The organism is Jatrophihabitans sp. (assembly GCF_035474675.1).
In the GTDB taxonomy this organism is placed as follows: Bacteria; Actinomycetota; Actinomycetes; order Mycobacteriales; family Jatrophihabitantaceae; genus Jatrophihabitans_A.
The window spans coordinates 1-51,187 of record NZ_DATINC010000053.1; the positions used below are offsets into that span (position 1 = coordinate 1).

Sequence of the window (51,187 nt, forward strand, 5' to 3'; positions counted from 1 at the left end):
TACTGCTCGGGCGCGATCGCGAAGCACGACACGTTGTGATCGGACATCTCGGCGTTGAGGGTCCAGCCGAGGGCGGTGTAGAAGGCGGTCGCGCGCTCGACGCTCTCGACCGGGCAGGTGATGAAGAGGCTCATGCGGTCAACACTTGCAAAATACAAGTGCGACGTCAAGTCCGGGCCGCGCACTCACGTTGGGCCGGGTTCATCGAGAGCTTTCGTTTCCGGCTAGGTGAGTGGGCGCGGGGATAACGCAGCGGGGGCCAGGCACCGAAGTGCCTGGCCCCCACCGAACTACTGGTGCATCACAGCCCAGCTTCGACGGCGATCAGCTCGCGTTGAACGCGGTGTCGTCGATCACGAACGAGGTCTGCAGCGAGACATCCTCGGTGGCGGTGAAGCTGACACTGGTGGTGCCGGCCGGAACGGTGAAGCTCTTCAGCACGTACCCGGTGTTCTTGTTCAGGTTGGAGTACGTCGCCAGCACGGTGCTGCCCGCCTTGACGGTCAGCGTGTCGTAGGCCACGGTGGTGGTGGTCTCAGACGTGTCGATGTGCAGGTAGAAGCTGAAGGTCGCCACGCACCCGGACGGGATGGACACCGACTGGGACAGCGTGTCGGTGTGGGTGGTGCCGTAGCCGTCCATCCAGGCGTTCCAGGTACCGCCGTGCGTCGGCTCACCGGAGCCGCCGTACTGGCCGATCACCCCAGCGGAGGCCGACCAGTTCACGTTGCCGGACTCGAAGCCGGGGTTGAGCAGCTTCTGGCCCGGTGAGGTGCAACCACCACCGGTACCGCTGATCGTCCAGGTGAAGCTGACGCTGCCACTGGCACTGGCCGTGTCCGTCGCGGTCACGGTCGAGGTGAACGTGCCCGCCGCCGACGGGGTGCCGGAGATGACACCGGTCGAGGAGTTGATCGCCAGGCCGGTCGGCAGACCGCTCGCGCTCCAGCTGTAGGTACCGGTGCCGCCGGAGGCCGTCATGGTCAGGCTCTTCGGAGTGCCCACCGTGCCGGTCTGGCTACCCGGGTTGTTCACCGTCACGCCACCGGTGGTGGAGCAGGTGGGGTCACCGGTCTGGGCGGGAACGCTGACCGCGTCCCAGGCTGCCTTCACCTTGTTGAAGTTGGTGCAGTTGCCGGGGGTGAGGTTCTTGGCGGCGGTCAGGGTGGCGGTGCGGTACTTGAAGTAGCTCATGCTGGTGGTCTTGAGGAGCATGGCGTTGTAGAAGATCTTGCCCGCGGTCTGGATGCCGATGCCGACCAGGCCGGTGGAGCCGTTGCAGGTGGTGCTGGTGGGCTGGCCGTTGGTCGGGTTGGTGCCCTCGGCGAGCAGGTAGAACCAGTGGTTGCCCGGTCCTGCGGCGGAGTGGGTCTCGGTGGTCGGGATGCTGCTGGAGTAGCAGTTCGGGTCGCCGGCCAGCGACGGGTTGTACATGTAGCGGATCGGGCCGGAGCCGACCAGGTTGACCTCTTCGCCGACGGTGTAGTCCGGCGGGTCGTAGGCCGAGGGCTCGTTGGTGTAGGCCTCGGTCAGGGCGCCGAAGACGTCACCGGTGAACTCGGCGACCGCCGAGGAGCCGATGCCGCCGGGGGTGAAGTTGTCCACCGCGTGGCCGAACTCGTGGCCGAGCACGTCGAGCTCGGAGATCCAGTCGCCGGCGTTGTTGTGCCCGACCGCGACCCGGGTGCCATCCCAGTAGGCGTTGACGTCGTTGAGGCCGACGTAGATCGGGTAGCCGCCGCCGGAGCCGTTGATGCCGTTACGGCCCAGCCACGCCGAGAGCATGTCCCACTCGTGCTGGACGTCGAACAGGGCGTCCACGCAGCCGGTCTCCCGGTCGCTGCCGACGCCGTTGCCCCAGACGTCGTCACTGCCGGAGTAGATCGCGCCGCCGGTGTAGTTGCGGCAGTTGATGCCCGACCGGATCGGGTCGGTCATCGTCCAGGTGGTGCTGGTCGGGTGGCTGGTGCTGATGGTCAGCGGGTTCGGGCCGTTCCACTTGCCGGTGCCGGTGCCCTCGCGGACCTCGTCGTAGGAGTAGGCCACCGCGCCGGTGCTGGCGTCGGTGAACACGTGCAGCTTGCTCGGGATCGCTCCGGCGTGGCTGGCCACCACGGTCTCGTACGCCAGCCGCGGAGTGCCCAGAGCGTAGACGACCTTGCGCGGGGCCGACACCGAGTCCACGGTGCCCTTGGCCTGGGCCCGCGCGGCCGCGGCCGCCTGTGCGGGCGTCTTGGCCGCGGCGGTGCCCACGTTGACCACCTTGTCCTGCGCGACAGTGGTCCCCAGCACCTTGCCGGTGGCGTCGGTGGTGACCACGAAGTCACCGCCGAACACCGGCAGGCCCTTGTAGGTCCGGTCGTAGGGCACGTACTGCAGACCCTCACGGGTCGAGATCACCGAGTGGGCGATGTAGGCATCGTCCTTGCTGGCATGGATCGAAGCCGGCCGGGCAGCGACCAGACTGGCCGCCGACTGGGCAGCCAGTGCGTTCGGGGACGCCTTCGGGCTGGGCGCGGCCGTGGCCGGGCCGGTGGTGAGCGCGAGACCGGTGACGGCCAGTGCCGTCAGGCCGGTGATCGCACCGAGCGTGGTGCAGCGACGAAGTCGCGGTGGCAGAACCATGGATGGGTTCCTTAGGGGTCGGTGAAGCAGGGGATGGGGGATGGGACGGGTACAACGGGAGATCACGGCAGTGCGGGCAGAAGCCCACTCCGGCTGGTGGACGGATGATGGGCGCCCCGTGGAATTACTGCCCGTAGCGGACCGTAGCGATATTTGTTTCCGATTTCAATGGAAGTTCATAAGTTTCAAGGATTGGGGAAGGATGTGCGCTCTGGGGCTGATGGGTGCATACGCTTACGGCCGGTCGTCCGGCTGGCAAGAGGTACCTGACGAGGAGGTATCTGGCGAGGAGGTACTAGTCCCATCGTCCGATGGCGGGGGTACCACGCGGGGGAGGAGAAATGATCCTGACAGCCACACCTGCACGATGATCTGTCTGGAGACCCAGCCATGAACCGCTTGTTCCTGCTCACCGCCGCCGCCCTGACCGCCACCGGGCTGGCAGCCGCTCCGGCCGTCGCCGGCCTGGTGCACAACCCCTCCTTCAGCCACCAGCTCCCGGTCCGGGCGCCCAGCGGAGCCCAGACCGCGGAACTGGGCGACGACTCCGCGCTGACCGTGCGCTCCTCCGGCGCCGACGACTCCGCGACGCCCACCGCGAGCCCGAGCGCCACCCCGAGCCGGTCCAGGACCGCCGAGCCCGGTGACGACCGTGGTGGGGACCGGACCGGTAGCCGGACTCCGGAGCCCGGTGACGACCGTGGCGGTGACCGGACCGGCAGCCGGACTCCGGAGCCGGGCGACGACCGCGGTGGGGACCGGACCGGCAGCCGGACCCCGGAGCCCGGCGACGACCACGGCGGTGACCGCACCGCCAGCCGGACTCCCGAGCCCGGTGACGACCACGGCGGCTCCTCCGGCAGCGGCTCGGACGACTCCGGCAGCTCCAGCAGCTCCGGCAGTGGCTCGGACGACTCCGGCAGCTCGGGCAGTGGCTCGGACGACTCGGGCAGCGGCTCCAGCGGTAAGAATGGCAGCCATGACGACTGAGGCTGGCCGGTGACGGCTCCCTCCGACGGCGGCGCCGTGACGGTCCCTGCGACCGGCGCGGCGCTGCCGGCTGTCCCGGCGGCTGCTCAGCCGGCGGGCCGTCCGGCCGCCTCCGCGGAACCGCACTGGCAGACCCTGGTCGCGCCGCGGTCCGGCGCACCCCGGCCGGCGTCGGTGCGGCGGCTGCTGGTCCAGGTGGCGGTCTCGGTGGCGGTGCTGTTCACGGTGGTGGCGGCCAGCGGCATCCTGGTGTTCCAGCGGATCGCCAAGCAGGAGGCCGTCCACCAGGTGGCCGAGGTGACCGACATCCTGGCCGAGAGCGTGGTCCAGCCGGCCCTCACCGACGCCATGGCCACCGACCCCGCCGTTGCCACCGCCGGACTGGATGCCTTGATCCGCAAGGGGATTCTCAACACCCAGGTGGTCCGGGTGAAGCTGTGGAGCCCGCAGGGCCTGGTGCTCTACTCCGACGAGCGGCGGCTGGTCGGCCAGCGCTTCGAACTCGACGACGAGGCCGAGGATGCCCTGACCGCGCCCCGCACCGAGGCCGGCATCACCGACCTGGACCGGCCCGAGAACGGCCTGGAGTCCGCGCCCGGCAAGCTGCTGGAGGTGTACCGCCCGGTGTGGACGCCGAGCGGCAAGCCGCTGCTGTTCGAAACCTACTTCCGCTACGACCTGGTGTCCCAGCGCAGCGACGAGCTGTGGCGCGGCTTTTCCGGGGTGATGCTGAGCAGCCTGGTCGCGGTGCTGGTGCTGCTGGCCCCGGTGCTCTGGCTGTTCTACCGGCGGGCCCGGGTGGCCCAGCAGCAGCGGGAGGTGCTGATGCGCCGGGCGCTGGACGCCTCGACCGAGGAGCGCCGCCGGATCGCGGCCACCCTGCACGACGGCGTGGTGCAGCAACTGGCGGGCGCGGCCTTCCTGGTCGGCGGCGAGGTCGAGCGGGCCGCCGCCCAGGGCGAGCAGGCCCGCGCCGAGCGGCTGGGCGAGGCAGCCGCCACCGTCCGGGACGGGGTGGCCGGCATGCGGTCGCTGCTGGTCGACATCTACCCGCCGAGCCTGACCGCCGGCGGGTTGGCGGCGGCGCTGGCGGACCTGGTGCGCACCCAGTCCGGCTCGTCCGCCGAGATCGCCCTGCAGGTCGACCCGGCCGCCGCCGCGGCGCTGGATGCCGAGCAGCAGCAGGCGGTGTTCCGGGTCGCGCAGGAGTGCCTGCGCAACGCGGTGCGGCACTCCGGCGCCGCCGGCATCCGGATCGAGCTCAGCCGGCAGGCCGACGGCGTCCGGCTCGAGGTGGCCGACGACGGCTGCGGGCTGGCTCCCGAGCGTGCCGAACAGGCAGCGTCCGAAGGGCATTTCGGCCTGCGGCTGATCGCCGACGTGGCGGTGGAGGTAGGGGCCCGGCTGTCGATGGCCAGCGGCCCGGACGGCACCCGGTTCCGGATGGAGGTGCCGGCATGATCCGGGTGCTGCTGGCCGACGACCACCGCCTGGTGCGGGCCGGGCTCGCCGGCCTGCTCGGCACCGCCGCCGACATCGAGGTGGTCGGCGAGGCGGCCGACGGCCGGCAGGCGGTGGAGCTGAGCCTGGCCACCGAACCGGACGTGATCCTGATGGACCTGTCGATGCCGGTGCTGGACGGCATCGAGGCCACCCGGCTGATCCTCGACCGGGCGCCGGCGACCCGGGTGATCGCGCTGACCTCCTTCGCCGAGCAGGGCAAGGTCAGCGAGATGCTGGCCAGCGGGGCGGTCGGCTACCTGCTCAAGGACAGCGAGCCGGCCGACTTGCTGGCGGCGGTGCGCTCGGCCAGCGCCGGCGGCGCGCCGCTCGACCCGCGGGTGGCGGTGGCCCTGCTGCCGAACCGGCAACCGACCTCGGTGGCCGACCAGTTGAGCAGCCGGGAACGGGAGGTGCTGGTGCTGGCCAGCCAGGGGCTGGCCAACAAGCAGATCGGCCGGTCGCTGGGCATCGCCGAGCGGACCGTCAAGGTCCACCTGGGCAACGTCTTCCGCCGGATCGGGGTGTCGGACCGCACCTCGGCGGCGCTGTGGGCCCGCGACAACCTCCCCGAAGCCCGCCAGCCGGACGGCGGCGCCCCCGCCTGACGGGTCCGGGTCAGCCGGTCAGGACCGGGCCTTGGCGGTGGCCTTCCGGTTGGCCTTCTTCAGCGCCTCGACCAGCTCGGCCTTGGTCATCTTCGACCGGCCGGGCACGTCGAGCTGCCTGGCCAGCTCCATCAGGTGGGTCTTGGTGGCATTGGCGTCGATGCCCTCGGCGGTCTTGCCGCCCCGCCGGGCGGCCGCCCCGCGCTTGGCCGACTGGGAGTCCGACGGGCCCTTCTTGCCGCCCTGCTTGGGCTCCCAGTGGTCGCCGACCTTCTCGAAGGAGTGCTTGAGCGAGGAGAAGGCGGTGCGGTGCGCACGCTCGCCCTCGCCGTAGCTCTCCACCGCCGAGTCGTGGGTCTTGGACCAGGTTTCCTGCGCCTTCTTCGGCGAGCGCTTCAGCGTCGAGGGCAGTTCATCCTTGGCAGGCATGGCATTCCTCCACTGATAGGGAAAAGCTGCTCTGCCAGGGTCCTGGCAGAGCGGGGGCTCAGGTCGGCGTCGAGGCGTCGGTGTAGCGCAGCAGCGCGGCGATGCCCTGCTCGACGTACTGGTGGCCGCCTGGGGTGATGACCAGCCCGGCACCGCTGCCGGCCAGTGCCCGGACCAGCGCCGCGTCCAGCCGTTCGTGCCGGATCTCGGTCACCCCCAGGTCGCTCAGCTCCATGTCGGAGCCGAGCAGCAGCGGCTCCGGGCCGATCGCGCAGCTGGCGGTGGAGGACGGATCGTCCGACAGCACGAGGGTGTCGACCTGGGCCTTGCGCAGCGCGTCCAGCACCGCCGGGATGCCGGTGACCGCGTAGTCGTGCCGGCCGACCGCCTGCTGCAACCGGGCCAGCACGTCGTGCCGCTCGGCCCACAGGTGGTGCAGCAGCGCCGAGCGCACCTCGGCGTCCAGTGCCTCGCGGGAGGCACCCTCGGCCCGCGCGCCGTGCTCGAGCTGACGGACGCCGACCCGCTGCGGCAGCACCTTGGCCAGCTCCTCGCTGACCAGGGTGCGGGCCCGGACGTCACCGGCCAGCAGCACCACCTGCACCTGGGACGGCAGGTTGTGCACGATCGCCTGGGCGACCTCCTTGCTGTTGGTCTCCCAGGCGTTGTCCACCCGGTTCTGGAAGACCCGCTCGTTCCAGACGTCCCGGCCGGTCTTGCGCAGCGGGTACTCGGTGCCGCCCGCCACCGAGGTCTGCTCGCTGTGCAGATCGTCCAGCACGGTGTGCACGTCGGCCCCGGTGCGGTCGATCAGCACGGTCAGGTGCGGGATCTGGGTGGACCGGTCGACCAGGTAGGGCAGCACGTGCGGCAGCGGTGCCCAGCGGGCGAGCTCGCGCAGCGGCGGCCGGCGGGTCGGCTCGTCCAGCAGCACCTCGCCGTCGGCGGCCACCACGAACTGACCGTGCCGGCCGGCGATCTCGGCATGCGCGCCGGCCACCTCATCGATCGCCTGCAGGGTCTTGTCGTCCGCGCCGGCCTCGGCCAGCTGGCCGCGCAGGGCGCGCCAGCGCAGCTCGACCTCGGTGCTGCCGGACTCGCTGGCCCGGGTGGCGTCGAGGTAGACCGAGGCGAACGGGCCCGGATGGCTGTACAGGGCAGAGACGGTGGTCGGAATCTGCATGGGTGCGCCCACTCTCGTTGTCGTCGAACGACTCGGGCGCACTGCTGGGCCTCGGCCGAGAGACTCCCACTGTTCGGCCGTCGCTGTTTTCCGATACTACGACGGTCCGCCGGCTGCGGCGGGTCAGGGCTGGGTGTAGCTGACGATGCCCAGGCACATCTCGTCGGAGGATCCCTCGCCCCAGACCACGTAGCGCGGCGGCAGCTTGGCCAGCGCCGGCAGCTTGCGGCGCAGGCCGGCGTCGTGGGTGCAGGTCACCTGCAGCCGGTCGCCGGCGTGCACGGTGACCGTCTCGGGGAGCACCGTGGCCCGCTGGTCGTCGAAGTCCCAGGCTTTGATGTCGAGCAGCCGCTGGCTGGTTCCGTCCTGCCGGGTCAGGTCGATCCGGATCGACCGGCCGAGCAGGTGCATGTGGCCGGCCACCGCGCGCAGCTGCATCGTCTCGCTCACCGGCCGGCCGCAGGTCTGGGTCGGGCCGCTGCGGGGATTGCTGAACGAGCCGTCGCACAGCAGCTGCAGGCCGGCCACCACCCGCCCGGAGTTGGTGCCGAAGCGCCGCATCACGTCGACCACCGAGGCCTCGCGGACGCACAGCGGGCCGGTGTCGCCGGCCGGGCAGGGCAGTTCGACGGGTGCCGGCAGCAGCATGGTCTGCAGCGGCTGCAACCGGGCACCCGGGGCGGCGACCCGCAGCTTCACCGTGGTGTCGTCGGCGCCGGCGCCGTTGAGCAGGTTGTAGTGCATCTGCAGGATCAGCCGGGTGCCGGCCCGGACCCGCTGGCCGGTGCCGGCCGCGAACCGCTGCTCGCCGCCGGATGTCGCCCAGGCGGCCACCCAGGGCGCGGAGTTGAGCCCGCCGAGGTCGGTGTCGTTGCCGGGCAGACCGGGCCCGCCGAAGCAGGACCAACCCAGTCGCGGGTCGGCGGCGTCCTTGGCCTTGGCGGCGCCCACCTGTTCCGGGTCGGCCCGGTAGAGGATCGCGTGGTGCACCAGGTTGGGATTGCCCGGCTCCAGCACCACCCCGGACAGGAACGAGTCCCGGGTGAGCTTGGGGTCCAGCAAGATGCAGCGGTAGTCGTCGGTGCCGCCGGCCTCGGCCTGCGGACGGTAGGCGCCGCCCGGCATCGACAGGGTGATCCAGCGCTCGCCCGGCTGCAGGGCTGCGACCGCCACCGAGCCCGCTGCGGCATGGTCGCCGTGTGACGAGGCGGTCGCGCTGGCGCCTGCTGCCGCGCTGGAACCGGCCTGTGATCCTTGCTCCGCCGGCGGGCCGGGAGTCGCGGAGGTGCAGCCGGCCAGCAGCGCCCCGGCGGCAAGAGCGACGGCGGCGGCGCGGACGAGGCGGGATCTCCGGTGGAGTGCGGGCACCGCACCATTGTGCCTGGTCAGCCCCCGGACCGGCTCACATCTCGGCGGCGGCCGGCACGACCTCCTTGCCCAGCAGTTCCAACCGCTCGGTCTGCCAGACCCCCGGCACCCAGCCGTGCACGTGTGCCACGCCGAGCCCGGCCAGTCCGCGCAGCTGGTCCAGCAGGGCCGGGATCTGCTCGCCGCGCTCGCCGGGGTCGAGCGGGGCCATCACGGTCTTCTCGATGTCGTCGTAGTCGCGGCCCTCGGTGCGGCAGTGCTCGCGCAGGATGTCGAGCTTGCGCTCCAGGTCGGGCCCGGCGAACAGGTTGCAGGCCTGGGCGTAGCGGGCCACCAGCCGCAGCGTCTTCTTCTCACCGCCACCGCCGATCAGGATCGGCGGCCGGCGGATCGGCTGTGGCACGTTGAGGGTTCGGCCCAGCCGGTAGTGCCGGCCCTGGTACGGCCCGTCGTCGTCGCTCCACATCTGCAGGCAGATCTGCAGCGTCTCCTCGAGCCGCTCGAACCGTTCGGCGGTGCCCGGGAACGGCAGGCCCAACCCGGTCGCCTCGTCGCCGTTCCAGGCCGCCCCGATACCGAGCATCGCGCGGCCTTGCGACAGCACGTCCAGGGTGCTCACCAGCTTGGCCAGCAGCCCCGGCTCCCGGTAGCTGACCGCCGTCACCCAGGCCAGCAGCTCGACCCGCGAGGTGCGGGCGGCCAGGTAGCCCAGCGTGGTGTAGGCCTCCAGCATCTCGTGCTCCGGCGGGCCGAGCACCGAGATCTGCCAGACGTGGTCCATGACGCTGACCCGGGCGAAGCCGGCCTGCTCGGCCGCCACCGCCACTCGGGTCAGGTCGTCGGCCAGGCCCGCCGGGCCGCTCGGGAAGGTGAAATCCGCGATGTGCAAGCCGAGCTTCACGTCTGGCTCCTCTCCCGCGCGAGCAGGGCGCGGGTGTGTGCGTCGGAGGACCTGTCGCATTCGACCCTAGAACGGCCCGGCGCCGGTGGGCAAAGGAGCCCGCAACGGCACGGACGAGCAGCCGGCCGCCTCGTCGGGGACGAGACGGCCGGCTGCCGGGTCGGGCGGTGCTGGTCAGGTGAGGCAGGTCAGGAGCAGACCGCCGCGCTCGGGGTGTTGCCGTAGGAGTTGACCATCAGGATCCGGTAGCAGGTGCCGGCCGGCGGGCTGGAGTAGTCGGTGGCGCTGCCCCGGCTGCCGGAGCCGCTGACCGCCGGGTACTGCGAGCCCACCGACAGCCAGCTGGCCTGGGCGTCGGTGCTGCGCTGCAGCACGTAGCCGGTCTCGTCGTTGGCGTTGTCGGTGAACCCGACCACCATCGAGGTTCCGGTGTTGGTCAGCGTCAGGGCGGTGGCCGCCGACGGCGGGCCGAACACCGTGTAGCTGGAGCACACCAGGTTGGCATCGGCACCGCCGCCGACGTTGCTCGCCCGCACGCACAGGGTGTGGGTGCCCTTCACGGTGGACTTGCCGGTGTAGAAGCTGTAGCCGTGGTTGTCGCCGTAGCCGGGGTAGCTGGCGTTCAGCCCGGCGTAGGCGCCGTTGGCGGTCTTGGTCTCCAGCACCGTGTTGTCGAGCACCAGCGAGACCTGCAGCGGGGCGGTGGTGTCCCAGTCGATCGTCCAGCCGGAGATCGAGTAGTAGCCCCAGGTTCCCAGGCTGGAACCGGAGGCCAGGCCGCCGGTCGGGTTGGCCGGCTGCTGGTGGGTCTGCACCGCGATGTGCACCGAGCCGCTGGCCGAGCAGTTGCTGCCGCCGTCGACGCAGTTCCGGGCCGAGACGTAGTAGTCGATGTAGCGCGCGGCCGGTGCCGCTGTGTCGGTGAAGGAGGTGGCGTTGGCCGGTGCGCTCAGGTACGTGCTGGCCCCGCTGACCACCCGGCGGATGACAAAGCTGGTCTCGTCGCTGGACCGGTCGGACCACTGCAGCGTGACCGAGGTCTGCAGGACCGACGGCGCGGTCAGGTTGGCCGGGGCGAGCGGTGCCGGCGGCGGGGGGTCATAGACCCAGCAGCTGTCCGGCGGGTTGTCGCTGTCACACGGATTCATGGCCAGGGCCGGGGTTGCGGTCGCCAGGACGGCGGCCGCCGCTGCGGCAGCCACCGCTGCGCTGACCGCCACGACACGCTTGATTGCCCGCACTGTTCTTTCCCTTCGGTGGATGGACGATGCCGGGAAAGAGCGGGCGGCTGGCGGGGCTGATACGGCTGCTGGCTGGCAAGACCTGCCATGCATCCGGCGGTTTGTTTGGGTATCACGTGCATCCGGACAATGCTCGTAAGCGCCGTCCGGCACGGCCGAAAGTCGATCGAGGGCCCGGCGGGGGAGAGCCCCGCCGGGCCGTCGTCCGGGCTAGCGCCAGGTGTCGTTGAGGGTCAGCGTGCTGCCCGAGCCGGTGTTGGCGGTCCGGTTGGAGGACCCCTCCCAGGTGACGGTGCCGTCCGGGTTCTTCTTGATGTACTTGTACTGGATGGCGGTGTTCTTGGGCAGCCACACTGTGGTGGACCAGACCGGGTAGCCACCCGACGACAGCGCCGTGGCCAGGTTCGGGTTCCAGACCCCGAGCAGCGAGTGGTCGCCGACCACGAACACGTTCTGCCCGAACGTGGTGCTGGCGTTCTCGTTGAAGGTCACCGCGACCGCGGTGCTGGTGCTGGCGGTGGAGTAGCTGGAGAAAGCCACCGCGCTCTGCGCGGGCACCGTGATGGTGGCGTTGTGCGCGGCGTCCACGCTCACCAGCGGCCCGCTGCAGGTGGTGCCGGACGCGGTTCCGTGGATCACGTCGCAGTAGCTGCCGGCCGCCATGCCGGTGGCGAAGGTACGGGTCACCGCGGCGTAGGTGTTGTTGATCGCGATGAAACCGGCCGAGCCGCGGCTGAAGGAGATGACGTTGTTGCCGTCGCTCCACCAGTTGGTCACCGCGTTGCCGGCGACCGCGTTGTGCCAGCCGACCATGCCGAGGATGGCCTGCTGCCGGTCCTCGCACAGCCAGGTGCCGATGCTGCCGCAGTCGGTGGCGGTGACGAAGCCGCTGGCGTCCGCCGGCGGCGACTGGTCGTTGTTGGCGAAGGTGAAGCTGGCATAGACCTGCGGCGTGCCGTAGCCCCAGGCGAGGGAGAAGATGTTGGCCAGCTGGTAGGTCGAGCCGTTCTTGTAGTTCAGGGTGGAGCCATCCCGGTCGGTGTCGTGGTTGTCGACGAAGGTCACCGACTTGTTGCTCGGCTCCAGGCCCCAGCTCTGGCCGAACGTCTGCAGGTTGGCGATGCTGCCCTGGAACTGTTCCTTGAGCTTCTTGCCGTAGGTGAACTCCAGCACGCTGCCGTTGGTCTCGTAGGCGGGCGGGTTGACCGCGCCGCCTGGCATCACCTCCTGGTACAGGAAGGCCGACCGGGTCAGCTGAGCCTTGATCGCCGCGATGTCGGCGGCGTCGATGTGCTTGGCGGCGTCGAGCCGGAAGCCGTCCACGCCCAGGCTGAGCAGGTCGTTGAGGTAGCCGGCCAGCTTGCCGCGGACGTAGGAGCTCTCGGTGCGCAGGTCCGACAGCTGGACCAGCTCGCACTTCTGCACGTCGGTGGCGTTGTTGTAGTCGTGGATCTGGCCGTCGGAGTTCGGGCAGTCGCTGGGGTAGTGGTGGAAGTCCTGGCTGCCGTAGGTGCCCGGGTAGGTGTACTTGCCGGTGAAGGTGGTGCCGGCATAGCCGGAGCCGGAGCTGTTCTGGCCGGTCATGTGGTTGAGCACCGCGTCGGCGTAGACCTTCACGCCGGCGTTGTGGCAGGCGGTAACCATGGCCGCGAACGCGGTGCGGTTACCCATCCGGCTGCTGACCTGGTAGCTGACCGGCTGGTAGACCTCCCACCAGGGATGCCCGGCGCCGGCCAGGGTGGCCGATTCCTCCGGCGGCGCGACCTGGACCGCGCCGTAGCCGTTCGGGCCGAGCACGTTGGTGCACTCGCTGGCGACCGAGCTCCAGTTCCACTCGAAGAGGTTGGCGATCACGTCGCCGCGCGGCGGGGTGCTGGCGGCGGCGGCCGGTGCGGCGCTGGTGAACAGCGCGGCGACCAGGGCGGCCGCGACCAGCAGGGCGCTGGCGATGCTCGCGCCCAGGGTGGTCCGGACACGGCGACGGGGAGGGACGGACATGGGTGGCTCCTGGGGAATGCGGCGGCCGGCCACGGAAGGGCGGGAAGGGGAGGAGGTGCAATCCGAGCAAATCGTGCACGACCAGTCTAGCGCTGTTGGCGGCTACGTCCAGACCCTGGACGAAGCGCTTTCATCCCTGGCGGCCGGGCGGCTACCCGCTACCCCGCCGAGCCGGTCGGGGTCGGGAACTGCGAGCGCATCACCCGGTCCCAGGCCCGGGCCGGCAGCAGTCGGTGCTGCAGGACGAGGACGTGCGCCGACGGGGTGACCCGCACCCGGATCGGTGCCCGCCGGGCGGTGAGGGCCCGGGCGATCGCCTTGGCGACGGCCTGTGGCTCGCCGCCCAGCCTGGCCAGCGGGCCGCGCTCGTACACCGTCCGGGTGGCCTCGGCCACCTCGCGGTTGAACTCGTCGTACGGACCGGTCTGCTCGCCCGGTGACGGGACCTCGGCGACGGCCCGCTCGCTGAACGAGGTCCTGATCAGCCCGGGCTGGATCACCGTGACGCCGACGCCGAAGCCGGCGACCTCGAACCGCAGCGCGTCGGACAGCGCCTCGACGGCGTACTTGGTGGCGTGGTAGGAGCCGCCGCCGGGAAAGGTGAAGTTGGCGCCCATCGAGGAGACGTTGACGATCCGTCCGGCGCCGCGCCGGCGCATCGCGGGCAGCACCAGCTGGCACATCCGCAGCAGGCCGAAGACGTTGGTCTCGAACTGCCGGCGGACCTCGTCGAGGTCCAGGGTCTCCAGCGCGCCGGACTGGGAGTAGCCGGCGTTGTTGACCAGCGCGCCGACCACGCCGTGCTCGGCCACCACCGCGTCGACGGCGGCCTGCCGGGACTGCTCGTCGGTGACGTCCAGCGACAGCGTGCGGCAGCCGGCCGCCCGCAGGTCGGCGAGGGCCTCCTCGCGGCGCGCCGTCGCGTACACCAGGTGTCCCCGGCGGGCCAGCAGCTCGGCGGTGGCGTGGCCGATCCCCGAGGAGCATCCGGTCACCAGTACCGCACCGACCGACGATGGCATCGCGTTCCCCCAAGCCTCGCTGAGCTGTCGGTGCCACCGTAGGCCTGGGGCCGGACAGCTGCCAGCCGCCCCGCCCCGCGATGCGCCGCGGGGACGGGACGGCCGGATCAGCGCACTACAGGTTGTTGGACGTGCCGGTGGTGTCCCAGTAGTGCCAGCCGACGCTGGTCAGGCTGTAGGCGGTCAGCGACCCACTCTTGAACGAGGCGAAATCGTGGTTGTCGCAGCCGTACTTCTCCTCGTTGTACGTCCCGGAGGTCTGCAGCTTGTAGGTGCCGTAGTCGGCGTAGGCGGTGGTCAGCGGCGGGACCGGCGCACTGAAGGATGAGGTCGTGCTCACGGTGATGCTGGTCTGGGTGGTCCTGGTCTGCGCCGAGTTCACCCCGAGCTTGATGATCCCGAGGTCGATGCCGCCCGAGAACGTGGTGGTGGTCGAGTAGGTGGAGGTGTAGGTCGTGGAGTTGGTGTAGCTCTCGCTCCAGGTGACCGTGGTGCTGCTACTGCTGTTCTGGAAGCTCCTGGTCGGGATCAGGGGCGTCTGGGTGACGCTGCCGACGCTCGTCACGTCGTACCACTGGTCGTAGCACCAGCCGCCGAGCGGAATGGCGTTGGCCGCCGTGGGGACGGCCAGCATGGCGCCGCTGATGCCGACCGCCGCGGCCAGTGCCGTCATAGTCCTGCGCAACCGGCGCCGGGGGACGCCGTGGTCAGACCTGTTTCTCACGCGATTCTCCTGGATGGAATGGGATGGGGACGGGGGATGGGACGGGGAAGTGGACAGCTGCCGAGGGGTGAACCGGAAGCAGCCGGATAGCTGACGAGACGGTCGGGTCGACACGTCACAGGTCGCCGGAGCCGCCGTTGGAGTCCCAGTAGTGCCAACCGACGCTGGTCAAGCTGTACGCGGTCAGTGCCCCACTCGTGGTCGTCGTGGGATAGCGGCTGCTGAGGCTTTCGTCGCAGGCGTAACGCTCCTGGCTGTACGTCCCGGAGGTCTGCAGCTTGTACGTGCCGTAGTCGGCGTAAGCGGTGGTCAGCGGCGGGACCGGCGCGGTGAAGGACGAGGTGGTGGACACCGTGATGCTGGTGCTGGTGGTTCGCGTCTGCGACGAGTTCACCCCGAGGGTGATGATCCCGAGCTTGATGCCGCCCGAGAACGTGGTGGTGGTCGAGTAGGTGGAGGTGTAGGTGGCGGAGTTGGTGTAGCTCTCGGTCCAGTTGACCGTGGTGCTGCTACTGCTGTTCTGGAAGCTCCTGGTCGGGATGAGGGGCGTCTGGGTGACGCTGCCGACACTCGACACGCTGTACAAGTCGTTGTAGCACCAGCCGCCGGGCGGCACAGTGGCGTATGCCGCGGTCGGGATGGCCAGCATGGCGCCGCTGATGCCGACGGCTGTGGCCAGTGCCGCTATGGTCCTGTGCGACCGGCGCCGGGGGACGCCGTGGTCAGACCTGATTCTCACGCGAGTACTCCTTGAAACGGGGAGGGGACAAAAGCCCCGTTAACGTACAGAAGGGGGTACTACGCCGACGGGGCGATGAAAGGTAACACCCGCTCAATCGGTACACAAGAACCTCAAAGGTTCCGGCGGGTCGCCGTGGTAGGCGACCCCGCACCGGTTACTGGCCGACCACCGCGTACAGGATCTTCAGATCCTTGTTGTTGCCGCCGTAGGTCAGTTGGCTGAACCGCTGCCAACCACCGTTGCCCATGAGCTGCGGTGAGTTGACGTCGCCGGTGCCGTCGCGGTGGTAGTCGCGGTAGTGGAGCAGTTGCCCCTGGGAGTCGACGGCGTAGAGGACGCCCGGCTCGCCGGCGACCAGGTGGCGCATGTCCTGCCAGCCGCCGAGGCCGATGACCGACGGGGTGTTGACGTCGCCGGTGCCGTCGCGGTGGTAGTCGCGGTAGAACAGCAGCTTGCCCTGGTCGTCGACGGCGTAGATGATCCCGTCGCCGCCGTAGGTGAGGTGGCGCATGTCCTGCCAGCCGCCGAGTCCGATGACCGACGGGGTGTTGACGTCGCCGGTGCCGTCGCGGTGGTAGTCGCGGAAGAACAGCAACTGGCCCTGGTCGTCGACTGCGTAGATCACGCCCGGGTCGCCGCCGAACAGGTGGAGCATCCGCTGCCAGCCGCCGAGGCCGATGACCTTCGGGTTGTTGACGTCGCCGGTGCCGTCGCGCTTGTAGTCGCGGTAGAACAGCAGCTCCCCCTGCGGGTTGACGGCGTAGAGAATGCCGTCGCCGCCGGAGAAGACCGACGTCAGGTCCTGCCAGCCCCCGGTCCCGATGACCGACGGCGAGTGCAGATCGCCGACCCCCTCGCGGGTGTTGTCGTTGTAGAACAGCAGTTGACCGACGACCAGGTCAGGTGGTGACTCGCGCAGCGCGATGCGGCACTTGCCGGAGTCGTTGAAGGCGGGCACGCCCGCGAGGTAGCCGCCGAGGTAGGACTGCTGCTCCGGTGTCAGGTTCTGCGCGAGCTCGGCCGTCGTCGGCGGGATCAGCGAGTCGGGAATTCCCGCGGCCAGGTCGGGCCAGTTCTCCGGTTGCAGGTAACGGGCGAAGAACATCGTCGCGGTGTCGGCGGTGTACGCACCGACGAACGGGCACGGACCGCGCTCCGGATGGCAGGCGAGCTGGGTCGTGTAGAGGTAGTCGAAGTGGTGGGCGTCGGCGAACAGCACCCGGTACTTCGGCTGCGGAACGGGTTCCAGTACTGGGGAGGAAGGTCGGCGCTGTTCTCCGACATCGTGTTGGTGCCCCAGGTGAACAGCCGGGCCCACGCGCCCTGGCGGATCGGGAACGGGTCCGACAACTCCTCCCACACGCCGCTCAACGAGACGACGGCGAGAACCGGTCTGGTAGTGGCGAGGATGCCGGCGTGCAGCGCCCCGTAGGAGTGCCCGGCCAGGCCCGTGGCAGGCGGCGGCAGCAGCGTGTCCCGGTTCTCCCAGCCCTCTCGCATCCAGTCCAGCAGCTTGCGCAGCGCCTCCTGGGTGGCGGGCACCTCGATCGGCAGCCTGTCGATGTCGGGGACCTGCGGCACTGCCACCACGTAGCCGGCCCGGGCGAGCTGGGCGGGCAGCTCGATCCACTTCTGGTACTGCAGTGGCTCACCCGGGCAGCTGCCGTGACAGAACAGAATCAGCGGATAGCGCCCGCAGCCTAGCAGCGGTGCGGCGCCGGCGGGTGAGTCGTCCAGGCTGGGGTAGTAGACGCGCACCGTCAGCGGCGCGCCCTCGGCGGCGGTGTATTCGCGGTAGCCGTAGAAGACCGGCGCCAGTGCACTGGGCTGCCAGCCGATCGGGCAGCTCGATCCGGGGGGTAGGGAGGTCGCCATGGCGAAACGCTAGACCTGGGCACGCATTGCGGGAATGCATCGGCGAAAACCTTGAGGGTTTCCTTCGGCGGCCGGGGTCAGGGACGCATCACGCCACCGGGCATCAGCATCCGTGCCACCGAGGTGACCATGGCGGGCGTTCCGGAGTTGTACTGCCAGGACGGGCCCTTGACCAGGATCGCCACCGCGTACCGGTCGGAGTCGACGAAGCCGGTCGAGTTGAAGTCCGAGGACGCCGACCAGTCGTCGTCGTCCTGGCCCCAGCCCTGCTTGATCGCGGCACCCGGGTCGGCCTGCTTGAGGCCGAAGAACTGGTAGGTGCCGTCCGAGCCGTACTCGGTGGCGGCGTGCATCGCCTTCGACAGCCACGGCCAGACCACCGGATCGGCTTTGACCTTGGCGTAGAAGCGCACCAGGCCGGTCGCGCTGATGTGCGTGTTGGACCACCAGCCGGCCAGGCTCGGCGGCGAGCCGAGGTCGGGGATGTCGTAGTGGGCCGCGAGCCAGGGCAGCACGTCGTCGCCGCCGGCGTAGCCGTACAGCGCGTCGGCGGCGCCGTCGTCGGAGCGGGCGATCATCCGGTAGGCGGTCTCGGCGAGGTCGCCGGTCAGCTGCCGGTCGAGCAGCAGCCGGGTGGCGATGAACACCTTCACCACCGACTCCGAGGCGAACAGGCTGGCGTGCTCGTCGGCGCCCCACAGCGTGCCGGTCCGGGTGTCGAGCACCGCTACCCCGACCCGGTACCCGCGGGCGGTCGCGTAGTCCGCCGCCGCCTGGATCCCCCGGCCGCCGATCGGCTCGCGGGCGGACGGAACGACCTCGGCCTTCGGGGCTGCCGTCCGGGCCGGCGTGGTCGTCGGCGTGGAGGTGGGCGACGGCGCGGCGGTCGGCGTCGTCCAGGTCGGGGAGGGGGTCGCCGCCGGGGTTCCGGCGGACGGCTGCCCGGCGGCAGGCATGGTGTCCGCCCGGCTGGAGATGGTGAACTCGGCGCTGCCCGGCGGCAACATGTCGAGCACGAAGAGTGCCAGCACGCTGGCGCAGCTGCCCACCGGCAGCAGGGTGGCCCACCGGCGTCCGCGCAGGCGGTGACCCCGGCTGGTGGCTACGGGCGTCGGAGGCATCCCTTCCAGTGAACCACCGGATCCTGGGTGCTGACCGCATTGACCCATTTGTCAGTCCGGCAGTTCCCGGTGCTGCGGAGTGCGGTCCGGAGCGCGGGGAAAACCGCTGGACGGGACGGCGGGCGTTGCCCAGGATCGCGGGTATGGGCCTTTCCAGCGATCTTTCGGTTGATCCTTCCGGCGAGCTGTCGACCACCGTGCTGGTCAGCCTGCGCATCCAGTGCGTGTGCGTCGATTCCGCCGACCCGGCCCGGCTGGCCACCTTCTGGGAGGCGGCCCTGGGTTGGCGGCGTACCTACGCCGACGCCGACGAGGTGGTGCTCGAGCCGCCGGCCGGCAGCCCGGAGGACGGGGTGGTGCCCGACCTGCTGTTCCTGCGGGTTCCCGACGTCAAGGCCGGCAAGAACCGGCTGCACCTGGACCTGCGGCCGCTCGACCAGGCCGCCGAGGTGGCCCGGCTGGAAGGGCTCGGCGCGCGGCGGGTCGACATCGGGCAGGGATCGGTGCGGTGGGTGGTGATGAGCGATCCGGACGGCAACGAGTTCTGCGTGCTCACGCCGCTCGAGGCGGCCGCGCAGTCCGGCTAGGGCCGGTGCCGGCAGCGGTACGGCGTGCCGGACCGGTCGCTAGCCTGCACCCCATGGCCGGCACCCACACGCTGACGCGGACCGAGGCGCGGCGGATCGCGGTGCGGGCCCAGCTGCTGGACGCCGACCGGCCGGCCGACCTGCTCGACACGGTGCGCCGGCTGACCCTGCTGCAGAGTGACGCGACCGACGCGGTGGCGCCCAGTGCCGACCTGGTGGCCTGGAGCCGGCTCGGGCGGTCCTACCGGCCCGAGCAGCTGGCCGCCGCGCTGCGCGACGGAAGTCTGATCGAGCTGCGCGGCATGATCCGGCCGGGCGAGGACATCGCGCTCTACCGCGCGGAGATGGCGCAGTGGCCGGGTGAGGCGTCCGGCTGGCGGCAGGCCAACGACGACTGGGTCCGGGTCAACGACGACTTCCGCCAGGACATCCTGGAGCGGCTCGACAACGAAGGGCCGTTGACCTCGCGCGAGCTGCCGGACAGCTGCCTGGTGCCGTGGCGGTCCAGCGGATGGAACAACTCCCGCAACGCCAGCATGATGCTGGAACTGCTCGAGCAGCGCGGCGAGGTCGCGGTGGCCGGCCGCCGGGGCCGCGATCGGTTGTGGGACCTGGCCAGCCGGGTCTATCCCGACAACGACGTGGTGCCGCTGGCCGAGGCGCTGCGCATCCGCGACCAGCGCCGGCTGCGCTCGCTGGGGATCGTGCGGGCTAAGACCGCGCAGACCATGATCGAGCCGCTGGACGTGGGCGAGACCGGCGAGCCGGCGGTCGTCGAGGGGGTGCGCGGCCGGTGGCGGGTGGATCCCGAGTTGCTGGGGCAGCCTTTCCGGGGCCGGGTCGCGGTGCTCTCCCCGCTGGACCGGCTGGTCTATGACCGCAAGCGGATGGTGGACCTGTTCGAGTTCGACTACCAGCTGGAGATGTACAAGCCGGCCGCCCAGCGCCGGTGGGGGTACTACGCGCTGCCGATCCTGTACGGCGACCGGCTGGTGGGCAAGGTGGATGCCACCAGCCACCGCGGCGCCGGTGTGCTGCAGGTCGACGCGATCCACCAGGACGTGCCGTTCTCTCGGGCGTTGGCCTCGGCGGTGCGGCGCGAGCTCACCGACCTGGCCCGCTGCCTCGACCTGGACATCGCGCTGCCGGGCTGAGCCGCGGAAGTCGGAAGTCGCACCATTCCGGTTATTGCCAGCTATCACACCCTGCGCGTAAGTTCAGTCGCCCCGTCCCCCTTCGGAGGCCGCCATGCGCCGTTCCCGAGTTCTTGTCGTCGTCGCCGCGGTGAGCGGCATGGTGCTGGCAACAGCGACCGGCACGGCGTCTTCCACCCCCACCGCCACCAGCGCTCCGGCCGCGAAGGCTGCCGCCGTCCAGCTGGCGGCGGCCGACACCGCGCTGGTGACCCTGCAGGTGGCCAACCGGGCGGCGGCCCAGGCGCTGATCGGCGCGGGCACCGACCTGCCGGTGCGATCCCTGCCCAGCGGGGCCTACCAGGTGGACATGGTGCTCACCGGGGCCCGGCTGGCCACCCTCCAGAGCCGCGGCGTGCGGCTGATCCGGATCATCGAGCGGGAGGGCGAGGGCAGCAAGCGGTACGCCGAGAGCGCGCAGGCCGCCAAGGCCCGCACGGCGGCCGGCCTGACCCGGCGCACCCTGTCGGCCTCCGGTGTCGCGACCACGGTCGCCACCGACACCCTGCACTTCCTGCAGAACTACTGGTGGACGAGCAAGGGGCAGACCTTCGTCGGGGTCGCGGTGACCACCAGCGCGGCGGAGGACCCGGACGTCATGATCGACGTCCGCTGGCAGACCGCTGACGGACGGACCGGCTCGTTCCCGCTGGAGCGGTTCGAAGACGCCAACGAGTACCAGTACCACTACACCTTCTTCCCGCAGCCGGTGCCGGCCACGCCGGTGTCGTTCACCGCCACGTCGAGCCTCGGCGGCACCGCCCAGGCGACGCCGGTGGTCTGGCCGGGGGTTCAGCCGCCCCCGACGCCGGTCGGCTACCAGCAGGACTTCATCACCCAGTACATGAACCCCGAGGACGTCCGGGCCCGCATCTCCCGGCTGGCCAAGCAATACCCGGCCCTGGTCGACGTGATCAACCTGCCGAACAAGACCCAGGGCTACCGCCGCACGGCGACCGGGTACCTCGGTGACCCGGCCACGGCCGCGATCGTCGTCGAGTCCCGCCAGTTCGGCGACCAGGGCTGGAACGGCGTGCAGGTCAGGAGCATCAAGCCGCCCGGGCGCAACCACAAGCTCACCGCCCACTATGCCCACCGGGTGCTCACCGTGAGCCTGGCGACCGACCGGACCGGTGCCGTCACCAGCACCACCGACCAGGTCGTGGCCTACCTGCAGGCCAGGTTCGGCACCCTGTTCCGGTTCACCGTCGAGGACGGCTCGGCCGGCAAGAGGATGCCGGTCGCCGGCCCCACGGCGTTGAGCGACGGGCTGAAGGCTGGCCCACAGGTGGCCCGCGCGCCGTGGACGGTGCAGGCGCTGCGGATCGGCGTGCACCGCGACGGCTCGCGGATCGGCGTGCTGGCCTACTCCCAGGAGCACGCTCGGGAATGGGCGACGCCGCTGGTCACGCTCGAGTTCGCCGAGCGGCTGCTGGCCAATTACGCCACCGATGCCGAGACCCACGCGCTGCTGCAGGACGTCGACGTGTTCGTGATCCCGGTGGTCAACCCGGACGGCGCCCACTACTCGTTCAACGACTTCAACATGCAGCGCAAGAACATGGACAACTACTGCACGGGTGCCCTGCGGGATCCGGCACACCGGGACGAGTGGGGAGTGGACGTCAACCGCAACTACGCCGTCGGGTCGCTGTTCGACGGCTACTTCGGCGCGAGCCTGGACTGCCTGGACGAGGTGTCGGCCGGCACCGGTGAGCTGTCGGAGGCCGAGAGCCGCAACGTCATCGCGCTGGCCAGGGCGCACTCGAACATCAAGTACGCGATGAACGTGCACTCCTACGGCGGCTTCTTCATGTGGCCGCCCGGGGCGTACAAGTTCGACGGCCGGATCACCCTGCCGCGTCCCTCGGCCGCGGAGTCGGCGGAGTTCCTCGCCGCCGGCAAGCAGATCGTGAGCGCGGTGGCGGCGCATCGCGGGACGGTGACCTGGCCGGGCTTCACCGGGCCGGTGGTCGACGTGCTGTACTCGGCGGCGGGCAACTCGGCCGACGAGCTGTACTACGAGCAGGGCATCTTCGCCTGGGACTTCGAAGTGGGCAACCTGATGTTCAACCAGGCCACCCAGGACTGGGACCACCCCGGGTTCCAGCCGCCGTACGCCGAGGCACACGAGGAAGCCATGGAGTACGCCGGCGGGCTGGTGCAGCTGGTGCGGGTGGCCCAGCAGTACCAGAACACCCACGCGACGGTGGGCGCCGGACGCTGACGTCCGCACACCCCCGCGCCGGTGATCCGGCGCGGGGGTGTGGGGTTCGGCACCGGTTATCCGGTTGCGGGGACATCCCGTCCCGGCCAGCATGACCGCATGGCGTCCTTACAGCACCGTGCGGATCTGTTCCTCGACCCTGCCGAGGACCCGCGGGCGGGTGGTCCCACCCTGGGCGACGAGCGGGCGACGCTGACGGAGTTCCTGCGCGGCCAGCGGCTGACCCTGCAGCTCAAGTGCGAGGGCCTGGACGCCGAGCAGCTGGCCCGCCGTGCGGTGGAACCGTCGACGATGTCGCTGCTGGGGCTGCTGCGCCATATGGCCGAGGTGGAGCGCGGCTGGTTCCGGCGCCGGTTCGCCGGCCTCGACGCGCCGCGGCGCTACCAGTCCGAGGCCGAGCCGGACGGCGACTTCGACGGCGCGGTGCCCGATCCGGCGGTGGTGGATGAGGCATGGACGGCGTGGCGCGAGGAGGTCGCCTTCTCCGAGCAGTTCACCCGCGAGACCGACCTGGGCTTCGTCGGGGCCGACAGCACCGGCTCGCCGGTCTCGCTGCGCGAACTGTTGGTGCACATGATCGAGGAGTACGCCCGCCACAACGGGCATGCCGACCTGCTGCGGGAGCGGATCGACGGCCGGCTCGGCCAGTAGGGCACGCGCCGGGCAGCTGCCGCGACGCTCAGGTCTCCTCGACGCTCCGGCCGTCCTCGAAGGCTCAGGCCTCCTCGAAACTCCGGCCGTCCTCGAGGCTCAACCCGTCCCGCTCGTCGTCCCAGGCGGCGGCGCTGATCCGCCAGCCAGCCGGCATCCGGACGAACTGCAGGGTCTTTCTGCCCCGCCCGGTGAACGGCGTGCCGTCCTGCACGCCCTGCTTGGCGTAGCTGCAGAAGTGCTGGGCGATGTCGCCGAACACCTCGGTGCGGCCGGACACCTCCCACTCGGAGAAGTCGACCAGGCTGCCGCCGGAGAGCAGCGCCTGCCGGGGCGCGATGAAGCCGTCGACGTCGTAGACCGCGGGCTCGGCGCCGCAGGTCCGCACGATCACCGCCTGGGGCAGGAAGGCCTGCCGGAGCGCGTCCAGCCGGGCGGGGGAGTCCGGGCCGGAGGTGAATGCGGCGAAGAAGGTGCGCACCAGTCCGGCGATCGCCGCCCGGTCGGCCGCCAGCTGCTCGCGCCGGTCCTGGTCAGAGTCCACGCCGCCCACCGTAGCGAGCCGCGGAGGCGGGCAGTGAGCACCTGGCGAAACGTGCTCTTTACCGGTCGATCAGGGCGTGGCATCCTTACGGAGTTTTTGCGAGCTTCATACCCTCCGAGGGTATTTCATCTGATTCACATGAAAGGCGAGCATGCTGCGCCTCGGTCCCACCACCCTTGAGACCACGCCCGGCCGCGCCGGCACCCCGCTCGGCGCGGTGGTCGAGCAGTACCGCGGCTACGTCGGGCAGAAGCTGGACCAACTCGCCGCCGACGTGGCGAACCTGCGGGCCGGGCTGCCCGGCAACGACCGGACCTCGGCGCAACGCCGCTGGCTCGCCGCACAGTTCACCTGGCAGCAGGTGGGTGCCGCCTACGGCAGCTTCGGCGCGCTCGGCACGGCGATCGGCGGGCTGGCCAACGGCCTGCCGCAGGGCGTCGCCGACCCGGCCTTCACGGGCCTGCACCGCATCGAGTACGGCCTGTACTCCGGGGAGAAACTGCCCGACCTGCGCGGGCACGTCGACCGGCTGGCCGCCGACGTCGACACCCTGCGCGGGGGACTGGCGAAGCTGGCGATCGTGCCCACCGACATGCCGATCCGCTGCCACGAGATCCTCGAGGACGCGCTGCGCGACCACCTGTCCGGGCAGGACGACTACGGCTCCGGAATGGCCTACGCGCTGACCTCGGCCGACGTGCTCGGCACCCGGGTAGTGCTGGAGGAGCTCAAGCCGCTCATTCCCACCCCGGTGCTGGGGCACAGCCCGTACGACCAGTCCAAGGCCGCGCTGGACCGGCTCGACGCAGCGTTGGACGCCACCAAGGTCGACGGCCGGTGGCCGGACTACCAGGGCCTGACCAAGCACCAGCGGCAGCCGGTCAACGGCGCCATCGGGGCGGCGCTGGAGGCGCTGTACCGGATTCCCTCCGCGCTCGGCAAAGTCCAGTGACCGCCGGCCGGTCCGTGCTCGCGACCCGTCCTGGAAAGAGGCCCGCATGAGCGTCAACCGTCGTAACTTCCTGCGCGGCGCGGCCGGAACGCTCGCCGCGGCCGGTGCCCTGGGGGTGAGCCGGCCCGCGCTGGCGGAGGGGAAGGGCGGTGGTGGCAGCCCGGATCCGGCCACCGTCTCGGTGCCGTTCCTGGGTGCCAACCAGGCCGGCGTCTACCGTCCGGACTTCCTGCAGAGATCGGCGGGCTTCGCCGCCTTCCGGCTGCTGGTCGAGGACCGGGCCGGCCTGCAGGCGCTGCTGCAGACTCTCACCAGCCACATCCAGTCGCTCACCGAGGGGTCGCTGGTGGACTCGGGCCCGCCGCGGGAGAGCGAGATCGGTGGCCTGGACAGCGGCGTGCTGGGGGCGCAGGTCCCACCGGACGCCCTGACGGTCACCGTCGGCCTCGGTGCGGGCGTCTTCACCGACCGGTACGGCCTGGCCGCCGCCCGCCCGCGCGGGCTGACCACCATGCCGGTGTTCCCGAGCGACTCCCCGGAACCGGACTGGACGGGTGGCGACCTGGTGCTGCAGGTCTGTTCGAACGCCAGCGACTCGGTGCACCACGCGCTGCGCGACCTCACCCGGGCGACCCGCGGCATGATGCAACTGGAATGGAAGATCCTGGGCTTCCACTCCGGGCCGCGCCCGACCGGGGCACCGCGCAACCTGTTCGGCTACAAGGACGGCATCGTCAACCCGGCCGAGGACGAGGGCCTGGTCTGGATCGACAAGAACTCCGGCCAGCCGGACTGGGCGGTCGGCGGCAGCTTCCTGGTGATCCGGCTGATCCGGATGCTGGTCGAGTTCTGGGACCGGGTCGGCATTCCGGAGCAGAACGCGATCATCGGCCGGGACCGGGACTCCGGTGCGCCGCTGGACGGCACCGGCGAGACCGACCTGCCGGATTACCCGGCCGACCCGGACGGGGCGGTGATCCCGCTCGATGCCCATATCCGGCTGGCCAATCCGCGCACCGCGGAAACCGACCGCAGCCGGCTGCTGCGCCGCGGCTACAACTACGAGAACGCCGGCATGTCCCGCAACGGCAACTCCGAGACCGGGCTGATCTTCTGCAGCTACCAGCAGAACATCCAGGACCAGTTCGAAGCCACCCAGCTCCGGCTGGCCGGCGAGCCGATGACCGACTACATCCAGCCCTTCGGCGGTGGCTACTTCGTGGTGCCGCCCGGGGTCGCGGAGTTCGGCGGCTACCTCGGCGAGGGCATGTTCGCCTGATCATCCTGGTCCCGCCTGTTCGATGAGTCCGCTGCCGGCGGAGCTACAGTTCCCGGGAGTAAGCCGCACGCTCTCTTCCAGGCAGGACTTCCGTCGTGACGCTCCCGGGCCCCTCGATCCCGCGCTTCCACCTCGCAATACCGGTCGATGACCTGGCCGCCGCGCGGCACTTCTACGGTGAGGTGCTGGGCCTGGCCCAGGGCCGCAGCGCCGACACCTGGGTGGACTGGAACCTGCACGGCCACCAGCTGGTCACGCACCTGGTGACGGGGCGCGCCGAACGGGCCGCCAACCCGGTGGACGGCCGCGACGTGCCGGTGCCGCACTTCGGGCTGCTGCTGCAGGTCGCGCAGTTCCACCAGCTCGCCGACCGGTTGCGGGCGGCGGGCACCGGCTTCGTGATCGAGCCCTACCTGCGGTTCGCGGGGCAGGCCGGTGAGCAGTGGACGATGTTCCTGCTCGACCCGGCCGGAAATGCCTTGGAGTTCAAGGCCTTCGCCGACGACTCCCAGATCTTCGCCGTCTGATACGGGCCATATCCGCCCGGCAGGTGGCGAACGGCGACGCCGGTGCCCGGCGGCGGGGGATGGCCGGTCCGGCTACGGTGGATGAGCCGGGCCCTTGCAGCCGGCAGCCGGGCCGTACGGGCCTGGCTGGTGCCGTCGGTGACGGGCACTGCTGGACCGTGCGGAGGTGCGATGCTTGCCAGCCCGCTAGCCGAGGCTGCCCGGGCGGCCGGCGGGCAGGCCGCCGCCGCGCTGCCGGTGGCGGACGCGGCAGCCGCGGCCCTCGAGGGCCTGGCAGCCGGAGCGGGCGGCAGACCGCCGGCCGGCGGGCTGCACGAGCTGCTCGCCGGCCTTGCCGAGATCGACCTGACGGTGGCTCGGGTGGTGGAGCCGCATCTGGACGCGCTGCTGATCCTGCGCGAGGCCGGTGTGCCGCCCGGCCCCGGACGGTGGGGAGTCTATGCCGCAGAGGCGCCCGACGCGGTGCTGACGGCGACCCGGGTGGGTGCCGGCTGGCGGCTGGACGGGACCAAGGCATGGTGCTCGCTGGCCGGGCTGCTCGACCGCGCGCTGGCGACCGCGCGGACCCCCGACGGTCCACGGCTGTTCGCCGTCGAGCTGCGCTCGGCCGGGGTAACGGTCGCCGACCCCTCGCGCTGGGCGGCACGAGGGCTGAGCACGGTCGTCAGCACCTCGGTGCACTTCACCGCGGTAGCCGGTGAGCCGGTCGGCGCAGTCGGCTGGTACCTGCGCCGTCCTGGCTTCGCCTTCGGCGGGATCCGGGTGGCGGCGTGCTGGTACGGCGCGGCACGGGCGATCCGCGACCACCTGCGCGCGGCGCTGGCGGCGCGGGCCGGCCACGACCCGATCCGCCAGGCCGCGCTGGGCCGGTCCGACGTCGCATGCTGGTCGGCCGGCCTGGCCCTGCAGCATGCGGCCGCCGCCATCGACGGCGACCGACCGGTCGCGGCAGCCGGCGCCGCCCTGCTGGCCGCCCGCACCCGGGCGGTGGTGGCGGATGCGGTGGAGACGGTGCTGCGCGAGAGCGGGCACGCGCTCGGCCCGGCACCATTGGCCTTCGAGGAGGAGCATGCCCGCCGGGTGGCCGACCTCCAGCTCTACGTCCGCCAGCACCACGCCGAGCGCGACCTCGCCGCGCTGGCCGGCCTGCTCGACTGCGACCGATGAGGGCGTTCAGCCCTTCCGACGAGGGAGTCCCGCCATCCCGGTGGCGGGCCGAGCCGTGGTGGGACGCGGCCCTGCCGGTCGGGCTGCCGCCGGCCGGCACCCGACTGGTGGTGCTCGCCGCCCATCCCGACGACGAGACCCTGGGCGTCGGCGGGCTGCTGCATGCCGCCGGCCGGGCCGGCCTGGACATCCAGGTGGTGGTGGCAAGCGACGGGCGGGCATCGCATCCGCACTCGCCGACGCACTCGCCGGACCAGCTGGCCGCCCGCCGCCGGGCGGAACTGTCCGAGGCGGTGGGCTGGCTGGCACCGCGGGCGTCGGTCGTCGAACTGGGCCTGCCCGACGGGCGCCTGACCGAGCACGGCGACGACATCGCTGCCGGGCTCACCCTGGTACTGGGACCGGACACCGATTGCTGGCTGCTGTCAACCTGGCGATCGGACGGCCATCCGGACCACACCGCCTGCGGGCTGGCCGCCCAGCAGGTGGCCGCCGCCCGGACCCGCACCCGCTGGTGGGAGTACCCGGTATGGCTGTGGCACGCCGGCGATCCGGTGGCGCTGCGCGACCAGCTGGCTCGCGACGTGCGGCGGTTCAGCCTGGATCCGGTCGACCGGCAAGCCCGCACGCAGGCGCTGGCCGCCTACCGGAGCCAGGTCGAACCGCTGTCGGTGGCCTCCGGTGACGAGGCGGTGCTGCCGCCGGCCGTGCTGGCGCACGCCGACCGGGACCGGGAGCTGCTCCTCGATCCCGGCTCGCACGCGGCGGCCGACGACGACTACTTTCCCAGCATCTACCGCAGCACGGCGGATCCGTGGTCGTTCGAGTCGGGATGGTACGAGCGGCGCAAGCGCTCGGTGCTGCTGGCCGCATTGCCCCGCCAGCGGTTCCGGCGCACCTTCGAACCGGGCTGCGCGCGGGGTGATCTCAGCGTGCTGCTCGCCGAGCGCACCGACGTCCTGGTCGCCGCCGAGTGGGCCGAGGCCCCGCTGGCAGCGGCTCGCCACCGGCTTGCCGGTCACGCCGGGGTGGAGCTGCGGCGGCTGCGGGTGCCCGAGGACTGGCCGGTGGGCCGGTTCGACCTCGTGGTGCTGTCCGAGATCGCCTACTACCTGCCCGACCTGGAACTGCTGGCCCAGCGGGTACTGGCCGGCCTGGACACCGACGGCGTGGTCGCCCTGATGCACTGGCGCCGGTGCGCGCCCGACCACCCGCACACCGCCGAGACGGTGCACCTGGCGCTGCGGGCCGCCCTCGGGTTGCCGGCGCTGGTACGCCACGAGGAGGACGACTTCCTGCTCGACGTACTCGCTCGGGATGGACGCTCGGTTGCCGAGCGGGACGGCCGGCTGTGAGCGTGCGACGGATCGGCGTCGTGGTGCCGGCCCGGGACGAGGCACCGCGGTTGGAGCGTTGCCTGCGTGCGATCGACCGGGCGGCGGCTGCGGTGGACCGGCCGGTGGTCGTCGTGCTGGTGCTGGACAGCTGCACCGACGACTCGGCGGCCCGGGCCGCCAGGCTGCGGCTGGCGCTGCCGGTGCGGCTGGTGGTGGTGACGACCAGGTGCGCCGCGGCCGGGGCGGCCCGCGCGGCGGGGGTCGAGCGGCTGCTGGGGATGCTGGGCACCGCCGGCACCTGGCTCGCCACCACTGACGCGGACTCCGCGGTACCGCCGAACTGGCTGGCAGAGCAGGTCCGGCTGGCCGACCGGGGAGCGGCGGTGGTCGCCGGCACGGTGATGGTGCGCGACTGGGAGGACCGTCCGATCAGGGTCCGGCAGCGGGCCGAACAGGAGTACGCGGTGGCGCTGGCCGGCCACGGCCACGGCCACGTGCACGGTTCGAACCTCGGCATCTCGGCCGCCTGGTACCGCCGGGTAGGTGGTTTCCAACCGGTCGCGTGCGATGAGGACGTGCTGCTGGTGGCGGCCGCCCAGGCAGCCGGCGCGGCGATCGCCTGGTCCTCCGACATCGCGGTGACCACCTCGGCCCGGTCGGACGGCCGAGCGCCGGGTGGCTTCGCCGCCTACCTCGACAGCCTGGACGACGAGGAGGCGGCGAGCTGACCGTCGGCGCTCGGAGGCTCACCTCGGTCACCACGTCTTACTCGGTGTGGCCAGGACAAGTCGGCGGCCGTGATCAGAGGCTGCCCTGTTAATAGAACTAAGCATCTTGTCCGGTTTCATACATAGATGTACCTTACTGACACCGGTATAGGTCTCAGCGCGCTCCGGTCGCCGAACGCTCGGCTCTGGGGTCGGCCTGCCCGGTGCGGGGAGGGAGTGACCGGATGGCCGACAACAACCTCGCCTACCTGGTTGCCGATCCGGACTACTACCAGCCCTGGGACACCGCCGACCCGGGACCGCGCTACCACCCCGGTCCGCTGCCCGCCGGTTGGACGCGGCAGGACTTCGGAGCGTGGACCTCCTGGGGTCCGGCCGACCTTCTGCTACCCGAACAGGGCTGGAAGGTGCACGTGTCCAGCTCGCTGGTGAACGCCCAGTCCGTGCTCCTGGTGGTATCGGCGGTGTGCGCCGAGTTCGACGTCTCCTTCAAGCACCTTGCCGGTCAGCGCACCTTCCTGATGATGCACGGCAAGCATGCGCACCGGGTGCAAGCCGGCAAGTTCTGCGTCCTGTACCCGCCGACCGAGCAGTGCGCGCTGTCGGTGCTGCGGCGGCTGGAGGCGGAACTGTCCGGAATCGACGGGCCGCTGGTGCTCACCGACCGCCGGTTCGGTGCCAGCACGTGCGTGTCCTACCGCTACGGAGCGTTTCGCAGCCGGCTGCGGACGGACGCGGACGGCAACCAGGTGCACAGCATGCTGGAGCAGGACGGCCGGGAGATCGACGACCGGCGCCTTCCGAAGTTCTACCTGCCACCGGGGATGTCCGACCCGTTCCGGCCGGAGGCGCCACCGGCGGCTGCCGCGCAGAAGAGCCCGGTCACGCTGCACGGTTACACATTCGAGGCGGTCGTCCAGCAGAGCAATTCCGGTGGTGCCTACCGGTTCCGCTCCGCGCAGGGCGAGCCGGTGTTCGTCAAGGAGGCCAAGGCGCACAACGGGTACACCGAGGACGGCGAGGATGCCAAGACTCGGCTGAACGCCGAGTACCTGGCCCTGCGAGCGATCTCCAACCGGGAACCGAGCTTGTGCCCGCGGCCGGTGGAGTTGTTCCAGCACTGGGAGCACAGCTATCTCGTCACCGAGCTGGTGTCCGGCATCTCGCTGTACCGCTGGATGGTGACCAACCATCCGGCGCTGCGGATCGACCCGAGCGCGGAGGCGTTCGCCGAGTACTACCGGCGGAGCCTCGCCCTGCTCGAGCAGTTGCGCGCGCAGCTGCACCGGCTGCACGAGATCGGGTTCGTGTTCGTCGACCTGAGCCCGAACAACGTGCTGGTCGAGGGCGACCGGGCCCGGCTGATCGACTTCGAAGCGGTGCAGCCGATCCAGGCCGTGCGGCACGTCATGGGTACTCCCGGCTACCGGCATCCCGATCCGGAGTCGGTGGTCAGGGGCGATCCGCGGGAGTTCGACCGGTACGGCCTGGCCGCCCTGGCGTTGCTGTTGCTGTTCCCGGTGCACGAGATCGTCGAGCGCCATCCGCCCGCCTTGGACCATCTGTACGCCGACCTGGCCGACCTGGCACCTGTGGAGCCACGGCTGTGGCAGTGGGCCACCCGATATTGCGACCGCGCCGAGGAATCCCCGCTACCCGCACCGCAAGCCGTCCGACAGGACACCATGGCCGCCCTGCGCCAGCTGGCTGACCGGACCGCGGACTCGCTGGAGGCGATGGCCCAGCCGGACCATCCGGCTCGGGTGTATCCGACTGTTCCGTTGGGATACCGGACCGACACCCGCGCGGTGGCCGCCGGCACTGCGGGAGTGCTCTACGCTCTGCACCGCGCCGGTCGCGGCTGTGATCCGCGGGTGGTGCGCAGGCTCCGGGACGAGGCACTGGCCGCGGCTGCCATCAGCGCTCCGGGCCTGCTGTTCGGCAGCGCGGGAATCGCCTGCGTGCTGGCCGAACTGGGTGAGGTCGAGGCGGCCGAGACCCTGCTCGGCGTGGCGGCGACGCATCCGCTCAACGGCAGTTCCGTCACCCTCGGGGGAGGTGCGGCCGGCACAGCGCTGGGCCTGCTGATCCAGCATCGCCGTACCGGGGAGCAGCGTTGGCTGGATGCGGCCCGGCGGCTTCTCCTCGACATTCCGGACGGGGATGCCCTCGACGCCCGGCTGAGCCCGACCAGGCGATCGGGTCTGGTAGGCGGCCGGGCCGGGGTGGCGCTCGCGCTGTACCACCTGTACCGCCGCACCGACGACAGCCGGCTGTTCGCCCGAGGAATGCGCCTGTTGCAACAGGAACTGGCCTATGCCGAACAGGTACCGGGCAACGGTCTGCAGTTCAGGGCCTCCAACGTCGACCGTCGCTTCTATCCCTACCTGTTCGTGGGTAGCGCCGGGCAGGCCGCGGTGCTCTCGCGCTACCTCGCGCACCGGCCGGACGCGGAGTTCGAAGCGGGCTCCCCGATGCGCGCCGCCGACGTGCTGGAGCAGTACCTGCGGGCCTGCTCGATCCGGTTCACCGCGCTTCCCGGACTGTTTCCCGGCTTGGCGGGGATGGCCTCGGTGCTGGCCGGAGCGGGCCGGCGACTCGGCCGGCCCGACCTCGTCGACGCGGCATTCACCAGTGCGCGCGGGCTGTTCCGGTACGCCATCCCCTCAGACGATGGCGTGGACTGGCTCGGAGAGCCCGGGGTGCGGCTGTCCGCCGAGCTCTGGTCCGGCTCGGCCGGCATTCTGCTCGCCCTGCACCAGCTGCTCGATCCCGCGCCGGTTTCCCTGGGTCTCCTCGACGGGCACCGGCCGGCGTCGAGGAACACCGTCCGACCACCGGAGGAGGAAAGGAGGGATCAGCATGGAAGAAGTTCTGCAGTTGCAGGCTGAGGAGTTCGAAGCAGAGGAGTACCGCTGCGACGTCGACAGCTCCAGCAGCGTCCGCTTGAGCTGCTGGTGCCTGTAGCACCACCGCCTGCCGGGTACCGGGCAACCGTGCCCGGCAGGCCCCAGCCGTAACAGGGTTTCGCTCAGGCGGGAATCTCGAACGGGCGCATGGTCATACCGCTGCCGCCACGTACCGACCGGACGGTGCCGTCCGGGGCGAAGTCGTAGCGCATCAGCTCGCCGATCGAGTTGGTGCCCGGACCGCTGACCATCTTCAGGGTGCTGTCGTCGACGACCTCCAGCGCCACCGGGTCGTCGGCCGGGTCGGCCACCGTGGGGTTGATCGCGAACAGCCGGCCGTCGAGCAGCGCGACGTCCTGCACTCCCCACAGGTTGGCGAACCGGCCGGTGAACCCGACGCCGTCCGGGGCCGGCCGATGCGATGCCGAATCAGCCGCGTCCATCAGGGAGAACAGCGCCGTGACCAGCGGCTCGGCCGGCCCGTCGATGGCGTTGGTGAGCACCGATGCCACCGTCCGGCGCTTGGGGCAGGCCAGGGTCCTGGTGATGTGGCCGGGAAAGCCGCCGCCGTGCCCGAACAGGTCGTGCTCGCCCACCCGGAGCAGCGACACCCCGAGCCCGTACCAGGATTCTGCCTTCTTCACGTCCCACATCCGGTGCCGCAGCTGGCGTTGGGAGTCCTCGCCGAGCAGCCGGTCGTTGCCGGGAAGCAGGGCGCTGTAGAAGGCCACCAGGTCGGCGGCGGTGGCGACGAACCCGGTGGCGGGCGCGAGCGCGGCGGTGCTGACCTGGTCGATGACGGTTCGCTCGCTGGCATAGGCCAGCGCGCTGTGCCCGGCTGCGATCTCGGCGCCGCGGCCGGGCTCCAGGTCGGCGGCGGTGCCGGACAGGCCCAGCGGGTCCAGGATCTCGGTGCGCACCGCGTCGGCGTAGCTCGCTCCGGTCGCCTGCTCGATCACCAGGCCGAGCAGGCCGTAGGATATGTTGGAGTACTTGAACCGCTGGTGGCGGGGCAGCACCGCCGCGGACGGTGCGGCGGCGATCCGCACCAGCTCGTCCGGGTCCGGGTAGGGCCGCAGCAGCTGCCAGAAGTCGCCGTCCTTGCTGTCGCGGACCACCCCGCCGCCGTGGCTGAGCAGCTCGCGCAGGGTCCTTCCGGCCAGCGCGCTGCCTACCAGACCGGGTACCCACGTGGCGATCGGGTCGTCGAGCCGCAGCCGGCCCCGCTCGACCAGCCGGAGCACCAGCACCGCGGTGAAGGTCTTGGAATGCGAGGCGATCCGGAACCGGTGCCGCTCGGTGAGCGGAGTGCCGGCCGGCTCGTCGGCGGTGCCCAGCGCGACGGACAGCCGCGGCACGCCGTCACAGGCCACGCAGGCCTGCACGCCGGGAATCCGCAGGAACCAGCGCCGGTAATCGAGCCAGCTGCGGTAGTAGTCCAGGGTGTCCTGCGCAACCACGTGCCTGCCGCCTCTCGGTTGGCGGCGGGTGCCGCGCTGCCGGGCAGCTTACAAACCGGTGACCGGCCGGGTCGTCACCGCTTGCCGATCAGCAACAACTCGTAGAACACGGGCTGCTCGCCCCGGTAGTAGGCGGTGAACAGGTGGCTGGAACGCAGCTCGCCGCCCGGCAGTGCCCGCAGCAGCCGGGCGGTGGACCAGCTGTAGCACCAGCGCTGGTCCTCGCCGTCCCCAGACAGGGCGGTGCGGACCTGCTCGGCACCCTGCCCGTCGATCAGCGCCTGGACGGTCAGGGCGAGATGGCCACCGGGATTGACGTGCCGGATCAGCTTCGGCAGCACGGCCGGCAGGTCGTCGACCATCTCCAGGCACCCGACGGCGGTGACGAGGTCGAAGGACCGCGACAGCCGGGCGACGTAGCCCGAGATGTCGGCGACTTCGACATGCGCGTCCGGCACCCGCAGGGCAGCGCGGCGCAGCATGGCCGGCGACAGGTCGCTGGCCCACAGCTCGGCCCGCGGGAAGGCGGCACGGACGACCTCCAGCGTCTGCCCAGTCCCGGTGCCCAGGTCCAGCGCGGTACGCACCTCGACGTGGTCGGCTGCGAGCGTGTCCAGAACCCCGGCCAGATACTGGTTCGGAGTCCACGCGCCGTTTCCGGTGTAGTCGTCGTAGCTGCCGGCCTGGGCGTCGAAGTAACGGCGAAGCGGCTGCGTCTGGTCCATCTGGCGATGCTAGGCGCGTTCTGTTCCGGCGAGGTCGGGACCGCGGCCGTTCGGGTTAGCCGCCTACCCCGGGGCGAGTCAGGTGGTTGCGGGAGCGCCTGCCGCGAGCAGGGCCAGCAGCTGCTGGGTGTGGCCGGGCAGCTCGAGCTCGGCGAGGGCGGTGAGGATGCCGCGCAGCGGTACGACCTGATCGACCACGACCGCATCGTTGGACAGCAGCCTGGTGGGGGCCGGCGTGTCGAATTCGACCTCGCTGATCGAGCCGCACAGTGCGCAGAGGGCCTCGCCCTGGATGCGGATGCGATCCCTGAGCTCGGCGCTGCCGGCGGTGAGCGAGATGACGCGCTCGATGGTCCAGGTGTCGAGCGCTATGCGGTTGTCGTACGTGGTGTTCGCCCCCGCGGCGACGGCGGAGACGGCAGAGATGGCGGTGGCCGTCACGAGCGCGACGTGCGCCAGGATCTGATCGGCACCCCACTCGCCGGCCGGCGGGACGGTGTTCGCCTCGCCCGCCTCAGCCACCGTGGCGGCGGCGTCCAGCAGCGTGCGGTAGGCGTCTCGAAGCGGGGTGGCGTCCATAGCGGTCCAATCTAGGACTTCGGTCCGATCCGGGATTGTCCGATCCTGCTCTGGCTCGGGTGGTGCCGGGCCCGCCGTGATCGTCAGGTGTCAGCTACCGGACAGCCGCTCCAGCACCGGCTCCAGCTCGCCGATGTCGCCGAGCAAGACCGAGCTGATGCCGAGTTCCTCGCGCAGCTGCAGGAACTTCTCCACCAGCCGGTCGACGGATCCGATGAACACGTGGGGTGAGTCGATGACCTCGTCCTCGGTCAGTTCGACGTCCGTCCCGGACCGCAGATGGTCGATGACCTTGCGGGCCTCGCCGCGCAGGTCGTCGGTGACCGTCACCGGCCACACCGACGGGTAGATGTTGAGCTCCAGGCTCGGGAACCGCTCGCCGGCGGCCTCGCGAACCCAGTCGATCTTCTCCTGGGTAGCGGCCCAGGTCAGGGATTCGGTGTCGACGCGCGCGTCCTTGCGGATGCGCGGCGCCAACCCGACGATGTCTGCCTCCTGCCCTGCCAGGGTCAGGGTGCGCCGGCCGCCGCCGCCGATGAAGAAGGGCGGATGCGGGCGCTGCACTGGCACGGGGTAGCCGGTGTAGTCAGTGATCGTGTAGTGCTCGCCGGCGAAGCTGAACTCCTCGCCGGTGAATGCCCCCTTGAGCACGGCGATGGCCTCGGCCAGCCGGGCCTGCCGGACCGGGGTGGGGTCGAAGCCGATGCCGATGGCGTCGTACTCGGGCTTGTTCCAGCCGGCGCCGATCGCGATGTCCACCCGGCCGCCGGACAGCACGTCGATGCTGGCCAGGTCCTGGGCGAGCACGGCCGGATGGCGCAGGTCGTTGTTGGTGACGAACGCCGAGATCCGCAGGGTCGAGGTGGCCGCCGCGATCGCTGTCATCGCGACGGTGGGGGACAGTTGCTTGATCAGGTGGTCCGGGATCACCAGGGCGTGATAGCCCAGCTGCTCCGCACGCCGGGCGCGTTCGGCAAGTTCCGGGCCGGTGACGATCTCACGGGCATCGGCGAGGAAGTGGAAGGGGCGCATGATCGTCATTATGGCCGCCCGCCGGCGGTCAGGCCTGGCAGGTTCACCGTCAGGCAGCTGCTGCGACGGCTCGCCACGCCGGGAACAACCCCAGGCAGGACGTACGTATAGGCCCATCGGGCAACACAGCATCATGTGAGTCAGATTTTAACAAATGCCATACATAAGGTGCTTTCCCGGTTAAACGGATAGTGCAGCACATAGTGCAACGCTTGCCTTCAAAATTATTGACGGTGGGCGGATCACCCGTTCGGCCGTCAGAGACCGTACGTATGGACAAGGAAGGTAGATGAAGCAGCGGGCCACCGATCTCGGCATCCTCGGCAGGCCTGCGGAACCTTGAATCAGCCAATCTGGCCCGGGTCTGAGCCGGCCATCGACTGCCGAGACTCACCCGACGTCACCCGACCCTGAGGAGGCTCTCGATGCGTGACTTCCGCTTCGGCTTCACCTTGGCGACCCCGCGCTCGCCGCGCGATCTACGTGAGATCTGCCGCACCGCAGAGGCATACGGCTACGACGTCGCGCTGGGCGTCGACCACCTCGGTCCGAACCGCACCTCGCCGTTCACCGCCGCGGTGGCCGCCGCCTACGCCTGCGAACGAATGCGGGTCGGCAGCTACGTGCTCAACGTCGGCTTCTGGAACCCGTCGCTGCTGGCCCGCGATGTGATGTCGGCCGTCCGGCTCACCGGCGGCCGGTTCGAGCTGGGGCTCGGCACCGGTGTGGTCAAAGCGCAGTTCGATGCGGCCGGCATCGCCTGGCAGCCGTTCCAGGAACGGGTCAACCGGCTCGCCGACACCATTGACCAGGTGACCGAGCTGCTCGCCGTCGAGCAGGACCTCACCCCACCTCCGCTGTTGCTCGGCGGCACCGGTGAACGCACCCTGACGCTGGCCGCGGGCAAGGCCGACATCGTCAGTTTCGGTGGTCGGTTCCAGGTGGCCGGCCAGCCTCCGGCCACGCTGAGAATAGCCACCGACGCCGAGACCGAGCAGCGGGTTCGCTTCTACGAATCGATCGCGGGCGAGCGGGCCGAGCAGCAGGAGCGCAACTGCTTCGTGCTCGACGTCGAGGTCACTGAGGACCGGCGGGCGGCCGCGGCCCGGGTGGCCGCTGACTACGCGCCGTACACCACGGTCGAAGAGGCCTTGAACTCCCCGTTCCTGCTGTTCGGCACCGAGGACGAAATCGCTCGGCAGATACTGCAGAATCGCGAACGGTTCGGCTTCAGCTACATCAGCGTGCAGCGACCGCACATGGAGGTGCTGGGCCCGATCATCAAGCAGGTCCACAGCCTCGCCTGAGCAGCCAGGTACCTGCTGCCAGCCGACTGCTCAGGTAGCCGAGCGCCGGCCACCGTAGGAGGCCGTCAACGCCTCGGCCACGATCACCGCGTCGGCTTCGGCCACCTCCGCCGGGTATTCCGGCAGCAGGTCGTCCCAGATGGGCAGCCACGAACCGTACAGCTGCGCCTGCCCCTCCGGTCTGGCGAAGAACCAGACGTGCAGGTGCGCGCCGCCGTCGCCGATCCGGTAGACGTGCGCCCGGGAGATGTTCGGCAGCGCCTGCACGTGGCGGGCGAGGTGGGTGACCAGGACGCCCAGCTCGCCGGCCAGCCCGTCCGGCAGCTCTGCCAGGTCGTAGTGCTCGCGTGGGTACAACATCAGGATCAGCGGCACGCCGGCTCCCGGGATGCGGGTCAACCGCCAATGGTCGTCGAACCAGATTCCCTCGTCGCGGCGGCGGCACGAGTCGCACTCGGCCGGGTCTTCCCCGTGCCGTGCCGGCTCCGGCAACACCGGTGGGCGTAACGGCGTGACCCGCAGCCCGTCCGGCTCGAAGGGACTGATGTCCCAACTCGTCATACGGGCCAGCGGCAGCCGGCGCTCGCCATCGGCAGCCGCTAGGGCGTGGTCATAGAACTGCTCAGGAGACAAGGCCATGGGCGAAGGCTAGATCGGAATGCCTCGCGCACGCGCTCGACCCTCGTTTCCTGCAGGGCGGGAACGACGAACCGGGCGGCAAGCCGTTACTGGCTTGCCGCCCGGTCGCGATCCTGGTCATGCCAGGGTCAGGCGTTGAGAAACCGGTTGCCCGGGTCGGCCACTAGCAGGTCGGCTCCCCAGTCTGCGCCGGGACGCTGACGGCGTTCCAGGCAGCCTTGATGGTGTTGAAGTTGGTGCAGTTGCCCGGGGTGAGGTTCTTGGCCGCGTTCAGGGTGGCCACCCGGTACTTGGCGTAGCTCATCCGCGAGGTCTTGGCCAGCATGGCGTTGTAGAAGATCTGGCCGACGGTCGTGATGCCGATGCCGGTGACGGTGCTGCCGTTGCAGGTCGGGCTGGTCGGCTGGCCGTTGGTCGGGTTGCTGCCCTCGGAGGCCAGGTAGAACCAGTGGTTGCCCGGACCGGCCGCCGAGTGCGTCTCCGCGCGGTCGACCGACTTGGAGTAGCAGTTCGGGTCGCCGGCCAGCGACGGGTTGTACATGTTGCGGATCGGGCCGCTGCCGACCAGGTTGATCTCCTCGCCCACGGTGTAGTCGGGCTCGTCGTAGGTGGCGGACTCGTTGGCGAACCGCTCGGTCAGCGCGCCGAAGACGTCACCGGTGAACTCGGCAACCGCGGAGGAGCCGATGCCGCCGGGGGTGAAGTTGTCCACCGCGTGGCCGAACTCGTGGCCTACCACGTCGAGGGCGGAGATCCAGTCACCGGCCTGGTTGTGCCCGATGGTGACCGAGGAACCGTTCCAGTAGGCGTTGAGGTCGTTCAGGCCCATGTAGATCGGGAAGCCGCCGCCGGTGCCGTTGATGCCGTTACGCCCCAGCCAGGTGGACAGCATGGTCCACTGGGTCTTGAGGTCGAACAGGGCGTCCACGCAGCCGGTCTCGCGGTTGCTGCCGACGCCGTTGCCCCACACGTCATCGGTGCCCGAGAACACCGCCTTGGTGTCGTTGTCGCGGCAGGAGACGTTCGACCGGGTCGGGTCGGTCATCGTCCAGGTGGTGCTGGTCGGGTGGCTGGTGTCGATGGTCAGCGGGTTCGGGCCGTTCCACTTGCCGGTGCCGGTGCCCTCCTGCACCTCGTCGAAGCTGTAGGCCAGCGCGCCGGTGGTGGCGTTGGTGAACACGTGCAGCTTGCTGGGCGTGGCGCCGGTGTGGCTGGAGACGATCGTCTCGTAGGCCAGCTGCGGCGTGCCGTAGGCGAGCACGACCGCACGGGTGCCGGCGACCTTGTCCAGGGTCTGGCCCTTGGCGTGGGCCCGGGCAGCTGCCGCGGCCTGGGCGGGGGTGCGGGTCGCGACGGTGGACAGGTTGATCGCCTGGTCCTGGGCCGTCGAGGTGGACAGCACCTTGCCGGTGGAGTCGGTGACCACGACGAAGTCGCCGCCGATCACCGGCAGGCCCTTGTAGGTCCGGTCGTAGGGCACGTACTGCAGACCCTCACGGGTCGAGATCACTTTATGGGCGATGAAGGCGTCGTACTTGCTGATGTGCAGGGCGGCTGCCTTCGACGCGACCAGGCTGGCCGCCGACTGCGCGGCCAGGGCGCTGGGAGAGGCGTGGGGAGCGGGCGCGGCGGTGGCCGGGCCGGTGGCCGCGATACCGGCGGCGGCCAGGGCCGACATACCGAGTAGGGCGACCGCTGTCGCGCTACGGCGACGAGGGGGTAGGGCCATGAGCAGACCTTTCGTGACAGGCGAGAGCTGATCAGCGACAGCCCGTTCCGGGGAGCTCGTATATGGGCGGAGGCGCTGGCTTTCGTCTGGGTGGGGTGAGCCGGGGGACCTCCGAGCACACCTGTTTCATTGCCGGGCGCGCTCGACGCCTGCCTGGGCCCGGCACCCCGTGGCAGTGGACCAGTCCACATCCGAGCCTGTAGTCAAGCCGTGCCGTTATTCCTACGGCATGGTTCGAGGGCATTCAGATGGGATAGAGCATTAGGTCGTGAGGAACCCTAAGAGGGCGCAAATAGAGTTGTCAATGATTCTCACACCATCTGTTCATGATCCTGTTCCCGGGATGACAGCGGGCACACACCGTGGATGAGACCCGACCGGCTGTCGGTTCACCCCTCGCTGAGGACGGCGCCGGCGGAATTGTTCCGCCGTACTGTCCGGCGTCGACGATCCGGACCCTCGCCAGGCGCCTGCCGCAGACAGCGAGCGGGGTCAGATGACTGCGGCGGTTTGAGGTGTAACCACCTGAATGCGCGCCCCGGGAAGTTTCATGATCGGATGCGTCACGCTCATGAATCTCACATGCTCTGCTAGCGTGCCCCTCCTGCGTGACGGCCGTCACACAGGAATGTGAAGGAGCGATATGTCCGTTAGTTCCACCGCCCTCTCCCTCCAGCGAGCACGAACTCGCAACTCTCGGAAGCCTTTACGCCTCGTCGGCGCGGGCTTGACCGCGCTCGCGGTCGCTTCCGCCAGCACGATAGGCATCAACAGTTCAGCGGTCGCCGCCCCGGCGAAGGGCTCGGCCAGCCAGTCCGCTGCCGGCGTCAACCAGTCCCTGGACGCACTGGCCAAGCTGTTCGCCCGCGCCATGGCCGACCAGACGATGCGTCAGAACATTCATGCCGCCGTGGCAAAGCGGTTCGACGGCGACACCGAGGCTCTCTACACGTCGATCGCGGGCACGTCAGATGTTCGCAGCCGCCTGGCGGCCGCGTACAGCCATGGGCGAGCCGCCCAGTACAGCGACGCCGTGGGCGCCGTCGATCGGTTGGCCGGCAGTATCCCGCGCTTCCAGGTCGCCGTGCCGGCGCACTTCGACTCCTGGGATCCGGCCAGCTACACGCCGCTGGTGGCCTACATGCCCGCCGGCGTCGAGGACACCACGCTCAAGACCGTGACTGCCTACGACGCGGCGGGGAAGGCTCACACGCTGGATGCGCAGGTGGCGCCCGCTCGTCCCGTCGTCGTGCTGGGACTCAACGAGAGGACCGATAACTCGGGCAAGCTGCTCAACACCGAAGCGGTATCGACCAGCCGCGACGCGATGACGACCGGTCAGCTGGCTCTAGCGACGACTTCGTACCAGGTGCGCATGGTGAAGGTGCACCTCATCCACGACAACGAGCCGTGGACCAAGGGCAGCGCGGAGATCTCGCTGCGCGCGCAAGGATGCGGCCTCAGCTACACCGACATCGACTGGTCCAGCCTGAACGACGACGAGGACATCTGGGTCGGCACCCGGGAGCTGGGCACCGCCACCTGCGGTGTCATCTTCTCCTGGTGGGAAGACGACGGCAATACCTGGGACTTCACCCTGTCCTACGGCTCGGTATCGCTCGGCGTGCACATGGATGACGGCGACGACCTCATCGGCGACATCAAGTTGGATCTGTCCACGTTCGAGGGCGGCACGAACAAGATGACGCCGTGGAGCGATCTCGAGCAGTGGACGGACTGAGGCTTAGCCCGCTCGTCCAGTTCTGACCAAGGGCGAAGGCGCCGGCTGCGAATGTGGCCGGCGTCTTCGCCGCTCGTCCCCGGTTAGGTAGTCGCACAGTTTCGGTATGCCGTCGGGCTGAGTTCCGCGAGTACACATTTCAGATCGTGGCGAACACAGTGCAGAAACCCGCTCGCTCTGCCTACGCGCACGCGGATGTTTGCCATGACTACCGAGCGACCTCAGCCTCATAGTGAAATGCCTGCCGCTACCGAAATCACGCCTCGGGTTCGCTAGGCTCCAATAATGCCTTCGGGTTCACCGCCACCGCCTCTGCGTCGGCTGACGCTATGGTGGAAACGAATGTTGGTACGTTATTCATGGCTGATCGCCTTGATCGTTGGCGCGGTATCCACCGCTGTAGGCGTGGTAGTCAGCAGCCAGGCCCTCCCAATCGACATGATCGTCTTGCTGAGCATGGCAATCTTTGTAGTCGCCGCAGCAATCACAGAGGCGTTGGGTTCGGCTAGGCGACGCGTTCCGAGTTTATGGATCTCGACCTTGACTCTCTTGGCAACCATCGTGGGTTCATGGATCTATGAGGCAAATACCTCGCCGGAACGAGTGAATTACGTTGCAAATCACGACGTCGTCATGTCTGGGGAAGCTGGCGCGCCTCCGCGGCAGGGGCCGGCAGCCGATGCTCTTACTGCAGGCGAAGAGAACTCTGCCTACTGCTACGTGCGAGTGGATGGAGTCGTGTGGTTGAGGTTTGAGTCTGGCTGGGCGCCGCTCAGCGAGCTTCATCGTCCCCATGGCGAAGCCGCAAGCAAAATGCCAGCGCACTGCTAGCTCGGCCATCCTGTGTTGGTTGGTGCACCTGCTGGGACAGCTTTCCTACCCTGGCTGCGTGGGATGGTCTCGGTTGAGAGTCGCTACGGAGAGGGCCATGTGCGCCTAGCGGTTCGGGTCCTAGTCCGAGGGTCGCAGTCCGGCTCGTTGCTGGGCGTACAGCAGTTGCCTCTGGTGTTCGCCAGGCAGCCAGTCCGAGCCGTAGCCCGCAGATGGTTCGATCCGCGCGTCATCGCGTTCTTGCGCCAGGTTCAGCGCGGTCACATACGCACGGTCCTGATCGATGCGGTTCAGCAGTTGATCAGCTGTGCCGACAGCGCCATGACCCGGGATCACCACCCGGACGTCACGGGCTATCTCGTGGAACATATCCAGGGCAGCAAGATAGTCCCTGATCGGGTCCGCCGTGCCGTTGAGGTCGAGCAACGGGATCTCGACATCAGAGAGCATGTCACCGGCAACCAGTACGCCGCTGACCAGCAACGCGGCATGGCCCGGAGCATGACCCTGATGCTCGAGGATCCGCGCGGGCGGTCCGTTCCACGCGATGCAGTCGGTGCGCATGGGGACGTCGATGATTTCGCCAAGCAGGTCCAGCCGTACGCCTTCGGCCAAGCGAGCGGCCTTTGCCTGCGCATCGGATCGCCGGAGCCGGGCAGTGGCCACGCACCGCGACGTCCCGTAGCGAGGCGCCGAGCCCAGCATCTCGTGCCAGAGCAAGTGATCCCAGTGCGGGTGTGTTGAAAACCCCGCCGCAACTCTGAGCCCGAGTTCGGACAGTTCGCGGGCTAGCGCCTGGAGTTCGTGGGCGTGTACCCCCGGGTCGACGAGGAGCACGCCGTCGTCGCCGACTACCACCACTGCATTGCTTCGGCAGAACTCGCTCTGACGGACGAACACGCCGTCAGCGACCGCCGTTAGCATGGCATGAGGCTAATCTCATCCGAGGCCTCGCGTCCAACGGTGAGCCGCTTGCCGACGGTCGACCGGCATGCCGCGCATACGAGCCGATATTTAGCGTTGATGCGGAATTTGAGCGGGCGAGGTGTGAGGCCGGATTACAACGTTGGTGCACCTGTTGGGACAGCTTTCCAACCCTAATGACGCTTGAGGGCATCGTGACGCGGAGCGCGGAGACCGCTCAAAGCGAATGGTCGATATTTACGGTTCGGTTTGCCACGACTCGCACCGTCGACCATCCTGAAGTTCTGTACGAGGAATCTCAGTGTCCGTTGGGCGCGCCCGCGTCGAGTCCATCGCACAATCTAACAATCCTCACCTGCTGTGCGTAGCCTTTGGAGTAACTCAACTCCGAAGTTCGTAACGGCCCACGTGTTGGTGCGGTCGGCGTCCTCGTCGTTCGGTTCCTCGCCCCAAGACTCGCCAAGCGCAACCTGACGGACGAGGCCGTTGCGGAGCAGCGTCTGCAGGAGTGGCTGCAAGAGTGCTGCTTGTCCGTGGGCGTCCAGGCGTTCAAGGGCAAGGCTCTTCTCTGACAACTCGCGTTGTTCGCCCGGCCGCGGGATACGAGCGGTTCCCCCTTGAATTCGCGCCAGCACCTGGACGTGCGGACTCTCGAGGTCGGCCAGCGCACGCACGACCAGCGCCTCGTTGTCGATCTTCGCGTCGTCCGCCGTCAGCGCACCATTCGCTATGGCCCGGCCGAACGCACGTGCCTTCGACTGCATGGACGTGGCGGCGGCACTCTGTAATGCGTCCCGCAGCAGCAATAAGCGTTTCGGGTCGCCGGTCAGCCGGTCAAAGAGGGCTTCTGGGTCGATGCCGGCGTCTGCCGTCGCCGTTGATAGCGCCAGGTCAATCTGGTTCGCTGAATGCCGTCGCCACTCACTAATGGCGCCTTGGGTAAGCGATGCGAGAGGAGGCGCGAGGAGTTGGGCCGCAGCTGCGGCTAGCGGGTCGCCGCCGGCGACCAAGGCCGCCAATGCAGTCCTGACGGCAATCTCGGTCGCTTTACTAGGCGCAGGCAGTGGGCTCAGCGAGTGGTTGGCCTCTCCCGCGTCAAGTTCGTCCTCATCTTGGGTCACGTCGTGTGCATACCAGATCCGAACCGTGCCCAGCCCGTTGGCAGGCCAACACCTGGCCGCCGTCGAGGGCCGCTGCGCGTCACCCCAGGCGCCACCGGCCGTATCGGTGGAACAGCTCGATAGGTAGACAATCCGTCCATAATGAGCGGTCCGCTGACGGCAGCCATTGATACAGCAGAACTGTCGTACCCCTTGGCTACCGTAGAACCGTCAGGCCCGACACATAGGGTGTGGCCGAACGGAGGCACGGTGCGCGAATACAAGAAGGTCACTCAGCAGACCGTCATCGGAGAGGAAGGCGTCAACCTCATCGAGCGGCGCGTCCTAGAGATGGGGCACCTTTTTCATCCGCGCCGCATCGACCACGGCATAGATGGACATATCGATTTGGTGGAGCCAGGGACCCGACGCCACCTGAATCAGACAATCTTGGTGCAAAGCAAGGCACATGATCGATCGCTTCTACAAGAGTCGAGCACTAGCTTCGTTTTCACCTGTGATCAGCGAGACCTCGAGCATTGGTTAGCAGGGAACGCTCCGGTGATCGTCGTTGTGTCTCATCCGAAGAAAGATGAAGCGTGGTGGATCGACGTTAAGGCTGAGTTCGCCGACCCTAAGACCCGCGCAGCCCGGCGGCTCCTGATCGATAAAGCCACACACGCATTCAATAAGGACGCTGGGCCGACGTTGCTGCGGTTGGGTATGCCTGTGTCGGCTGGTCTGTATCTTCAGCCCACGCCGCGCACCGAGGTTCTGGACACCAACCTGTTGAAGGTGACTTCGCTACCGGAGCGGTTGTACCTCGCGACCGCGGTGACGCGCGAATACGCCACGGCCGGCCAGCTCTTAGAGTCGACGGATGGTGCACGACCGCCGTTCGTCCTCCGCGACGGCCTTGTATTGTGCTTCGAGGATTTGCGGGACTCGCCTCTTCGTGTTCTGTGCGAGGGCGATGTCGAGGCGCATGACGTCTCAGAATGGGCCGACTCTCGAGATCAATCGGTTCGCTTCTCCCTGCATGACCTCATGACCCGGACCATCCAAAACAGCTATCCCGAGCTGCGATGGCACAAGGAGAAGAAGCATATTCACTTCCGGGCCACCCGTGATCTGGCACCGCGAAAGGTTGGTAAGAGGAAAGGCACGCCAGGCCGGACGGTATTTGGACCGCATCTCGCCCGCGACGGGTCGATCGGTTACTACCACCACGCCGCTGTCACGATGCGGATGCGACGAATTGGCCGTGCTTGGTACTGCGAACTCACGCCCGACTACTGCTTCACCTCCGACGGCAAGAGTCCGCATCGTTACGAGGATCGCCTGTTGGCGGGCATCAAGCGTCTGGACCGGCACCCAGCGGTTGCCGGCTGGGTGCGGACGTGGGCGGAGTTCCTGCGCGGAACCGATGATCTGTTCAGTGCGCCGAAGCTCGTTCAGTTCGGTGAGCTAGAAACGGTCACGGTAAATGCAGGGATCGACGACCGTCATTGGGGCCCGGCGCCGCTCGCGTCGGAGACCGAGGCGAGCGACTCGGACTCCGACGACATCGCGCCCGAGGACGGCGATGCCGTCGAGTCTGAGGAGGTCGCCGATCTACTGGCACTCTTCGCGGAAGCTGAATACGCGGAGGAAAGCAGTGCCGTAGCGGCGGAAACGCGCCCCGAAGGGGGGCGCCGGTGATGCGCGCCCAAGTACTGCCGGAGCCTGAGCTTGAGTTCGGCGGTTCGAGCCGTCATATCGATCCCAGATTCGGCATCAGTGCCTACGGGCCGGCGGACCTCGACGTACCTGAGCAACCGAAAGCGATGCGGCTCGGACTTGTCGGGCCCGAGCAAGACCTCGAAGCTCTGAAGCTCTGGCTGGAGCGATGCCGCGATGAAATCTCTGCGAAAGGTGAGCGTTATCCGCATCTGTTTCCGGCTTTCCCTGGCTGCGATATCGACCGCGGCCTGTGCTCGACAGTCGTCTTCTCCGACCGGGCGACAAACGCTATCAGCCCCTCAGCTCTCCGCGGGATCGAGCGTGCCAGTGGCGTCGCCGCACTCGACCGAGCGGTCGAGGTGTACTGCGACGAAGTCCGGGCGCTCGCCGAGCGGAACCGTGTAGACGTCATCGTGATGGCTCGACCGGTCGGCTTGAAGGACATCGGAGCGCCAGGACGTGGCAAGCCACGCCGCAAACCTGATGGCGAAGGAAATAATGACGTGTCAGCGGATGTGGCGATGCGCTTCGCCAACTTCCACGACCTTGTCAAGGCACGGTTGCTGTCTATCGGAACGCCGGTACAAATCGTCCGGCGGAGCACTTTCGACGAATCCGTCGCACCACCAGCTGGGTCGAGTCGGCAGGACGAGGCCACGCGGGCGTGGAATCTTCACGTCGCGCTGTACTACAAGGCTGGCGGAGTCCCTTGGCGTATGCAGCGCGACAGCCGTGATTTAACGACCTGCTTCGTAGGCGTGTCGTTCTACCAAGCCGGTGGTGACGGCAACCTGGAAACGGCGGTAGCACAGGTATTCAATGAGCGAGGCGATGGCGTCGTAGTGCGCGGTGAATCCGCTATCCCGCGTGGCGACGACCGCCAGCCCCACCTATCTGGCGACGGAGCGAAGCAACTCCTGCTGTCGGCGCTCGATGAATACCGACGCGAACATCGAACGGAGCCAGCCCGGGTCGTTATCCACAAGGCGTCGGACTTCACCGAAGAAGAAGCTGACGGCTTCCGCTCGGCCGCCGAAGCCCGACGACTCGATGCGCTCGACTTGATCTGGATAACTTCCAGCGAAGGCATCCGCGCCTACCGCCGCGGGCAAGCCCCACCGCTTCGCGGCACAGTGATTGAACTCGCTGACACCGAAGCCCTGCTCTATACAGCAGGCAGCATCGACTTCTACTCAACCTATCCCGGCATGCACGTACCAACGCCGATCGGTATCCGCGCCCTCATGCCGACAAGGTCGATCACAGCTCTGGCGGCCGAAGTGATGGCACTATCCAAGATGAATTGGAATCAAACCCGGCTCGACGGGCGGTTGCCGGTCACGCTCCGGACCGCGGAACAGGTGAAGCGAGTCTTACGGTTCGTTGATTCGTCGTCGCCGGTCGCAGCCCGGTACGCGCAATATATGTGAGCACGCACTAATACGGGGAGCAACTTGAGCAGCGCGGCATTGACGCACATGTACTCGGGCGATCGATCCGAACGGTCTGGCCATCCTCGGATCGCACGCACAATATCGACAGGCATCTCGGATGGACCTGGTCTGGCATCAACCGAAATGCGTTGCGCGAATTACAACGTTTGTGCGCCGCCAGGGACTCGAACCCCGAACCCGCTGATTAAGAGTCAGCTGCTCTGCCAGTTGAGCTAGCGGCGCCTGCAACATCCGTACCCGTTGGCGGCGGGCACGGATGAGAACCTTAGCAGAGCCCGCCGGGCCGCTTGAAATCCGGCGCCCAGCCGGCCAGCCACCCCGCGTGGACCCGCTCGAGCCCCTGTGATTGGGTGCGGGGACACCCGACGGAGGTCAGGAAACGATGACGGCAGCCCGGCTCGTCCGGCAGTGCCCGGCACCCGGGCGTTAGATGTCGCGCCTTCCCGTCGCGGCGGGCCTCGTCCTCGGGGTGCTCGCCGACGAGCTGCTCGGCGACCCCCGGCGTGGCCACCCGGTGGCCGGCTTCGGCATGGCCGCCGCCGCCCTGGAGCGCCGGCTCTACCGCGACACCCGCGAAGCAGGCCAGCGGTACACCGCGGCCTGCGTGCTGCCGGTCGTCGTCGGCGCGGCCCTGATAGAGCACCGCACCCGCCGCCGCCCGATACGCCGGACGCTGGTCATTGCCGCCGGCACCTGGACCGTGATCGGCGGCCGCAGCCTGCGCCGGATCGCCACGGACCTCGCCGCCGCGCTCTACCGCCAGGACACCGGCACCGCTCGCACCCTGATCCCCAGCCTGTGCGGCCGCGACCCCGAGAGCCTGGACAACGCCGGCCTGGCCCGGGCCACCGTGGAATCGGTCGCCGAGAACACCGCCGACTCGGTCACCGCACCGCTGTTCTGGGGTGCCGTCGCCGGCCTGCCCGGCCTGCTCGGCTACCGCGCGGTCAACACCCTGGACGCCATGGTCGGCCATCGCTCTCCCCGCTACGCCAGGTTCGGCACCGCCGCCGCCCGCCTCGACGACCTCGCCAACCTCATTCCGTCCCGGCTCACCGCCGCCCTCACCGTCGCACTCGCCCGCCAGGTCGGCGGGTCGCCGGTCCGAACCCTGCGCACCTGGTGGTCCGACGCCGCGGCCCACCCCAGCCCCAACGCCGGCCAGTGCGAGGCCGCCGCGGCCGGCGCGCTCGGTCTCACCCTGGGCGGCGAGACCAGCTACCCCAGCCACACCGAGCACCGTCCGCTGCTGGGCACCGGCCGGACTCCGGAGCCGGCCGACATCGGCCGGGCCACCCGGCTCAGCCACCTGCTGCAGTACGCCACCCTGGGGGTGCTGCTGGCCGGCATGCACCTGGTGCACAAGGCCCGCGAGGCCACCCGGAACGCCGCCGGATGAGAGGCGCGCTGCTGGTTGCCGGGACCAGCTCGGACGCCGGCAAGAGCCTGTTCACCGCCGGCCTGTGCCGGCTGCTGGCCCGCCGCGGCATCTCGGTGGCCCCGTTCAAGGCGCAGAACATGTCCAACAACTCCGCGGTGACCGCCGACGGCGGCGAGATCGGCCGCGCGCAGGCACTGCAGGCCCAGGCCTGCGGGATCGAGCCCAGCGTGCTGATGAACCCGGTGCTGCTCAAGCCCGGCAGCGACCGGCGCTCGCACGTCCTGCTGCACGGCCGGCCGTACGCCGAGGCCGGCGCGCTGGACTACCGGCAGCTGGCCGCCACCCTGCGCAAGGAGGTGCTGGCCAGCTTCGACGAGCTGCGCCGGCGCCACGACGTGGTGGTCTGCGAGGGCGCCGGCAGTCCTACCGAGATCAACCTGCGCGAGACGGACCTGGCCAATCTGTGGCTCGCCGACCAGCGGGACCTGCCCACCGTGGTGGTCGGCGACATCGACCGGGGCGGGGTGTTCGCCGCGTTCTACGGCACCCTCGCGCTGCTCGGCGAACGTGACCAGTCGCTGGTCGTCGGCTTCGTGGTGAACAAGTTCCGCGGCGACCCACACCTGCTGGCACCCGGCCTGGACATGCTGACCGCGCTCACCGGACGTCCGGTGTACGGCGTGCTGCCGTGGCTGGCCGACCTGCGGCTGGCGGCCGAGGACTCGCTGTCCACCCCGCCGGCCCTGGACGGCGGAGGGCCGGTCGGCGCGCAGCGGCTCTCGGTGGCCGCCGTCCGGCTGCCCCGCACCTCTAACTCCACCGACGTCGACGCGCTCGGCGCCGAGCCCGGCGTCACGGTGCGCTGGACCACCTCACCCGCCGAGGTGGCCGCCGCCGACCTCGCGGTGCTGCCCGGCAGCCGCGCCACCGTGGCCGACCTGGACTGGCTGCGCGGCTGCGGCCTGGCCGCCGCCCTGACCGAACGAGCCCGGACCGGCCGGCCGCTGCTCGGCATCTGCGGCGGCTACCAGATGCTGGCGCACACCATCGATGACGAGGTCGAGTCCGGCGCCGGCACCGTGCGGGGCCTGGCCCTGCTGCCGGTCACCGTCCGGTTCGGCGCCGAGAAGATCCTCAGCCGGCCCACCGGCACCGCGTACGGGGCGGAAGTCAGCACCGGCTACGAGATCCACCACGGGATCACCATGCCGCTGCCAGCCGGTCCCGAGCCGTGCGAGCCCTTCCTTGACGGCTGCCGGCTCGGCGCGGTGTGGGGGACCATGTGGCACGGCGCCTTCGACTCCGACGACTTCCGCCGGGCGTTCCTGCGGCAGGTGGCCGAGTTCGCCGGACGCGACTTCACCCCCGCGCCCGACACCGACATCGCCGCCAACCGGACCCGCCAGCTCGACCGGCTGGCCGATGCCCTCGAGGCCGGCCTCGACCTCGACGCGCTGACCGCGCTGATCGGCAGCGGCCCGCCCGCCGGCCTGCCGGTGCTACCGCCGGCAGCCCTGCGACCGCCTGGCGGGGCCGTGCCGGCCGACCTGCGCCACCACGGCGACGCCGAACTCACCGGCGACCTGCACGACTTCGCGGTCAACGTCTGCACCGATCCGGCACCGGCCTGGCTCGCCGAGGCGATCGCGGCGGCCTGCGGGCAGCTGGCCCGCTATCCCCGGCCGGGGGCGGCCATCGCGGCCGCGGCCGCCCGGCACCGCCGGCCGGTTGCCGAGGTGCTGCTGACCGCCGGGGCCGCCGAGGCGTTCACCCTGCTGGCGCAAGGGATCCCGGCCGGCCGGGCCGCGGTGGTGCACCCGCAGTTCACCGAACCGGAGGTCGTGCTGCGGGCCGCCGGCTGGCAGGTCGACCGGGTGCTGACCGACCCGGACGACGGCTGGGCGTTGCGCCCGGACCGGGTGCCGGACTCCGCCCGCCTGGTGGTGGTCGGCAACCCCACCAACCCGACCGGGACGCTGCATCCCAGGCAGGCGCTGCTCGCGCTGCGCCGTCCGGGCCGGCTGGTGGTCGTCGACGAGGCGTTCTCCGACGCGGTGCCCGGCGAGCCGGAAAGCCTGGCCTCTATTGAGGATCTGACCGGCGTGGTGGTGGTGCGGTCGCTGACCAAGCTCTGG

The 51,187-nt window shown here is 69.8% G+C and carries 43 protein-coding genes and 1 tRNA gene; 20 read left to right on the plus strand and 24 right to left on the minus strand.

The features are described 5' to 3' along the window. Positions 1-134, minus strand: a 134-nt coding sequence (locus VLJ82_RS05985; protein WP_408662456.1) for a VOC family protein, incomplete at its 3' end; no start/stop codon positions are given. Positions 135-324: 190 nt separating this feature from the next. After that, the gene (locus VLJ82_RS05990; protein ID WP_408662415.1) at positions 325-2,625 is read right to left on the minus strand and encodes a M4 family metallopeptidase; all 2,301 of its coding nucleotides are present in this window, start codon (positions 2,623-2,625) and stop codon (positions 325-327) included. 390 nt (positions 2,626-3,015) lie between these two features. On the opposite strand from VLJ82_RS05990, the gene VLJ82_RS05995 reads away from it, so the two are divergent. The 3 genes from VLJ82_RS05995 to VLJ82_RS06005 are packed head-to-tail and all read left to right on the plus strand — an operon-like array spanning position 3,016 to position 5,723. Continuing rightward, a complete protein-coding gene (locus VLJ82_RS05995) occupies positions 3,016-3,615 on the plus strand; it encodes a hypothetical protein (protein ID WP_408662416.1) in 600 nt (199 codons plus the stop codon). 36 nt (positions 3,616-3,651) lie between these two features. Then, positions 3,652-5,076 (plus strand): sensor histidine kinase, encoded by a 1,425-nt coding sequence (locus VLJ82_RS06000; RefSeq protein ID WP_408662417.1) that lies wholly within the window; start codon positions 3,652-3,654, stop codon positions 5,074-5,076. Then, complete coding sequence (locus VLJ82_RS06005) at positions 5,073-5,723, plus strand: response regulator (protein WP_408662418.1); 651 nt, start codon at positions 5,073-5,075, stop codon at positions 5,721-5,723. The genes VLJ82_RS06000 and VLJ82_RS06005 overlap by 4 nt, the downstream gene beginning before the upstream one ends. Before the next feature lie 18 nt (positions 5,724-5,741). Here VLJ82_RS06005 and VLJ82_RS06010 read toward each other — a convergent pair whose 3' ends face one another. The 12 genes from VLJ82_RS06010 to VLJ82_RS06065 form a co-directional block, all read right to left on the minus strand. Then, positions 5,742-6,152 (minus strand): ChaB family protein, encoded by a 411-nt coding sequence (locus VLJ82_RS06010; protein ID WP_408662419.1) that lies wholly within the window; start codon positions 6,150-6,152, stop codon positions 5,742-5,744. Between the two features lie 58 nt (positions 6,153-6,210). After that, positions 6,211-7,335 carry a Vms1/Ankzf1 family peptidyl-tRNA hydrolase gene (locus VLJ82_RS06015; RefSeq protein ID WP_408662420.1) on the minus strand — a complete coding sequence of 375 codons (1,125 nt, stop codon included), beginning with the start codon at positions 7,333-7,335 and terminating at the stop codon, positions 6,211-6,213. Positions 7,336-7,458: 123 nt separating this feature from the next. After that, positions 7,459-8,703, minus strand: a complete 1,245-nt coding sequence (locus tag VLJ82_RS06020; RefSeq protein WP_408662421.1) for a hypothetical protein — start codon at positions 8,701-8,703, stop codon at positions 7,459-7,461. Between the two features lie 34 nt (positions 8,704-8,737). Further along, on the minus strand, positions 8,738-9,604 hold the full coding sequence (locus tag VLJ82_RS06025; protein WP_408662422.1) for an LLM class F420-dependent oxidoreductase: 867 nt from the start codon (positions 9,602-9,604) through the stop codon (positions 8,738-8,740). Between the two features lie 188 nt (positions 9,605-9,792). Continuing rightward, positions 9,793-10,824 (minus strand): hypothetical protein, encoded by a 1,032-nt coding sequence (locus VLJ82_RS06030; protein WP_408662423.1) that lies wholly within the window; start codon positions 10,822-10,824, stop codon positions 9,793-9,795. Positions 10,825-11,055: 231 nt separating this feature from the next. Then, the gene (locus tag VLJ82_RS06035) at positions 11,056-12,843 is read right to left on the minus strand and encodes a carbohydrate-binding module family 20 domain-containing protein (protein ID WP_408662424.1); all 1,788 of its coding nucleotides are present in this window, start codon (positions 12,841-12,843) and stop codon (positions 11,056-11,058) included. A gap of 158 nt (positions 12,844-13,001) precedes the next feature. After that, positions 13,002-13,865, minus strand: coding sequence for an SDR family NAD(P)-dependent oxidoreductase (locus tag VLJ82_RS06040; protein ID WP_408662425.1), 864 nt, complete (start codon positions 13,863-13,865; stop codon positions 13,002-13,004). Positions 13,866-13,980: 115 nt separating this feature from the next. After that, on the minus strand, positions 13,981-14,589 hold the full coding sequence (locus VLJ82_RS06045; RefSeq protein WP_408662426.1) for a hypothetical protein: 609 nt from the start codon (positions 14,587-14,589) through the stop codon (positions 13,981-13,983). A gap of 115 nt (positions 14,590-14,704) precedes the next feature. Continuing rightward, complete coding sequence (locus VLJ82_RS06050; protein WP_408662427.1) at positions 14,705-15,328, minus strand: hypothetical protein; 624 nt, start codon at positions 15,326-15,328, stop codon at positions 14,705-14,707. A 157-nt stretch (positions 15,329-15,485) separates the two neighbouring features. After that, complete coding sequence (locus tag VLJ82_RS06055; protein WP_408662457.1) at positions 15,486-16,436, minus strand: tachylectin-related carbohydrate-binding protein; 951 nt, start codon at positions 16,434-16,436, stop codon at positions 15,486-15,488. After that, complete coding sequence (locus VLJ82_RS06060) at positions 16,367-17,206, minus strand: alpha/beta fold hydrolase (protein WP_408662428.1); 840 nt, start codon at positions 17,204-17,206, stop codon at positions 16,367-16,369. Before VLJ82_RS06060 ends, VLJ82_RS06055 begins: the two co-directional genes overlap by 70 nt. Before the next feature lie 77 nt (positions 17,207-17,283). Then, entirely contained in the window at positions 17,284-18,327 is a 1,044-nt protein-coding gene (locus tag VLJ82_RS06065) for a hypothetical protein (RefSeq protein ID WP_408662429.1), read from the minus strand. Positions 18,328-18,470: 143 nt separating this feature from the next. On the opposite strand from VLJ82_RS06065, the gene VLJ82_RS06070 reads away from it, so the two are divergent. From VLJ82_RS06070 to VLJ82_RS06085, 4 genes are all read left to right on the plus strand, one after another. Next, entirely contained in the window at positions 18,471-18,914 is a 444-nt protein-coding gene (locus VLJ82_RS06070) for a VOC family protein (protein WP_408662430.1), read from the plus strand. A gap of 53 nt (positions 18,915-18,967) precedes the next feature. Beyond that, on the plus strand, positions 18,968-20,068 hold the full coding sequence (locus tag VLJ82_RS06075) for a DNA glycosylase AlkZ-like family protein (RefSeq protein ID WP_408662431.1): 1,101 nt from the start codon (positions 18,968-18,970) through the stop codon (positions 20,066-20,068). A 94-nt stretch (positions 20,069-20,162) separates the two neighbouring features. Beyond that, complete coding sequence (locus VLJ82_RS06080; RefSeq protein ID WP_408662432.1) at positions 20,163-22,334, plus strand: M14 family zinc carboxypeptidase; 2,172 nt, start codon at positions 20,163-20,165, stop codon at positions 22,332-22,334. A gap of 99 nt (positions 22,335-22,433) precedes the next feature. Next, positions 22,434-22,985 (plus strand): DinB family protein, encoded by a 552-nt coding sequence (locus VLJ82_RS06085; protein WP_408662433.1) that lies wholly within the window; start codon positions 22,434-22,436, stop codon positions 22,983-22,985. Between the two features lie 64 nt (positions 22,986-23,049). On the opposite strand, the gene VLJ82_RS06090 is transcribed toward VLJ82_RS06085, so the two are convergent. Continuing rightward, complete coding sequence (locus VLJ82_RS06090; RefSeq protein ID WP_408662434.1) at positions 23,050-23,529, minus strand: DUF4440 domain-containing protein; 480 nt, start codon at positions 23,527-23,529, stop codon at positions 23,050-23,052. 151 nt (positions 23,530-23,680) lie between these two features. Here VLJ82_RS06090 and VLJ82_RS06095 point away from each other — a divergent pair, with 151 nt between their 5' ends. The 7 genes from VLJ82_RS06095 to lanKC all read left to right on the plus strand — a co-directional run bounded on the left by VLJ82_RS06095 (position 23,681) and on the right by lanKC (position 32,410). Continuing rightward, positions 23,681-24,481 carry an EfeM/EfeO family lipoprotein gene (locus VLJ82_RS06095; protein WP_408662435.1) on the plus strand — a complete coding sequence of 267 codons (801 nt, stop codon included), beginning with the start codon at positions 23,681-23,683 and terminating at the stop codon, positions 24,479-24,481. A 46-nt stretch (positions 24,482-24,527) separates the two neighbouring features. Further along, positions 24,528-25,760 carry a Dyp-type peroxidase gene (locus tag VLJ82_RS06100; protein ID WP_408662436.1) on the plus strand — a complete coding sequence of 411 codons (1,233 nt, stop codon included), beginning with the start codon at positions 24,528-24,530 and terminating at the stop codon, positions 25,758-25,760. 95 nt (positions 25,761-25,855) lie between these two features. Further along, the gene (locus VLJ82_RS06105; protein WP_408662437.1) at positions 25,856-26,287 is read left to right on the plus strand and encodes a VOC family protein; all 432 of its coding nucleotides are present in this window, start codon (positions 25,856-25,858) and stop codon (positions 26,285-26,287) included. Between the two features lie 171 nt (positions 26,288-26,458). Next, positions 26,459-27,454, plus strand: a complete 996-nt coding sequence (locus VLJ82_RS06110) for an acyl-CoA dehydrogenase (RefSeq protein WP_408662438.1) — start codon at positions 26,459-26,461, stop codon at positions 27,452-27,454. Continuing rightward, positions 27,451-28,809, plus strand: coding sequence for a PIG-L family deacetylase (locus VLJ82_RS06115; protein WP_408662439.1), 1,359 nt, complete (start codon positions 27,451-27,453; stop codon positions 28,807-28,809). The genes VLJ82_RS06110 and VLJ82_RS06115 overlap by 4 nt, the downstream gene beginning before the upstream one ends. Continuing rightward, positions 28,806-29,519, plus strand: coding sequence for a glycosyltransferase (locus tag VLJ82_RS06120; RefSeq protein WP_408662440.1), 714 nt, complete (start codon positions 28,806-28,808; stop codon positions 29,517-29,519). The genes VLJ82_RS06115 and VLJ82_RS06120 overlap by 4 nt, the downstream gene beginning before the upstream one ends. 224 nt (positions 29,520-29,743) lie before the next feature. Further along, positions 29,744-32,410, plus strand: coding sequence for a class III lanthionine synthetase LanKC (gene lanKC, locus VLJ82_RS06125; protein WP_408662441.1), 2,667 nt, complete (start codon positions 29,744-29,746; stop codon positions 32,408-32,410). Positions 32,411-32,550: 140 nt separating this feature from the next. Here the strand turns inward: lanKC and VLJ82_RS06130 are convergent, their stop codons facing one another. The 4 genes from VLJ82_RS06130 to VLJ82_RS06145 all read right to left on the minus strand — a co-directional run bounded on the left by VLJ82_RS06130 (position 32,551) and on the right by VLJ82_RS06145 (position 36,224). Next, a complete protein-coding gene (locus VLJ82_RS06130; RefSeq protein ID WP_408662442.1) occupies positions 32,551-33,888 on the minus strand; it encodes a serine hydrolase domain-containing protein in 1,338 nt (445 codons plus the stop codon). A 74-nt stretch (positions 33,889-33,962) separates the two neighbouring features. Beyond that, positions 33,963-34,613 carry a class I SAM-dependent methyltransferase gene (locus VLJ82_RS06135; protein WP_408662443.1) on the minus strand — a complete coding sequence of 217 codons (651 nt, stop codon included), beginning with the start codon at positions 34,611-34,613 and terminating at the stop codon, positions 33,963-33,965. Between the two features lie 78 nt (positions 34,614-34,691). Next, complete coding sequence (locus tag VLJ82_RS06140; protein ID WP_408662444.1) at positions 34,692-35,192, minus strand: hypothetical protein; 501 nt, start codon at positions 35,190-35,192, stop codon at positions 34,692-34,694. Positions 35,193-35,282: 90 nt separating this feature from the next. Further along, positions 35,283-36,224: a TIGR03621 family F420-dependent LLM class oxidoreductase gene (locus VLJ82_RS06145; RefSeq protein ID WP_408662445.1), complete on the minus strand. Its 942-nt coding sequence runs from the start codon at positions 36,222-36,224 to the stop codon at positions 35,283-35,285. A 425-nt stretch (positions 36,225-36,649) separates the two neighbouring features. On the opposite strand from VLJ82_RS06145, the gene VLJ82_RS06150 reads away from it, so the two are divergent. Further along, positions 36,650-37,531, plus strand: a complete 882-nt coding sequence (locus tag VLJ82_RS06150) for a TIGR03621 family F420-dependent LLM class oxidoreductase (RefSeq protein ID WP_408662446.1) — start codon at positions 36,650-36,652, stop codon at positions 37,529-37,531. A 30-nt stretch (positions 37,532-37,561) separates the two neighbouring features. On the opposite strand, the gene VLJ82_RS06155 is transcribed toward VLJ82_RS06150, so the two are convergent. Together VLJ82_RS06155 and VLJ82_RS06160 are read right to left on the minus strand one after the other, a co-directional pair. Then, entirely contained in the window at positions 37,562-38,170 is a 609-nt protein-coding gene (locus tag VLJ82_RS06155) for a hypothetical protein (protein ID WP_408662447.1), read from the minus strand. A 163-nt stretch (positions 38,171-38,333) separates the two neighbouring features. Next, positions 38,334-39,848, minus strand: a complete 1,515-nt coding sequence (locus VLJ82_RS06160; RefSeq protein ID WP_408662448.1) for a M4 family metallopeptidase — start codon at positions 39,846-39,848, stop codon at positions 38,334-38,336. A gap of 778 nt (positions 39,849-40,626) precedes the next feature. On the opposite strand from VLJ82_RS06160, the gene VLJ82_RS06165 reads away from it, so the two are divergent. Then, the gene (locus VLJ82_RS06165) at positions 40,627-41,640 is read left to right on the plus strand and encodes a DUF3103 family protein (RefSeq protein ID WP_408662449.1); all 1,014 of its coding nucleotides are present in this window, start codon (positions 40,627-40,629) and stop codon (positions 41,638-41,640) included. Positions 41,641-42,591: 951 nt separating this feature from the next. On the opposite strand, the gene VLJ82_RS06170 is transcribed toward VLJ82_RS06165, so the two are convergent. Both VLJ82_RS06170 and VLJ82_RS06175 read right to left on the minus strand, forming a co-directional pair. After that, positions 42,592-43,395 carry an MBL fold metallo-hydrolase gene (locus VLJ82_RS06170; RefSeq protein ID WP_408662450.1) on the minus strand — a complete coding sequence of 268 codons (804 nt, stop codon included), beginning with the start codon at positions 43,393-43,395 and terminating at the stop codon, positions 42,592-42,594. 341 nt (positions 43,396-43,736) lie between these two features. Continuing rightward, positions 43,737-44,516 (minus strand): hypothetical protein, encoded by a 780-nt coding sequence (locus tag VLJ82_RS06175; protein WP_408662451.1) that lies wholly within the window; start codon positions 44,514-44,516, stop codon positions 43,737-43,739. A gap of 249 nt (positions 44,517-44,765) precedes the next feature. On the opposite strand from VLJ82_RS06175, the gene VLJ82_RS06180 reads away from it, so the two are divergent. Together VLJ82_RS06180 and VLJ82_RS06185 are read left to right on the plus strand one after the other, a co-directional pair. Further along, a complete protein-coding gene (locus tag VLJ82_RS06180) occupies positions 44,766-46,196 on the plus strand; it encodes a DUF4365 domain-containing protein (protein WP_408662452.1) in 1,431 nt (476 codons plus the stop codon). After that, a complete protein-coding gene (locus tag VLJ82_RS06185; RefSeq protein ID WP_408662453.1) occupies positions 46,193-47,647 on the plus strand; it encodes an argonaute/piwi family protein in 1,455 nt (484 codons plus the stop codon). Before VLJ82_RS06180 ends, VLJ82_RS06185 begins: the two co-directional genes overlap by 4 nt. 173 nt (positions 47,648-47,820) lie before the next feature. Here the strand turns inward: VLJ82_RS06185 and VLJ82_RS06190 are convergent. Then, positions 47,821-47,893: transfer RNA gene (locus VLJ82_RS06190), tRNA-Lys, on the minus strand. A gap of 208 nt (positions 47,894-48,101) precedes the next feature. Between VLJ82_RS06190 and VLJ82_RS06195 the strand changes: the two genes are divergently transcribed. Together VLJ82_RS06195 and VLJ82_RS06200 are read left to right on the plus strand one after the other, a co-directional pair. Further along, positions 48,102-49,070 carry a cobalamin biosynthesis protein gene (locus tag VLJ82_RS06195; protein WP_408662454.1) on the plus strand — a complete coding sequence of 323 codons (969 nt, stop codon included), beginning with the start codon at positions 48,102-48,104 and terminating at the stop codon, positions 49,068-49,070. Continuing rightward, positions 49,067-51,187, plus strand: a 2,121-nt coding sequence (locus VLJ82_RS06200; RefSeq protein WP_408662455.1) for a cobyric acid synthase, incomplete at its 3' end; no start/stop codon positions are given. The genes VLJ82_RS06195 and VLJ82_RS06200, both read left to right, overlap by 4 nt.

Coding starts and splice junctions, on each gene's coding strand:
- VLJ82_RS05995 (WP_408662416.1), top strand. CDS start 3,016: ATGAACCGCTTGTTCCTGCTCACCGCCGCCGCCCTGACCGCCACCGGG.
- VLJ82_RS06075 (WP_408662431.1), top strand. CDS start 18,968: ATGGCCGGCACCCACACGCTGACGCGGACCGAGGCGCGGCGGATCGCG.
- VLJ82_RS06110 (WP_408662438.1), top strand. CDS start 26,459: ATGCTTGCCAGCCCGCTAGCCGAGGCTGCCCGGGCGGCCGGCGGGCAG.
- VLJ82_RS06085 (WP_408662433.1), top strand. CDS start 22,434: ATGGCGTCCTTACAGCACCGTGCGGATCTGTTCCTCGACCCTGCCGAG.
- VLJ82_RS06135 (WP_408662443.1), bottom strand. CDS start 34,613: ATGGACCAGACGCAGCCGCTTCGCCGTTACTTCGACGCCCAGGCCGGC.
- VLJ82_RS06015 (WP_408662420.1), bottom strand. CDS start 7,335: ATGCAGATTCCGACCACCGTCTCTGCCCTGTACAGCCATCCGGGCCCG.
- VLJ82_RS06070 (WP_408662430.1), top strand. CDS start 18,471: ATGGGCCTTTCCAGCGATCTTTCGGTTGATCCTTCCGGCGAGCTGTCG.
- VLJ82_RS06145 (WP_408662445.1), bottom strand. CDS start 36,224: ATGCGCCCCTTCCACTTCCTCGCCGATGCCCGTGAGATCGTCACCGGC.
- VLJ82_RS06195 (WP_408662454.1), top strand. CDS start 48,102: ATGTCGCGCCTTCCCGTCGCGGCGGGCCTCGTCCTCGGGGTGCTCGCC.
- VLJ82_RS06170 (WP_408662450.1), bottom strand. CDS start 43,395: ATGCTAACGGCGGTCGCTGACGGCGTGTTCGTCCGTCAGAGCGAGTTC.
- VLJ82_RS06160 (WP_408662448.1), bottom strand. CDS start 39,848: ATGTCGGCCCTGGCCGCCGCCGGTATCGCGGCCACCGGCCCGGCCACC.
- VLJ82_RS06010 (WP_408662419.1), bottom strand. CDS start 6,152: ATGCCTGCCAAGGATGAACTGCCCTCGACGCTGAAGCGCTCGCCGAAG.
- VLJ82_RS06095 (WP_408662435.1), top strand. CDS start 23,681: ATGCTGCGCCTCGGTCCCACCACCCTTGAGACCACGCCCGGCCGCGCC.
- VLJ82_RS06155 (WP_408662447.1), bottom strand. CDS start 38,170: ATGGCCTTGTCTCCTGAGCAGTTCTATGACCACGCCCTAGCGGCTGCC.
- VLJ82_RS06005 (WP_408662418.1), top strand. CDS start 5,073: ATGATCCGGGTGCTGCTGGCCGACGACCACCGCCTGGTGCGGGCCGGG.
- VLJ82_RS06080 (WP_408662432.1), top strand. CDS start 20,163: ATGCGCCGTTCCCGAGTTCTTGTCGTCGTCGCCGCGGTGAGCGGCATG.
- VLJ82_RS06100 (WP_408662436.1), top strand. CDS start 24,528: ATGAGCGTCAACCGTCGTAACTTCCTGCGCGGCGCGGCCGGAACGCTC.
- VLJ82_RS06140 (WP_408662444.1), bottom strand. CDS start 35,192: ATGGACGCCACCCCGCTTCGAGACGCCTACCGCACGCTGCTGGACGCC.
- lanKC (WP_408662441.1), top strand. CDS start 29,744: ATGGCCGACAACAACCTCGCCTACCTGGTTGCCGATCCGGACTACTAC.
- VLJ82_RS06040 (WP_408662425.1), bottom strand. CDS start 13,865: ATGCCATCGTCGGTCGGTGCGGTACTGGTGACCGGATGCTCCTCGGGG.
- VLJ82_RS06055 (WP_408662457.1), bottom strand. CDS start 16,436: ATGTTCTTCGCCCGTTACCTGCAACCGGAGAACTGGCCCGACCTGGCC.
- VLJ82_RS06150 (WP_408662446.1), top strand. CDS start 36,650: ATGCGTGACTTCCGCTTCGGCTTCACCTTGGCGACCCCGCGCTCGCCG.
- VLJ82_RS06115 (WP_408662439.1), top strand. CDS start 27,451: ATGAGGGCGTTCAGCCCTTCCGACGAGGGAGTCCCGCCATCCCGGTGG.
- VLJ82_RS05990 (WP_408662415.1), bottom strand. CDS start 2,625: ATGGTTCTGCCACCGCGACTTCGTCGCTGCACCACGCTCGGTGCGATC.
- VLJ82_RS06060 (WP_408662428.1), bottom strand. CDS start 17,206: ATGGCGACCTCCCTACCCCCCGGATCGAGCTGCCCGATCGGCTGGCAG.
- VLJ82_RS06065 (WP_408662429.1), bottom strand. CDS start 18,327: ATGCCTCCGACGCCCGTAGCCACCAGCCGGGGTCACCGCCTGCGCGGA.
- VLJ82_RS06035 (WP_408662424.1), bottom strand. CDS start 12,843: ATGTCCGTCCCTCCCCGTCGCCGTGTCCGGACCACCCTGGGCGCGAGC.